The organism is Streptomyces sp. NPDC041784 (genome assembly GCF_055591025.1).
This window is the reverse complement of sequence record NZ_JBVJAB010000010.1, coordinates 280,791-336,821: the sequence shown is the minus strand read 5'-3', so window position 1 is coordinate 336,821 and position 56,031 is coordinate 280,791. Positions and strand designations below refer to the sequence as shown.

Below are 56,031 nucleotides of genomic sequence, written 5' to 3'. Positions count from 1 at the left end.
TGCGCCGCGGGGGGCGGCACGGCCGGTGCGGCTCAGTCGGCGGCGCTGTGCCGCAGTACCAGAGCCGCGTTCGACCCCATCAGGCCCCGGCTCAGGACCAGCGCGGTGCGCGCCTCGGCGGGACGGGCCCGGCCGGTCACGAGGTCGAGGTCGTGGCAGATGTCGAAGACATTGGGGGTGGGCGGGACGAGGCTCTGCTCCATCGCGAGCACCGCCGCCGCGACGTCCAGCACGGGCGCCGCGCCGTAGCCTCGTCCGATGCCGGTCTTGGGCGCTGTCACGGGCACCCGCCGGCCGTGGGCGCCGAGGGCGTCGGCGATCGCCAGCGCCTCGGCCCGGTCCGCCTCGGGCACGCCGAGGGCGTCCGCGAAGACCACGTCGATCTCCTCCGGGGCGCAGCCCGCCTCGTCCAGGGCGCCGCGGATGGCCTGGGCGAGTCCTTCCCTCGACCTCTCCCACCGGGAGGCGCCGGTGAAGGTCGCCGCGTGCCCGGCCAGGATCGCCCGGACCGCCGCGCCCCGCTCCCGTGCCGTGTCCTCGCCCTCGACGACGAACATGGCGCCGCCCTCGGCCGGCACGAACCCGCAGGCCGCGCTGGTGAAGGGACGGTAGGCGCGGGTCGGGTCCTCGACGGTGCTCAGCTCCTCGTACCCGAGCTGGCAGACCATCGAGTAGGGAGCCAGCGGCGCCTCGGTCGAGCCGGCCACGATCACATCGGTGCCCCGGCGCACCGCACGGGCCGCGTGGGCGAGGGCGTCCAGACCGCCGGCCTCGTCGGCCGCCACCACCCCGCAGGGGCCCTTGAGGCCGCGCCGGATGGAGATCTGGCCGGTGCTGGCGGCGTAGAACCAGGCGATGGACTGGTAGGGGCCGACGAACCGGCTGCCCTTGCCCCACAGCCGCTGCAGCTCCCGCTGGCCGAACTCGCCGCCGCCGGAGCCGGCCGCGGTGACCACGCCCACCGAGAACGGCGCGGCGTCGACCTCGGGCCGGCCGAAGCGGGCGTCCTCCATCGCGAAGTCGGCCGCGGCCATCGCGAAGTGGGTGAACCGGTCGGTCTGGACGAGGAAGCGCTCCTCGATCGCGTCGGCCGGGTCGAAGTCGCGGACCTCGCCCGCCACCCGCAGCGGGAGGTGCTCACAGCCCTCGCGGGTGACCCGGTCGAGGACGCTGACGCCCTCCTTGGTGGACTTCCAGAAGGTCTCGGTGCTCGCGCCGTTGGGCGCGACGACCCCGATGCCGGTGACGGCCGCACGCCGTGCACGTGGTGCGCTCATCGTGTTTTCTCCCTCGGCCGGTTCAGGACCACCGCGGACTGGAAGCCGCCGAACCCGCTGCCCACCGAGAGCACGCTGTTCAGCCTGCGCTCACGGGCGACCCGCGGCACGTAGTCCAGGTCGCACTCGGGGTCCGGGGTCTCGTAGTTCGCGGTGGGCGGTACGACCTGGTGGGCCAGGGCCAGCACACAGGCGACGAGTTCGATCGCGCCGATCGCGCCGAGGGAGTGGCCCACCATGGACTTGATGGAGCTCATGGGCGTGGCGTAGGCGTGCCGGCCCAGGGTCCGCTTGACCGCGGCGGTCTCGTGGCGGTCGTTCTGCTTGGTGCCCGACCCGTGCGCGTTGACGTAGTCGATCGCCGTCGGGTCCAGCCGGGCGTGGTCGAGGGCGTCCTCGATGGCCCGGGCCATCTCCAGGCCCTCGCTGGTCAGACCGGTCATGTGGTAGGCGTTGCCGAAGGTGGCGTAGCCGCCCAGCTCGCAGTACACGTGCGCGCCTCGGGCCCGGGCGTGCTCCAGCTCCTCCAGGACGAGCACCGCGCCGCCCTCGCCCATCACGAACCCGTCGCGGTCGGCGTCGAAGGGACGCGAGGCGTGGGCGGGGTCGTCGTTGTTCGGGGACGTGGCCTTGATGGCGTCGAAGCAGGCCATGGTGATCGGGGAGATCGGGGAGTCCGAGGCGCCGGCTATGCATATGTCGGCCCGGCCCTCCTCGACGGTGTGGAAGGCGTAGCCGACGGCGTCCAGTCCGGAGGTGCAGCCGGTGGAGACGGTCTGCACCGGCCCGCCCGCCCCGAACCGCTCGGCGACGGTCGAGGCGAGCGTGCTGGGCGCGAAGGCGCGGTGCAGCTGCGGCTCGGCCCGCTGGTCGTCGACGTCCCAGCGCTGCCCGCCGTGGCTGACCAGGACGTAGTCGTGCTCCAGACGGGTGGTGCCGCCCACCGCGGTGCCCAGGGAGACCCCGACCCGCCAGGGGTTCTCCCGGGCGAGGTCGAGACCGGCGTCCCGGACCGCCTCCTCACCGGCGACCAGGGCGAACTGGATGTACCGGTCGCAGCGCGCGGCCTGCTCGGCGTCCAGCCCGTGGGCCGCCGGGTCGAAGTCGCACTCGGCGGCGATCCGGGACCTGAGGCCGGCCGGGTCGAAGAAGGTGATGCCGCGCGTCGCCGTGCGTCCGGCGGCCAGGAGGTCCCAGAACGCCGGCACGCCTATGCCGCCGGGGGCGACGATGCCTATGCCGGTGACCGCCACCCGCCTGGTCATGACCGGGCCTGACGTCGGGAGACCCCCAGGCCCTCGCCCGCGCCGACCGGCTCGGCCGCGGCGACGGTCTCCTCGGTGTCGACATGGCCGAGCGGCGGGCTCGGGGCCAGCGGGCCGAGGTGGAAGACCATCCGGGCCTCGACCTTGCCGACGTTGCGGAAGCGGTGGCGCATGTTGACGGGGATCATGAGCCCCTGCTCGGGCTGGAGCGGGTGGGGTTCGCCGTCCAGGTCCACCTCCAGCTGCCCGCACACGACGTACACGAACTCCTCGGAGTACGGGTGGTAGTGCTCCGCGATGCGGTCGCCTGGCTGGATCAGGGCCACGCCCATGAAACCGCTGGTCGAGCCGACCGTGGCCGGGGTGAGCATGGCGCGCAGGTCGCCGCCGCGCCGGGTGTTGGGCTCGACCTCGCTGAGATCCACGATTCTGGGACGGGGTGTGATCACGACGTTCCTCCGATCAGGTGCTGCATCGACTGGGGGCGTGGCCGCCACGGCCCGGGTGAGGACGCATCAGGCGTCGGGCGAGCGGCGGTCGGTGACGAGGTCCATCCGGGCGGGTCCGGGCCGGCCCGCGGAGCCGCTCCGCCGCGGCGCGGACGCGCCGGCGGAGCCGTCGAGGAGTTCGGCGATCTCGGCCGCCCGCGCCGGGTCGGAGGCGCCGAGAGAGAGCGCGGGGTCGGCGGGGTCGACTCCGCCGCGCACCTCGATCAGCCGGACCACGACGTCGTCGCGCTGGAAGACCGTGCTGCGCAGGACCGGGCTGCGCGCGTCGTCCGCGGCCGCCACGTCCTGCTGGGCCAGCAGTTCCGCCAGCCGCATCCCCTGGCCGGGCCGGGCCGGGTAGTACAGCGCGTGCCGCTCCGCGGCCGGGTCCTCCTGCTCGGCCGTCACATGGTGGACGGCGGGCAGCGCCGCACGGGTGAAGAAGACCCGGGCGGACTCGGGGTCGTCGAGGTCCCGGTCCTGCTCCAGGTAGGGGTTGATGGCCTCCTCGACCGCGCGCACCTCGGGCTGGCGGGCGACGTGGCGCAGCGCGGCGAGCAGGTCGCCCCGGACCTCGATGGCCCGCACGACCCGGTTGCCGTGCATGAACAGGGAGGTGCGCACGAGCCGGGTGGCGTCGTCGACCTTCGGCTGGGGCGAGGCGTAGTCGGCGAGGATCTTCGCGACCTTCTTCTCGCTGCCCGGCTTGACGGTGAAGGTGAGCGCGTGACGGATCAGGCCGTCGCCCATCCGGGGGGCCGCCTGGAGCCGGCGCTTGCCCTTCCCCGCGTTCTCCGCCGGGCCGCCGGTCTCCCGGACGACGTGGAAGCGCAGCGACCGGGTGTCGCGCACGCAGCTGTGCAGCGGCTTCACCATCTGGACGTGCTCCTCGCTGTTGACCCAGGCGAGGAACGGCGGGGCGCTCTCCCACTCACTGGTGATGAGCCATTGGGAGGGGTTCTCGATGGACTGGCAGAGCTGGTCGCTGACGTGCCCGGGAACGGACGCGACCTGGTTGCACAGTTGCTCGTACGCCTCCAGGAACTGCTGCTGGGCGCCGTCGTAGACGTCCACCAGCAGGACGACCCGGAGCCGGGAGCCGTCGAAGACGGACTGGGAGACGCGTTGCGACGCCTGGCGCGCCGTCGTTCCTGAGAGACGTTCGGACGTGGTGGTCATCCTGCGCACAACTCCTTCGCGGGGGCGGAAGTGGACGTCGGCCGCGTGATGCGACGTCAGCGTTCCTCGATCGTGTGCCCGTCCTCGCGACCGCGCGACTCGTGTGCACTGCGCGGGTGACCCTCAGACCAGGTGGGCGAAGACGACGAGGTTCTCGGTGTAGTCCTTGGCGGCGCGGTCGTACGTGCCCGCACAGGTGATGAGCCGTACCTGGGCCTGCGGCGTGTCGCCGTACACCCGGCGGTCGGGGAAGTCTTTCTTGGCGAAGGTCTCGACGTCGTCGACGCGGAAGACCGCCTTGCGGCCGTCGGCCCGTCGGACGGAGAAGCGGTCGCCCTTCTCCAGCTCGCGGAGGTACACGAAGACGGCGGCGGACTTCTTGGTGTCGACGTGCCCGGCGATGATCGCGGTGCCGGCCTCTCCCGGGGAGGCGCCCGCGGCGTGCCAGCCGACGAGGTTGGTGTCGTCGGCGGGGGGCGGCTCGAGCTGGCCCGTGGGGCCGATGGCGAGGTCGGTGAAGGGGGCGTCGACCGAGATCTTCGGGATGAGCAGGCGCACCGGGCGGGAGCGCGGCAGCCGTTTCCCGGCCGGCTTCGCGGCGGGCTGTCCGGCGGGCGGTGCCGACGGGGCGGCGTTCGGGGGCCGCTCGGCGGTCCGGGAGGCGGACGCGGTGGCCTGGGGTGCGAGTGGGGGGCGGGAGCTGTCGGACACCGGGTCCTCGCCACCGCCGGTCAGGGTCACTGCCAGGACCAGGGCGGCCGCGGCGCACAGCATCAGCACGCCGGTGCGGGACGACCGCCGGTCGTCGGTGTCGGGCCGGTCGTCGGTGGGGGAGGGAGAAGGGGCTGCCATCGGAAGACCACCTCACTCGGGCACGGCAGCGGGGGCGGACGGGGGCGGGGAACGGGCCGGGCCGCCACACGGGGGCACGCGTGGCGGCCACGGCTTCGCTATCGCGGCTATCGCGCCGGGCATGGTCAGGCCACGCTTCCGGCGGTCTTCCTGCGGCGGGCGGCGTAGAGACCGGCCGCCGCGACGCCCAGGACGGCCACGCCGCCGACGGTCACCGACGGTGCGGCGAGACCGCCGCCGCCGGTGTGCACGCCGCCCTTGGGCTTCTCACCCCAGGAGTCAGACTTGCCGTACCCGGAGTCCTCCTTGTCCTCCTTGCTCCAGCTGGAGTCGTCCTTCTTCTCGTAGCCGGAGTCGTCCTTCTTGTAGGTCTCCGGGTCGTGCTTCGGGTCCTTGGAGCTGCCCCAGTCACCCTCGTTGACGGTCATCAGCGCGCCGCCGCCGGTGTGCACGCCACCCTTGGGCTTGCTGTAGTCGCCCTTGTCGTGCTCGTCCTTGCCGTAGTCGTCCTTGTCGTGCTCGTCCTTGCCGTAGTCGTCCTTGCCGTAGTCGTCCTTGTCGTGCTCGTCCTTGCTGTAGTCGTCCTTGCCGTAGTCGTCCTTGTCGTGCTCGTCCTTGCCGTAGTCGTCCTTGTCGTAGTTGAGGGCGGTCAGCGCGCCGCCGCCGGTGTGCACACCGCCCTTGGGCTTGCTGTAGTCGCCCTTGTCGTGCTCGTCCTTGCTGTAGTCGTCCTTGCTGTAGTCGTCCTTGCCGTGCTCGTCCTTGCTGTAGCCGGAGTCCTCCTTCTTGTCCGAGCCGGAGTCCTCCTTCTTGCTGTAGCCGGAGTCTTCCTTCTCCCAGTCGCCCCCGGCCGCGAAGGCGCCGGGCGCCCCCATGCCGATGACGGCCGCAGCCGCGGCGGTGGCCAGGATCACGCGAGCAGAACGCATCTGATGGTCCTTCCGTCACAGCCGGGCAACTGACGCTTTGTCAGCTGATCTGACCCGGCCCCGACGTGATCCACCGTCAGACAGATCTCCCGGTGTCGCCACTCGGGAGGATCACACGGGTGAACGGGCCGGGCGTCCGGCTGATCCCGGCCGGTCCCGCGGCCCCCGCGCGCTGCACGAACGCTGCCGCCCCCGGCCCGTCGGGGCCGGGGGCAGCAGCGTTCTGACGGTGGGTCGGATCAGCCCAGGCGGAGCACCTGCGTGAGGACCTGGCGCAGGGCCGCCACGGCGTCCTGCTCCGGGCCGGGCGCCCGCCAGGCGACGAATCCGTCGGGCCGGACCAGAACGGCGCCCCCGGGCGTGACACCGTGCCGCTGCGCCCAGTCCGTGCCGTCCTCCGGCACGAGGTCGGCCCCGGGCCCGGCGCCCACCCGGTAGGAGCGCAGCGGGACGAGCAGCTCGTCGGCGAGGCGGGCGGCGGCCTGGTGCCAGGCGCTCGGGCCGGCGGCGTCGCTCAGCAGGACGAGGGTGCGCTCGTAGAGGTCGAGGGTGGAGATCCGCTCGCCCTGGCGGCGTACCCACAAGTGGGGTGCCCTGCTGCCGGGTTCGCCGCTCAGCTCGAGCTGGTCCGGGACGACCGGGGACCCGGCGGCGGTGCCGACGACGGCGCCCCGTGGGTAGCGGTAGCCGAGCGCCACGTTGAGGATGCCGCTCTGCCGGCCGCCGCCCGCGCCGGGCGGCGGGGCGAACCCGGGGTGGCTGTGTTCGGCCGACCGGGCGGCGGCGCGGGCGCTGGTGGCCTCGGCCACCGGACGACGTTCGGCGTCGTAGGTGTCCAGCAGCTCCTCCCCCGCCCAGCCGTCGAGGACCGCGGCCAGCTTCCAGGCGAGGTTGTGCGCGTCCTGGATGCCGGTGTTGGAGCCGAAGGCCCCGGTGGGCGACATCTCGTGGGCCGAGTCGCCGGCCAGCAGGACCCGGCCGCAGCGGTAGCCGCGGGCGACGCGCTGGGCGGCGTGCCAGGGGGCGCGGCCGGTGATCTCCACGTCGAGGTCGGCGACGCCGACCGCGCGCCGGATGTGCTCGGCGCACCGCTCGTCGGTGAACTCCTCCAGCGTCTCGCCGTGTTCGGGGTGCCAGGGGGCGTGGAAGACCCACTGCTCGCGGTTGTCCACCGGCAGCAGGGCGCCGTCGGCGTCCGGGCTGGTCAGGTAGCAGACGATGAAGCGGCGGTCGCCCACGACGTCGGCCAGGCGGCGGGAGCGGAAGGTGACGCTCACGTTGTGGAAGAGGTCACCGGGGCCGCTCTGGCCGATGCCCAGCTGTTCCCGGACGGGGCTGCGGGGGCCGTCGGCGGCGACGAGGTAGTCGGCGCGGATGGTGGTGTGCTCGCCCGTCTCCCGGCTCTTGACCACCGCGGTGACGCCGGTGGAACCGGACTCGAACGACATCATCTCGGTGGAGTAGCGCAGGTCGCCGCCGAGCCTGCGGGCATGGTCGAGCAGCACCGGCTCCAGGTCGTTCTGGCTGCACAGGCACCAGGCGGTGGGACTGAACCGGGCCAGCCCGCCGCCGGGATCGATGTTGCGGAAGAGCCATTCGCCCGCCTCACCGACCAGGGTGGGCGTCTGGAGGATGCCGTGGTTCTCGGCGAGGGTGGCGGCGGCGGCGTGGATGTCCCGCTCGACGCCGGCCACCCGGAACAGTTCCATGGTGCGGACGTTGTTTCCGCGGCCGCGCGGGTGGATGGAGGTGCCGGAGTGGCGCTCCACCAGGGCGTGCCGCACGCCGAGCCGGCTCAGGAACAACGAGGTCGACAGACCGACCAAGGAGCCGCCGACGATGAGGACCGGGACCCTGAGGGTCTGGTCGCCGGCTTGATCGGCTCGTTCGTTCATCACTCACGCCTCCAGCATGTTTCGCCATTTCGGCCGGTTTCGGCCGAGATTCCTCATCCTTGCCCCGAGATGCTGACGGCGGCTCAGCCTTTCACCCGGCTGGGCATGCGGGAGCCCGCTCCGGCATGCAGGAGACTGTGCTGTACGGACAGGCACCGATCAGGAGGAAACGCGGCGTGATCATCTTCGGCACCAAGGGATACCTGTACCAGCTGGCGATACTGACGCTGGTGTGCGGCGGCTGCGGCAACCCGGCCGCGCACACGCTCCGCAAGCGCGTCACGAAGTTCACCCTGTTCTTCGTGCCGCTGTTCCCGTTCTCGACGAAGTACGCGACCCAGTGCACCTTCTGCGGCACGGAGCAGAAGGTGACGAAGGAGCAGGCGGAGCAGCTGCTGGCGCAGGGCGCGGGCGGCTCCGGCGCGCCGGCCTACGGGCAGCCGCAGCAGCAGCCGTACCAGCACTGACGTCCGGCTGCCGTCCGGCGCTCACCCGGTGAGTCCGGCCGCGGCACAGGCCTGCCGGAGCTGAGGGACGCAGATCCGGCGCAGGGTGTAGACACCGCCGTCGACGAGGACGGGCCCGATGTCGCCCACGGTGATCGAGGTCGGGGTGAGCAGGACAGCGGGGATGTCCCGGGTGGTGGGGCTGTCGATGGTGGTCGGGGCGCTGCCGGGGACCTCGTCGCGGCCCATCGCGACGGCCATGGCGACGGCCGAGGCGGCCTCGTCCCGGAACGACTTGTAGACGGTCATGTACTGCTCGCCCTTGACGATGCGCCGTACGGCCTCGATGTCGGCGTCCTGGCCGGTGACGGGCGGCGGCTCGCGGACCCCGGCGCTCTTGAAGGCGGAGATGACGCCGGCGGCGATCGCGTCGTTGGCCGCGTAGACGCCGTCGATCCGGTCGGGGCCCAGTGCCGCGATGGCGGCGGCCATGTTGGCGTGCGCCTCCTGGGTGTTCCAGCCGGGGGTGTCGTACGACCGGACGATCTTCACCCTGCCCCGCAGGACGGACAGCGCGCCCCCGCGGTACCAGGCCGCGTTGGGGCTGGTCGGGTCGCCGTTCATCATGACGACGGTCCCGCCCTCGGCCTTGTCCCCCATGGCCGTCAGCAGGGCCTGGCCCTGGAGTCTGCCGACCTCCGCGCCGTCGAAGCCGACGAATCCGGCGATCGGGCCCTCGGCAAGCCGGTCGTAGGCGACCACGGGGACGCCCGCCCGGTGGGCCTCGTGGATCGAGGAGCGCATCGCCCTGGTGTCGGCGGCGTCCAGGATCAGCACCCGGGCACCCTTGGTGATCATGGAGATCATCTGCTGGCGCTGCTGGACCGCGTCATTGGCGGCGTTGGCGTACACCAGGGTGCACGCGGGGCAGCGCTCCTTCAGCTGCTGCTCGATCAGCGGCTTGTCCGCGTGTTCCCAGCGGGGCAGGGAGCGGCTCGGCAGCAGCAGGCCGACGGTGAAGCCGTCCGCGGCCTTCCCGTCGTCGCCGCAGGACGCCAAGGAGACGGTCAGGACCGCCGCGGTGAGCGCCGCGACGAGATGCCGGACACGGGTCCTCATCACGGGCCCCCTCTCTCCGGACCTGGTTGCGGGGCCGGGGCGTCCGGGGCGCGGCCCGGGACGGCGATCTCGCTCCACACCTGCTTGCCACCGGCCACCGGCACCGTGCCGAAGGACTCCGACATCGCCTCGACCAGCATCAGGCCCCGGCCGCCGGTCGACTCCCAGTCCACGATCACGGGCTTGGCGGGGGCGCGCGGCGAGGCGTCGCTGACCCCGACCCGCACCCGGTCGCCGCGCAGCATCAGGTCGACCTGGACCGGCCCCTGGGTGTGCACCAGGGCGTTGGTGACGAGTTCGGAGACGACGAGGAGCACGGCGTCGGCCGCCACCTCGACCTTCCAGCGGCGCAGGGTGCGCGCGGTGAACCGGCGGGCGTGCATCACGGCGTCCGGCAGCCGCCACACCATCCAGCCCGCCCGGATCGGCTTGGTCCGCAAGCCGTCGTAGCGCATCAGCAGCAGCGCCACGTCGTCCTCGCGGCGGTCGCCGTCGCCGAGCAGTTCGTCGGCCATCCGGCCGAGGTCGGCGGGGTCGGCCGCGGCGAGCGCGGCGCCGGTGCGCCGCATCCCTTCGTCGAGCGGCAGTTCGGAGGACTCGACCAGACCGTCGGTGACCAGCGCGAGGACCGTGCCGGGGGCCAGGGCGACCGCGGTCATCGGGAAGTCCGCCTCGGCGAGGATGCCGAGCGGCGGGCCGCCCGCGACCTCCACCTCCTCGATGGCGCCGTCGGGGCCGCGCAGCAGCGGGGCGAGGTGGCCGGCGCGCACGAAGAGGGTGTTGCCCTCCTCCATGTCCAGTTCGGCGTAGCAGCAGGTCGCGAAGAGGTCGGTCTCCATGCTGACGAGCAGCCGGTTGGCGTGCGAGACGACGACGTCGGGCGGGTGGCCCTCCATGGCGTAGGCGCGGACGGCGGTGCGCATCTGGCCCATGATCGTCGCGGCGCCGGCGCTGTGCCCCTGCACGTCCCCGATGACGAGGGCAACCCGTTCGTCGGAGAGGGCGATGACGTCGTACCAGTCGCCGCCCACCTGGAGGCCCCGCCGGGCGGGCAGATAGCGGGCGACGGCCGTGCCGCCGGGCAGTTCGGGCAGCCGCCGGGGCAGCAGGCTGCGCTGGAGCATGGTGGCGAGTTCCTGCTCGGCGTCGTGCGCGTGGGCGCGCTGGAGCGCCTGGCCGACCAGGGCGGCGGTGGCGGTCAGCAGGGAGCGTTCCTCGGGGGCGAAGGCGTGCGGCTCGTCCCAGCCGACCAGGCAGATGCCGGCGACCCGGCCCTTGGCGGGCAGCGGCAGGACGGCCAGGCCGCCGGGGCCGACGCCCGCCAGTCCGGGTTCGAGTTCGGTGCCGGCCGGCCACAGGTCCATCCGGCCGTCGCGCAGGGCCTCCCGGAGGGTGGGCAGGAGGCGCACCGGTGCGTCGGGCCACTCGGTGCGCCACTCGGCCCGCCAGACGGCCGGCCAGGCGGCGGGCTGCGGCGGATCGAGGACGGCGACCATCATCCGGTCGTCCTGGAGGCCGGCCAGGGCCACCCGGTCGGCGCCGAGCGGCTCGCGCAGGGCGGCGACGACCACCCGGCCGACGTCCTCGACGGTGGTGGCGTCGTCGAGGGCGGCGGTCAGCCACTGGATGCGGGCGACGTCGTCGGCGCCCCGGCGCAGTACCGGCGTCGCCGTGACCACGCCGACGACCCGCTCCCCCAGGCCGTCGACGCCCGGTTCGGCCCGGCAGCTCAGGCTCAGCCAGCGCATCTCGCCGGTGGGGCCGCGCACCCGGAACTCCAGCTCCCGCCGGCCGGACGCGTCGGTGGACGGCTCCAGGACCGACATCAGGGCGTGCATGTCCTCCGGGAGGGCGTGGGCGAGCAGGGTGTCGGCCTTGCCGTCGAAGTCGGCCGGGCTGATGCCGACCAGGTCGAGCAGGGTGTCGTCGGCCTCGGTCACGCCGGTGTCCGGGGCCAGCACGAAGGAGCCGACGCGCAGACTGCGCAGGGCGGGGCCGAGCAGCGCGGCGGGGGCGGGTGGCGCGCCGGAGCGGAGCATGACGGCGACGGCGTCGGCGTACCGCTCCAGGAAGCGGCGCTGCTCGACCTGGAAGCCGTCGGCGGAGTCGCCGCTGACGACGAGGCAGCCCAGCCGTCGGCCCTCCGCGTCGAGGGGCAGCGCGCCGAGCGCGCCGTCGGCGTTCAGCCACAGCGTGTGGTCGGTCCGGAAGGCCTGGGCCGCGGGGGCGTCACCCGCCAGGGGCAGCCGCTCCGGGAGTGCGGGTCCGGCGGGGGGCCGTCCGGCGGTGTCCGCCAGCCGCAGCTCCTCGTTCCCGGCCCCGGGGACATAGACCGCTGCCCGTGTCACTCCGGCGAAGGTCAGGGCCCGATCGAGGCATGTCCGCAACGTACCTCCCGTCCCTGCCGCAGGTGCCGACAGGTTGAGATCGGGGCACCCACCCACCAGAATCGCATATGAGGATCAACCGGACACATCAGCGCCCATCAACCTTATTGTCGTCTACGGCAGGTAACACATGAAGGCCTGCATACGGGACACGGCCGTGGTCGTGACCGCGGTGTCCACGGCCGTCGCCCTGGCGGCCTGCGGGTCCGACGGCGGGAACGACTCCGCCGAAGGGAACGGGCCGCGGATCGGAGTGCTGCTGCCCGACGCCACCACGGCTCGCTGGGAGACCCAGGACAGTCCCCTGCTCGAGGAGAAGATCGCGCAGCTGTGCGACACCTGCGAGGTGGAGACGGTCAACGCCAAGGGCGAGGTGGCACGCCAGCAGGAGCAGATGGACTCGATGATCACCAAGGGGGTCGACGCCATCCTGCTGGTGGCCGTGGACGCCCGCTCGCTGCGCCCGACGGTCCGCAAGGCCGACGCCGCGGGCATCCCGGTCGTCGCCTACGACCGGCTCGCCGAGGGACCGATCTCCGGGTACGTCTCCTTCGACGGCCAGGAGGTCGGCAGGCTCCAGGGCCGGGCGCTGCTGCGGGCGATGGGCGACGAGGTGCCCGGCGCCCAGATCGTGATGATGAACGGCGACCCCATCGACCCGAACGCGGTGGCCTTCAAGGAGGGCGCGCTGTCCGTGCTCAGCGGGAAGGTGCGGATCGGCAAGGAGTACGACACCCTGCAGTGGCGGGCGGAGATCGCGAACATGAACATGTCCGCCGCGATCGCGGCTCTCGGCGCCGAGGCCATCGACGGGGTCTACGCGGCCAACGACGGTCTGGCCGCCGGCAGCATCTCCTCGCTGAAGGCGAACAAGGTCGAGCCGCTGCCCCCGGTCACCGGGCAGGACGCCGAACTGGCCGCCGTGCAGCGGATCGTCGCGGGCGACCAGTACATGACCGTGATGAAGCCCTTCGCGCCGGAGGCCGCGGCCGGCGCCGCGATGGTCGTGGCGGCGGCCCGTGGCGAGGGCCTGCGCGACATGGCCACGGACGAGGTACGGCCGCGCGGCGGGGGGCGCGTGCCGGCCGTGCTGCTCACCCCGGTCTCGGTGACCGTGGACAACATCGCGGACACCGTGGTGAAGGACGGTGTGCACACGGTCGCGCAGATCTGCACCCCCGAGCTCGAGGCCGACTGCGTCCGGGCCGGACTGATCTGACGGTTCCGGCCGGTCCGGACCCTGGAAGGAGAGTGGTTCCCGTGCCGGAGCCGCCGCTGCTGGCGCTGCGCGGCGTGTGCAAGCGCTACGGCGTCGTCGAGGTCCTCACGGACATCGAGCTGGAGATCCACTCCGGTCAGGTCGTCGCTCTTCTGGGGGACAACGGGGCCGGCAAGTCCACCCTGGTCAAGGTGATCTCCGGGGTCACCACCGCGGAGAAGGGCGTCATCGAGTGGGAGGGCCGGGCGGTCCAGATCCGGCGCCCGCACGACGCCCGAGACCTCGGTATCGCCACCGTCTACCAGGACCTCGCGCTGTGCGGGAACCTCGACGTCGTCGGCAACCTGTTCCTCGGGCGGGAGATCCGCCGGTACGGCTTCCTCGACGAGATGGAGATGGAGCGCCGCACCCGGCAGCTGCTGGAGCGCCTCACCCGGCGGATCCCGGACCTGCGCGGCCCGGTCGCCGCGCTCTCCAGCGGCCAGCGCCAGACGGTCGCCATCGCCCGCTCGCTCCTCGGCGAACCACGGATCCTCCTGCTGGACGAGCCGACCGCGGCGCTGGGCTTCGAGCAGACCACCGAGATCCTCGACATCGTCGACCGGCTGCGCGACCGCGGTCTGGGCGTCCTGCTGATCAGCCACAACATGGGCGACGTCAAGGCGCTCGCGGACCGCGCCGCGGTGCTGCGGCTCGGCCGCAACAACGGCTTCTTCGACGTGAACACCACGTCCCAGGAACAGATCATCTCCTCCGTCACCGGCGCCACGGAGAACGTGCCGCGCCGGCCGGCGACCCGGGAGTCGGGGTGGTGAAGGACATGCGCAGGACGGCGGAGACCACGACCGGCGAGGACACGCCGTCCGGCGCCGGGCCCCCACCACCGGGCGGCCGACAGGCCGTCGCCCGTGCGGTGCGCGGCGGCGTCGCCCTACTCCGGCGCAAGGTGAGAGCCGGCGAACTGGGCTCGCTCCCCGTCGTGGCGGTGCTCGCGGTGGTCTGGATCACCTTCCAGTCCCTCAACGAGAACTTCCTCTCGCCGCGCAACCTGTCCAATCTCAGCGTGGACATCGTCGGTACCGGGCTGATCGCCGTCGGGATCGTCTTCGTGCTGCTGCTCGGCGAGCTGGACCTGTCCGTCGGCTCGATCAGCGGCCTCGCCGCGGCCGTCTTCGCCGTGCTGAACGTGAACAACGGCGTACCGGAGTGGCTGGCGCTGATCGTCGCGGTGCTCGCCGGCACCCTGGCGGGCACGATGCAGGGCTACTCCATCGCCCGGACCAGGGTGCCCGCCTTCGTGGTCACCCTCGCCGGGCTGCTCACCTGGAACGGGATCATGCTGGCCATCCTCGGCAGCAGCGGCACCGTCAACCTCGACGAGAACGGGCTGGTCGCCAAGCTGACCAGCTACTACTTCACGAACGACGCCGTCGCCTACGGGCTGGCGGCCCTGGCCGCGGGCGCCGTCTTCGTCGTGACCGACCGGGACCGACGGCGGCGCACGGCCGTCGGCATGCCACACCGTTCGCTGGGGGTCGTCGCGCTGCGCGCCGGGGGCATCGCGGTGATCGCGTTCACCATCGCCTACCTGCTCAACCGCTTCCAGGGGCTGCCGCTCGCCCTGCTGATCTTCCTCGTGCTGGTGGCCGGCCTCGACATCGTGCTGCGTCGCACGCACTACGGGCGGCAGGTGTACGCCCTCGGCGGCAGCCTCGAGGCGGCCCGGCGCGCCAGTCTCAACGTGACGCTGGTGCAGACCGCGGTGCTCGCGGTCTCGGGCACCATGGCCGCGATCGGCGGCCTGTTCCTGGCCTCGCGCATCACCTCGGTGAGCCAGAGCTCGGGTACCGGGGTGCTGCTGATCAACGCCATCGCGGCGGCCGTGATCGGCGGGACGAGCCTGTTCGGTGGGCGCGGTACGACCTGGTCGGCGGTGCTCGGCATACTGGTCATCCAGTCGATCGCCTCGGGCATGGCGATCACGGACACGCCACCGGCCGCGCAGTTCGTGATCACGGGCGGTGTGCTGTTCGCCGCGGTGGTCATCGACGCGCTGTCGCGGCGCTCGCAGGAGGCGCACGGGCGGGCGTGACGGGAGAGGTCCGCCCGTCGGCGGCGCAAGGGCCGGGCCCCGCCCCCCGAGAGGCGGGACCCGGCCCTTCGTGCACCGGTGATCAGGTGATCAGGTGATCAGGTGATCAACAGGTACGGCCGACGTAGTAGGCGCCCTGGATCTTGCTCGCGGAGCCGAGCCAGGTGGTACCGGGCGCCACGCAGCGCTCGTAGTCGGGCGCGAGGGCGACCTCGACCTTGACGACCACGCGCGAGCCGTCGGAGGTGCAGTGGTTGTAGTAGGCGTCGGAACTGGTCTCGTAGAAGCCGCACGGGTCCGCGGCCACGGGGCTCGCGGCGGCGGTCAGGGCGCCCAGGGAGGTGAGCACGAGGGCGGCGGAACCGATGGCGCTGGTGACCGTACGACGGAAACGCACAGCGAAACTCCTTGACTGGTGAGAGTGACCGGTGAGGTCGGGGACCGGTGAGGTCGGTGACCGATGAGGTCGGTGACCGATGAGGTCGGTGACCCGTGAGGTCGGTGACCCGTGAGGTCGGACCTGCCCCAGGATCGCCGCGCCGTCCGCCGCCGATGATCATTCGGCGGCGGCGTTCACCCTGCGAATCGTTTCGCCGTTGCGCCAGTGGGGTGACCTCGCTCCTCAGCGGGTCATCGCCTCCGTGCGGCGCGCTTCACCTCCCGGCAGAACGGGCCGACCCCGGCGGGGGTGAGGATCGCGTCCGGGGCGTCGACGAACTGTGCCGCCGATCATCTCCAGCACTGCCGTCAGGCTGCCGGGCCGTCCGTGGGGAGTTTCAGGGGCAGGTCGGCGCACACCCGGAAGCCGCCCTCGGCGTGTGGTCCGGCCGTGACCGTGCCGCCGAGCGCGGCGGCCCGTTCGCGCATGCCGATCAGACCGTGGCCGGTGCCGGGGCCCGGGGCCGCGCCGGGGCGGCCGTCGTCCGTGACGGTGAGGCGCAGCCGGTCCGGGCCCCGGTCGAGCGTCACCCGGACCCGGCTCGCCCCGGCGTGCTTGTGGGTGTTGGTGAGCGCCTCCTGGACGATGCGGTAGGCCGCCAGTTCGACGGCAGGCGCCGGTGGCCCGTCCCCTCCGGTGCGCACCACGTCCACCGGCAGACCGCCGGCGCGGAAGGAGTCGACGAGGTCGTCCAGATCGGTCAGGCCGGGGAGGGGCGTCCGGGGGGCCGGGACGTCGTCCGGCTGCCGGAGCAGGCCGACCGTGGCCCGCAGTTCGTCGAGCGCGGAGCGGCTGGTCTCCCGGATGTGGCCGAGCGCCTCGTGCGCCCGGTCCGGGTCGGTGCGCAGCAGGTGGTGGGCGACGCCGGCCTGGGCGTTGACCAGGGTGATGTGCTGGGCGACGACGTCGTGCAGCTCTCGGGCGATGCGGACGCGTTCCTCGGTGACCCGGCGGCGGGCCTCCTCCTCCCGGGTGCGCTCCGCGCGTTCGGCGCGCGCCTCGGTCTCGGCGAGCCGGATCCGGCGGGCGCGGACGACATCGCCGAGGGCGGTGGCCGCGAGGGCCAGGTCGAACCGGAGCAGGGCGGTGCCGGAGGAGAGCGGCTCGGAGTGGACCATCAGGTGGCAGCCGGCCAGGGCGAGGGCCGCGGCCGCCCCGGTGATCCACGCGGTGCGCCGGGCGCCCCTCGTCGCGAGCGTGTACAGGGCGACCAGGCTCGCCGCCGGGACGAGGGTGTAGTCCGGTGCGAGGACCAGGTGGGCGAGGTCGATGCCCAGGGTGGCCAGGACGACCGTGAACGGCCACCGGCCGCGCACCACCAGCGGGGCGCACGACACGGCCATCCACACGACTCCCGCGGGGCGCGGCGCGTGCCAGCCCGATGCGCCGGCGGCGCTCGCCGCCAGTGCCAGCACCACCAGCAGCACCCCCGGGAACGCGTCCCGGGCCCGCTCATGGCGGTTCCACCACCGCCGCCACACATCCGTCACCCGCATCCCCACACGGTACGCAGGGCCCGGACGCCGGTTCGGTCGGTGCGTCGGCGGTGACCGATGGGAAGGCGCCCGTCGAACGCAGCCGCTCTTCGTGTATCTCCGGCACATGGCTCACCGCTCGCCCCCTCAACTCCCGTGGTTCATCTGGGGTTTGTGATACCAGTGGGTCACCTGTGACCGGTGGTAGTGTGCGCGCACTTCCCCCTTGCGCAGTGACCCCACGAGAGCCCACGAGAGCCCTGGAACCCCCCATGAACGACATGACGGCCGAGTCCTCGGCGACCCCCTTCACCCCCGGCGGCCGGCGCCGGCACCGCAAGCCCCAGCGGCACGGCACCGGTGCGCGACGCACGCTCGTGCTCGCCCTGGCCGTGCCCTTCGCCTCGGTCGCGCTGTCGGGCCCCTCGGCCTTCGCCGTCGACAAGGGCGTCGGCACGACGGCCAAGGACACCGCGCCGGGCGGCGCCCTCGACGCCGACGACCAGCGGATGGTCGCCAACCTCAAGACACGCGTCCTCGACCAGCGCCTCGGCGCCGATGTCAGCGGCGTGGTCCTCGACGCCGAGTCGGACGACACCCTCTGGGACCACAACGGGGCCACCGCGCTGATGCCGGCGTCCAACGTCAAGCTCGCCACGGCGACCGGCGCCCTCACCGTGCTCGGCCCGAACCACCGCTTCACCACGAAGGTCGTCTACGGCGGCGGCACCCTGACCCTCGTCGGCGGCGGCGACCGGACCCTGACCACCGCCGACCTCACCGAGCTGGCGAAGACCGCGGTCGCCGGGCTGAAGGCCGCGGGCCTGACCTCCGTGAAGGTGGCCGTCGACGACAGCCTGTTCCCCGCGCCGACGCTGGCCAACGGCTGGAACACCGGCTACTACCCCGACTCCGTCGCCCCGGTGCGCCCGCTCGTCGTCGACGGGCACGGCGTGAACGACACCTCCCTGGACGCCGGGCAGGCCTTCGCCGCGCAGCTCACCGCGGCCGGTGTCACCGTCGACGGCACCGTCACCCGGGCCACGGCGAGCCCGCACGACGTACCGGTCGCCCGGCACAGGTCGGCGCCGCTGTCGGACATCGTCCGCAAGATGCTCAAGACCAGCGACAACGACATCGCCGAGACCCTGCTGCGCATGACCGCCCTCGGCGCGGGCCGCCCGGCCACCTTCGAGGGCGGGACCGAGGTCGTCCGCCAGGTGCTGAGCGAGCGCTACGGCGTCTCCCTCGCCCACTTCGAGATGTACGACGGCAGCGGGCTGTCCCGGGCCGACCGGATCCCTGCGGCCACCCTCGCGGAGATCCTCGAACTGCTGACGGTGCCCCGCCACCAGCGCGTTCTGGGGTCGGTCCTCGACGGTCTGCCCGTCTCCGGCGAGGCCGGCAGCACCCTCGGCCCGGAGTGGGGCCGCTTCGACGACGCCAACTCCCGGTGCGCCGTCGGCAAGGTCCACGCCAAGACCGGCACCCTCACCGGGGCCATCGCCCTCAGCGGTCTGACCCAGGGCAAGGACGGCACGTGGAAGGTGTTCTCGTTCATCGAGAACGGCTCCACCGCCAACCCGAACGACATCAAGGACGCCATGGACGGCCTCGCCGCGACCGTCAACGGCTGCTGGGCGTAACCCCTCTTCCACCACCACGGCCCGTGCTCCCCTCCGTTCGCTCCGCCGGAAGCGCCGGAAACCCTGAGCACGGGCCGTGGTTGGGTTAGCCTCGTTCTCCCTTCGTATGCGAACTGACTTACGTCGAACATCACTTCGGGAGTTCCGTGTCTGACCGGCGGCCACCATCACCGAACTCCTCGACGGACTCCTCGACGGCGGCGGACTCCGCGAAGGCCCGGGCCACCGCGCTCCGGGAGACCGGCGCCGCACCGCTGAGGGTGGGCGACCCGGAGCGCGTCGGGACGTTCGTGCCGGTCGCGCTGCTCGGCAGCGGCGGGATGGGACGGGTCTATCTGGCCCGGGCCGCCGACGACGGACCCGGGCTGTTCGCGGTGAAGGTGATCCGGCCCGAGTACGCCGAGGACGTCCGCTTCCAGCGCCGCTTCGAACGCGAGGCCCTCGTGCACGGCCGGCTCGGACCGCCGCACGCGCCGCTGTTATGCGGCACCGGGTGGGACGGCCACCTGCTGTGGATGGCCACCGAGTACGTCCCCGGACTCGATCTGGCGGACGCCGTGCGCGGCGGCGGCGCGCTGCCACCGGCCACCGTGTGGCGGCTGGTGGCGGAGCTGGGCGAGGCGCTCGCCGCGCTGTCCGCCGCGGGAGTCGTGCACCGGGACCTGAAGCCGTCCAACGTACTGCTGTCGCTCCAGGGCACCTGCGTGATCGACTTCGGGATCTCCAAGGCCGCGGACGCCAGCTCCATCACTGGTACCGGCAACCGGGTCGGCACACCGGCCTACATGTCGCCGGAGTATCTGCGGACGGGGCACTGCGACACGGCGTCGGACGTGTTCTCGCTGGCCTGCGCCCTGCTCTACGCCGCCACCGGACGCGCCCCGTTCGGCGACGGCACGGGTGTCGACGTGATGCACCGGGTGGCCTTCGAGGACCCCGACCCGGAGGTGACCGGCCCGGTCTCGGCGGCGGACCCGGAACTGGGCGCCCTGCTCACCGCCTGCCTCGCCAAGGAACCGGACCGCCGGCCCACCCCGACCGAACTGACCGACACGGCACGGGAGTTCACCGGCGGGACACAGGAATGGCCGGAACCGCTGCACGGCAGGATACGGGCCCGGCAGCGGGCGTACGACACCCTGCACCTGCTGCCCGTCGCACGGGCGGCGCTGCTGCGGCCGTCGGACAACCGGGCGAAGTCGGGACCCCCCGCACGCCCACAGCCGGCCGCCGTTCCTGGGCTCGTTCCCGCTCCCGCTCCCGTGGAACGGGAACCCGCGACGTCCGCCCCCGCGGCCTCCTCCGCCTCCGCCGAGACGCCCCCGGCGTCGGCGTCGTCCCCCGTCGCGGGGACCCGCCCCTGGACGCGCCGCAAGCGGGTCCTCGCCGTCGCCGCGGGGACCGCCCTGTGCGCGGTCGCCGCCGGCGTCTTCGTGGCGGTGCAGGAGGACCGTCCGGCGCACAGAACCCCACCGGACGCGGTCGCGTCGGCCGGTGGCGTACCGGGCGGCCTGCCCGGCGAGCCGGCCGGGGCGGACGCTCCCTCCGTCTCGGACGCCGCGTCCGTCGCAGGCGCGCCCAGCGCCCGCGCCGATCTCCCCGAAGGCCAGGACGCGAACGGGGGCGAGGACGACGGCGCCCCGCCCGCCGGCACCACCGCGTCCGCGCCCGCCGTCCCGGCCGGTGGATCCTCGCCGTCCGCCACCCCCACCCCGACTCCGCCCGCCGGCACCCCGCCGGCCGACCCCGGGACCGCGCCCTGGAACACCGACTGCACGTACTACGCCGGCAACGGCCGCACCCGCCTCGGGGACAGCGGCAAGCGGGTGTCGCAGGTGCAGTGCATGCTCATCGCGCGCGGGTACGACGTGGGCGGTTCGGGTGTGGACGGCGTGTTCGGCCCCGGCACGGAGGCGGCGGTCGCCGGTTTCCAGAGCGCCAAGGGACTCGACGCCGACGGTGTGGTGAAGCACGCCACCTGGGTCGCGTTGCGCGCCGCGGACTGACGGGCCAGGTCATCATCGTCAGGAAGGAGTAATGGCGACCTGGCCCCGGCGGGGCGTGGGCGGTCGGCCCGGCCGGATCCTCAAGGTGGCGTGATGTGCTGGAGTGCGACGGCCGATCTGGTGGCGGGTGTGGGCGTCTCGGCCGTCGGAGTGGCCTGTGCGGCGCGGGTACGCCACCCGCGGGAGCTGCCGCTGGCCGCGCTGCCGCTGGTGCTCGGCGCCCACCAGATCATCGAGTCGGTGGTCTGGCGCTCGGGCGGGGGCACCGGGCCCGCCACCGTCGCCTGGGCGGTGATCGCACTGCCCCTGCTGGCGGTGTGGGTGCCGGCCGGGGTGTGGTGCGCCGCCCCGCCGCACGCCCGGCCCCGGCTGCTCCTGACGCTCGCGGTCGGTGCCGCGACGGCCGCGGTGCTGGCACACTCCCTGGCCACCGGGCCGGTGACGGCCGAGATCCGCGGCCGTACGGTCGGCTACGCCGTCGACGTCCCGTACCCGGCGCTGCTCGTCGCGGGCTATCTCCTGGCCACCGTGGGCTCGTTGCTGCTGTCCGGCGACCGCCGGCTGGTGACGCTGGGGGGCCTGGCCGCCGCGGGCGCGCTGGTCTGCTGGGCGGTGTGGCGGTCGGAGTTCGTCTCGACGTGGTGCGCGGTCGCGGCCGGGTGCTCGGTGGTGCTGCTCGGGTGGCTGCGGGCCCGGACGGCTACCCGAGCGTGATTCCCGTGCGGGCGGCGTGCAGTGCGGAGCGGACCAGTTCGAGGAGGCGGCCCGTCCAGTTGCGGCCCCGGCCGCCGTTGTCGCCCCAGAACTCGGAGTCCATGTCGTCGTAGACGAGCGTAGCGTCGTCCGTGGCCAGGAGGATCTCGGCCAGGGCCGGGTGCCGGGTGTACTTGGCGCGCAGCAGGCCGGTCAGCACCGCCGCGCGGGCCTGCTCCCAGCCCTCGCGGCGTGGGGCGGCGGCGGCCAGGGTGCGGGCGGCGTTGGCGTTGTCCTTCGCCGCGACCGCCGCGCGGGTCCCGGGGTCGGTGACGGAGAGGGCCCAGTAGGCGTGGGCGACGGAGGTTCGGAGCTGCTGCCGCTGGAGTGTGTTCAAGGGTGTTCTGGTGAGCGGGAGTGAGCGTCGGTGGTCTGCGTCGTACCGTGTGCCGCGGCACTGGTTTTCAGCGGGGAACTGACGTTCTTGCGTCGAACCGTCGGGCTGCCCACTGGGCCCGCTCCTCGAAGTAGGCGAGCGCGCTGTCGTACGCCTGCTGTGTGACCGGGTCGTCCGGCCGGCTCTCCAGGTGTCCGCCGGGTCCGGCCACCAGGACCTGGAGCGGCCGGTCCTTGCGGTCCATGTCACCGAGGGCGTAGTGGCGCCGGGTCTCGGGGATGGCGAGGTAGGCGTCACGGGCCGCCGCACGCTTGTCCTCGGTCCGGTCGGCGAGGAACGCGTCGACGGCGGCCAGGCAGCGGTCCGTGGGCGGGGGCGCGCGAATTGTTTCCCTCGCCCCCGCGCCAGTCCCCCGTGTCACAGATGTCTCCCGGGCCCTTGACGACCCACGCATGACTGCGTAGACCTGACAGCGCAGACATGACTACGCAGTCAGACGCGGTCGCCCGAGCCCGTCTGACATCATCGATGTGCGGCCGTGCGAACACTGGGAGACACCATGACGCGAGGGACGGGGCGGGTCGCAGGCACCGCCGCGCCGCGCAGTGTGGACGTCGCCCTGCTGGCCGGCGTCTCACAGAAGACCGTGTCGCGCGTCCTCAACGACGAGCCGTACGTCTCCGCCGAGGTCCGCCGGCGCGTCCTGGAGGCCGCCGAGGAACTCGGCTACCGCCGCAACAGCGCGGCCCGTGCCCTGGCCTCCGGCCGCAGCCGCTCCATCGGGGTGGTGACGCTGGGCACCGCGCTGTACGGACCCGCCTCGCTGCTCATGGGCGTCGAGCGGGTCGTGCGGGACACCGGCTACGCGCTGCGGGTGGTCAACACCGTGGAGGGCGACCCGGCGGGCATCGCGGGTGCCGTGGGCTCGCTCCTCGACCAGGGGGTGGACGGCATCGTCATCTCCGAGCCGATCGACGAGACCGGGTCTGGAGCCGGGGACGAGGGGGACGGCACCCTCCGGGTGGACGTGCCCGTCCTCGTCGTCGGCGCGCCCTCACCGGTCACCGCGCCCACCGTGCTGACCGCGGGGGACGGCGCCGATCTGATGGCCCGTACGGCGACCGAACACCTGCTGGCCCTCGGTCATGCGACGGTCCATCATCTCGCCGGTCCGCAGCGGTGGTACGCCGCCCGGGACCGACTGGAGGGCTGGCGCGCCACACTGACCGCGCACGGCAGGGACGTGCCGCCGGTCGTCGAGGGCGACTGGTCGGCCGCCTCCGGCCACCGGGCGGGCCGCGCACTGGCCGGGGACCCCGGCGTCACCGCGGTCTTCGCCGCCAACGACGACATGGCGATCGGGCTGATCCGCGCGCTGCTGGAGACCGGCCGGCGGGTCCCGGAGGACATCAGTGTCGTCGGCTTCGACGACATCCCGGTCGCCGCCTACATCACTCCTCCGCTGACCACGGTGCGGCAGCCGTTCCACGCCGTGGCCCAGGAGGGCCTGAAGCGTCTCGTGCATGCCATCGAGAACCCCGACGCGGACCCCCTGCCGTCGGGCGACCCACCCGTCGAGCTCGTCGTGCGGGCCTCGACCGCGCCTCCGCCGCACCGGACGACCCCGGCGCGCGGACGGCGGTCCGCCTCCGACCCCGACGCGGGCCCGCCCGGTCCACCGCCCACGACCGGAGGCCGGCCCCGCCACCACTGACCCGGCTCAGCACCGATCCAGACTCCACGCTGGAACTCGGCCCCTGGACGTCCGTGTGTTCGCCTCGACCGACCCCGACCCCGACCCCGCCCCCGACCCCATCTGACCGGCGCGTCCGACGGCGCGCCGCCCGCCGAAGTCCTACGACGGGTGACCCGCCGTCAACGGGCGTCGTACGCCTCGGGGTCGAAGTCGGCCAGTCGGCGGCGCATCCGGCCCGTCGACCAGGGCCAGCTGAAACTGTTGAGGCCGTTGGCGTCGAGGTAGTAGCTGGAGCAGCCGCCCGCGTTGTAGACGGTGGAGGGCAGCGCCTGGTGGACCTCGGCGCGGAAGGCGGCCTGGACCTCGGGGCGGACGTCCATGCTCGCCCAGCCCGCCTCGCGGGCGTGCCGTACCGCGCCCGCGAGGTAGCCGAGCTGCGCTTCGAGGACCGCGAAGGCGGAGGAGTGCCCGGTGCCGAGGTGCGGGCCGAGCAGGACGAACGCGTTGGGGAATCCGCTCACGGTGGTGCCCAGGTAGGCGTCCGGGCTGCCCTTCCAGTGGTCGTCGAGGCTGGCGCCGCCCGCGTCGAACACCCGCCGGGCGATGGGCATGTCGAGGATGTGGAAGCCGGTGCCGAGGATGATCGTGTCCACGTCCGCCGCGCTGCCGTCGGCGCCGAGGACCCGGCTGCCCTCGACGGCCCGGACCGCGGTGGCGTGGAGGGTGACGTTGGGGCGGGTCAGCGCCGGATAGTAGGTGTTGGACAGCAGCAGCCGTTTGCAGCCCAGGGTGTAGTCGGGGGTCAGGGCGCGGCGCAACCGGGGGTCCCTGACGGTGGCCCTGAGGTGGAGCGCGCCCACCTGCTGCACCGCCCGCAGCAGGGCAGGACGGCGGAAGCCCACGCCGAGGGCCTCCAGCGCCCCGTACTCCGCGCTCCGCAGGGCCCGTTGAGCGGCCGGGAGGCGGCGCATCAGCCATCGCTCGGCGCGCGGGACGGGGTGGTCGGGCTTGGGCAGCACCCACTGGGCGGTGCGCTGGAACAGGTGCAGCCGGGCGACGCGCGGCTGGACGGCCGGCACGAACTGCACGGCCGACGCCCCGCTGCCGACGACGGCGACCCGCGCGCCGGCCAGCTCGTGGTCGTGGCGCCAGCGCGAGGAGTGGAAGACCGTGCCGGGGAAGTCGGCGAGACCGGGGATGTCCGGTACCGACGGCTCGTGCCACGGTCCCGCCGCCGAGATCAGGAACCGGGCCCGGTAGCGGTCGCGGGTGGTCTCGACGTACCAGCGCGCGTCGTCGGGGTGCCACTGCGCGCGGAGGGCCTCGGTGCGCGGCCGGACGAGCGGGGTGACGCCGTGGGCGGCGGCCGTGGCGTGGAGGTAGGCGCGGATCTCGGGCTGTCCGGCGAAGGCCCGGGTCCACTCCGGGTTGGGCGCGAAGGAGTACGAGTAGAGGGCGGAGGGGACGTCGCAGGCGCAGCCCGGGTAGGTGTTGTCGCGCCAGGTGCCGCCGAGGTCGTCGGCCTTCTCGATGAGGACGAGGTCCGAGACGCCCTCCTGGCGCAGCCTGATGGCCGCGCCGATGCCGGACAGGCCGCTGCCGATGATCAGTGCCTCCACGTCGCGGGTCTCGCGGGCGACGGACGCCGTGGGGCGGTCGGGGTGCGGCATGTCAGGCTCCTGTCGTCCGGGCGGCGGGCCGTGCTCCGGGCGGCCGGCCGAGGTGGTGGCGTACGGCGGCGCGTGTGGTGCGCAGGGCGGTCTCCAGTACGGCGGGGCGGCGCCTGGCGTCCATGAGGTTGCCGCCCGTCACGGCCAGGTCGGCGGCGGTGGGCTCGATCCGGACGACCCGGGTGCCGGCCGCCCGCAGCGCGGCGCACTCGGCGTCCAGCGTGCGGGTCATGACCCGGCGCAGCAGCGCCTCCGCCCGGCCGAGCCCGGTCCGCGCCACCGGGGTGGCCGAACTCATCGGCGCGAGGACGTACACCTCGTCCAGTGCCCGCGGTACGAGGAGGTCGGCCGAGGCGGTGGAGAGGATGCCGCCGTCGGCGTACCGCCGGCCGTCGATGCGCACCGGCGGGAACCAGCCCGGGACCGCCCAGGTCGCGCGCAGGGCGTCCCGCAGCGCGGCGGGCGGGGTGTCGGGGTGCCCGAAGACCGTCCGCCGGCCGGTGTCGAAGTCCGTGGCCACCAGCCAGGTCGCCGGATGAGACACCCATCCTCCGCCGGGCGCGAGAAGGTCGGCGAGGGCGCTCAGCCGGCGGGCGTCGCCGCGGCCCTGGGGCAGCGCGCCGGACAGTCCGGCCAGGGCCGGGACCGAGCCCCGCAACGCGAGCCGGGCCAGGGCGGGCGAGCCCGGGAAGAGGGCCGGCCGGGGCGGGAGGCCCCGGGGCGGGGCCGTGAAGTGGCGGACGAGTCCGGGGCGGGCCGCCGGGTCGGCGAGCTGGGCGGCCAGCAGTTCGTCCACGCCGACGCCGGCGCCGAGCAGGGCGGCCAGTTCCGCTCCGGCCGAGGTGCCGACCAGGACCGCGGCGTCGCGCGGGTCCCAGCGCAGGGCCTGCCCGAGCGAGTGCAGGGCGGCGGTCGTCCAGGCGGCACCGAGGGTTCCGCCGCAGCCCAGCACCAGTCCTCGGGAAGGGGCCGGGACCATGCCTGTGGAGGTGAACGCGTTCTCGGCCGACGCGTCCTCGGTCGACGGGTTGTCGGTCGACGCGTCCTCGGTCAACGGGTGATCGGTCAACGGGGGGTCTCCGCCTCTTCGGGATACCGACGAGATCGGGATACTAGCGGTATCCGAATGCCGGGGACAGGGGGCGGATAGGATCCGGAGCCGAAGCCTCTCGGGAACGCCGCGCGGGGCGGAAAGGTGCACAGCCATGGCCCGCCTCAGCCGCGTCGAGAGTCAGGAACGGACCCGGGAGCGGCTCGTCGCCACCGCCCGGGAGCTGTTCCTGCGCAACGGCTACGGCGCCACGTCCCTCGGCGAGGTCGCCGAGACGGCCGGCTACTCCAAGGGCGCCGTGTACTCCAACTTCCGCGGCAAGGGCCATCTCTGCCTCGCCGTCCTCGACGCGGTGCGCGCCGAGCAGCTGACACTGCTCACGGACTCGGTCATGGGCGACGGCGGGCTGGACGACCGGCTCGCGGCCTTCGGCGCGTGGAGCGAGGCGCACATCGGCGAGGAGGCCTGGACCGCGCTCGAGGTCGAGTTCCTGACGCAGACGCGCCACGACGCCGAGCTGCGCCAGGAGATCACGGCGCGGGTCGCCGCGGTGCGCGAGGTGCTCGCCCAGCTGCTGCTCACCGTCGCCGAGGCCACGGGGACCTCCCTGGCCATGCCCGTCGACCGGGCGGCGGCGACCCTGCTCGGCCTCGGCATCGGACTCGGTGTCCAGCGCATCGCGGACCCCACCGTGCCGACGGCGGTGCTCACCGACACCCTGCGCCTCGTCCTGGGCACCCCCACCGGCTGACGGATATTCAGCTCCCAGGAATTACCAAGGTTTTCACAGCCTTTCAAAGGCTGTGGAATTCTGAGTCTTCCCTTGTACCGGACCGGGCCGTGTCAAGTTCCTTCTCATCGGGCGGCGGGATCGCCCAGGGCGACGGCCCTGATCTCCTCCCCCTCCGTACGGAATTCCCTTCCCAGACAGGAACGCGAATCCAGAAGAAGGAGTCGGCATGAGCTTCAGGGTCATTTCTCCGCTCACCCCCCGCCGTAACCCGGGCGGGGAGCTGAACGCCAACCCGAACCCCAACCAGGTTCCCCCGCCCGCACAGCAGGCGCGTCGCCGCCGGCCGCGCCCCGGTGACCCGCTGCGCCCCCAGCAGCCCGGCGCCTGACGCGGAGAAAGCCCAGGCGGCACGGAGGGCCGGCGGTACGCCGTCGGCCCTCCCGGCGTTACAGGAGACAGATGCGCGCGCCCACGGATCACCCCGCGAGCACATACCCTCGGAGCGTTCCGCCAGGTATGGAAATGTCCGCATACGGACTTCCGATCCACCGTGCCGAGGACGCCCCGCGGGAGAATTACGAGAGCTTCGACAATTACGAGAACTACGAGAACTTCGAGAAACACAGGAAATACGAGAACCGCGAGAACCGCGAGAGCGACGAGAACGACACGTACCTCGAAGAATACGAGCAGGACGACGGCCCCGGCGACCACGCGACCCCGCCGTCCCGGCCCGCGCCGCATTCCGCCGTTTCTGGCCCATGACCAAGGGCCTGCGGCGCCGGCTGGTGGCCGTCTGGCTGTGCACCGTCCTCGGCGCGCTCGCCGAGACCTCCGCCATCCTGCTGTTCGGCGACCTCACCGACAGCGCGCTGGGCAACGGCTCGCTGGACGCCTTCTGGACGCCCGCCGCGCAGTGGCTCGTCATCGGCGTGATCGGTGCGGCCATCGGCTACGCCGGCGGCTCCCTCTCGGTCTGGGTCTCCGAACGGTTCGTGATGCGGCTGCGCGAGTACGTCTTCGACCATGTGCAGAAGCTGCCGCCGCACTTCTTCCACCGCCACCGCCAGGGCGATCTGCTCTCCCGGCTGACCGGTGACGTCGAGGCCATCGAGCAGATGGCCGTCTCCGGCAGATGGCCGTCTCCGGACTGATCGGCACCGCGTCCGCGCTGTTCAGCGCCGTCTTCTACGCGGCGGCCGCGTTCTGGCTGCGCTGGGACCTGGCCGCGGCCACCTTCGCCCTCGCCCCGCTGTTCTGGCCGGCCGCCCGGAGGTTCTCGGTCGGCGTGAAGTCCGTCGCCCGGGACGGCCGGGTGGCCGACGGCGCGGTCACCTCCGTGGTGGAGGAGTCGCTCGGCAACCTCGTCCTCACCCAGGCCTACGGCCGCCAGGACGCCGAACGGCGTCGGCGTCCACGGACCCCGCACGTCCGGAGCCGATCGTTCCTCACCCCGCCGTTTAAGCCCCCCGGCACACATGTGCCATACTCGGCGCCGCTTATAGCAAGATCCGACCGGGGGAGTCCATATGCATGCCATTTCTTTGGGTGCCCCCTACCTGGACACAAACGCGGATCAGCTCTGCTTCTCGCTGGATCTGACGGAGCGGCCCGCGCTCGCCGAGCGTGCGGTCACCGTCGGCGGGACCGACGTACGGCTGCGGCTGCTCGGCGCCTCGCACCAGGTCTTCGTGGGACCGGTGCGGGAGACCGTCGCGTGTCTGCGCGAGACCGACCGGGGGCTGCCGTCCACGTACAGCCGGGAACTGCCGGGCTGGACCTACGACTTCAGTGCCGGAACCCGGCGGCTCCACCCCGAGGCGTTCAGCGCCGAGGTGGCGTGGATCCTCGGCCAGGTGGCCGCCAACGAGGACAGCCTGTGCGGCATCTTCCCCGGCTCGCCGGAGGCGGTGACGGCCGTGGTCGTCGAGGCGGCCGACGGACCGCCGGGCGGCGGACTGGTCTGGCGCACCTGGCACACCTATCCACAGCACGGCCAGATCGTTTCGACGCACACCCGGCTGGAGGCCCGATGAACAGCTCCCGACTGACCCGCTCAGCGGTGGCGGCCGTGCTGGCCGCGGTCCTGCTCACCGCCTGCTCCTCCGGCGGCGAGAACGGGGTCCCGCGCGGCTGGATCAGGGACACGTACACCGCGAACGGCGCGGACTGGCTCGACCCGGACAGCAACCCGATCGTGGTCGCCGACGCCATCCACGGCCACCGCGCGGCGCTCGACCGCGCCAGCGGCAACAGCATGGAGTTCCTGCGCTACGGCGACGACCTGGTCACCGTCTCGCCGTCCGGCAGCGGCAGCCGGATCGCCATAGAGGACTACCGCAACGGCTACCACCGCCACAGCCAGTACCTCAACAGCTGGCCCGACCCGGACAGCGCGAGCTTCCGCGGCGGCGGCCCCGGCGAGGGCAAGTGACCTCCGCCGAACCGGTCCCCGCACCGCGCGGCGCCGGCTCCCGCAGACGCAGACCCTGACCACGCCCTGAAGACCTGAAGAAAGGCAACGCAGTGACCGAGATCCTCGAGTCGACCGGCCAGGCCCTGCTCTACGGAGTCGTGGGCCTCGTGGTGATGGCCGCCGGCTTCATCGCCCTCGACCTGGTCACGCCCGGCAAGCTCTTCCACGTGGTCTGGACCGACCGCAACCGCGGCGCGGCCGTCCTGCTGGGCAGCCAGTCCGTCGCCGTGGGTCTGGTCATCATGGAGGCCATCCGGGCCAGCGAGTCCGAGCAGGGCCTGGGCTACGGCCTGGTCAGCACCCTGCTGTACGGCCTGGCCGGCGTGCTGGTGATGACGATCGTCGGCATCGTGATCGGTCTGCTCACCCCGGGCCAGATGGGCTCGGTCGTCCTCGACGACAGCGACGGCCGTCCGCACCCCGGCGCCTGGGTCCAGGCCGGCATGTACCTGGGCACCGCGGTCATGGTCGGCGCGGCGCTCTCGTAGCCACCGCCCCCATGGCAACCGTCACCCGGCAAGGCCGCGACAGCACCGCGGCACCCACCCGCCCCCCGGCCGTCCGGCACTCCCGGGGGGCGCGTTTCCTTCTGCTGCTCTCCGTGTTCCTCTGCGCGGCCTGCGGCCTCGTGTACGAACTGGCGCTCACCGCGCTGGGCAGCTACCTCATCGGCAACTCCGTGCTCCAGACCTCCGTGGTCATCTCCGTGATGGTCTTCGCGATGGGGCTCGGCTCCCTCGCCGCGAAACCGCTGCGCCGCCGGGCGGTGGGCGCGTTCGCCCTCGTGGAGGCGGCACTGGCCCTGGTCGGCGGCCTGTCGGTGCTGGTGCTGTACGCGGCGTTCGCCTGGCTCCAGCTCTACACCCCGGTGATGATCGTGGTCACCCTGGCGGTCGGGCTGCTGATCGGCGCCGAGATCCCGCTGCTCATGACGCTGCTCCAGCGGATCCGGCGGCAGGAGGCGGGCAGCGCGGTCGCCGACATGTTCGCCGTCGACTACATCGGGGCGCTCGTCGGCGGGCTCTGCTTCCCGCTGCTGCTCCTGCCGACCTTCGGACAGCTGAAGGGCGCGCTGGTGGTCGGCGTGGTCAACGCGGTGGCCGGGGTCGTCGTGGTGCTGGTCATCTTCCGCCGGCAGACCCGGCGTTCGGTCCAGATCGGTCTGCTCGCCACGGTCACGGCGGTGCTGGCGGTGCTCGGCACGGCGTACGCGCTGGCGGACGAGCTGGAGGTCACCGCCCGTCAGCAGTTGTACCGGGACCCGATCGTGCACGCCGAGAGCACGGCGTACCAGGAGATCGTCGTCACCCGCTCGACCTCCTTCACGGGCGAGCCGGACATGCGGCTCTTCCTCAACGGCGACCTCCAGTTCAGCTCCGTCGACGAGTACCGGTACCACGAGTCCCTGGTCCACCCCGCGCTGTCGGGCGACCGCGGCAACGTGCTGATCATGGGCGGCGGCGACGGGCTCGCGCTGCGCGAGGTGCTGCGCTACGACGACGTCCGGCACGTGACCCTGGTCGAGCTCGACCCGGCGATGACCCGGCTGGCGCGCGCGTTCGGGCCCCTGCGCGAGCTGAACGGCAAGGCGCTGGCGGACCCGCGGGTCGAGGTGGTGAACGCCGACGCGTTCAACTGGCTGCGCAGCGCCCGCGAGCGGTACGACGCGGTCGTCATCGACTTCCCCGACCCCGACACGGCGGCGCTGGCCAAGCTGTACTCGGTGGAGTTCTACCACCTGCTCGGCCAGGTGCTGACGCCGCAGAGCAGGGTGATGGTGCAGAGCGGGTCGCCGTTCTTCGCGCCGAAGACGTTCTGGTCGATCGCCACGACCGTCGAGGCGGCGGGCTACACGACCACCGAGTTCCAGATCGACGTGCCGAGCTTCGGCAACTGGGGCTTCGTCCTGGCCTCCCCCGGCACCGGCGCGCCCCCGCCGCTGCGGCTGGCGGCGGACGCGCCGTCGCTGCGCTACCTCGACGACGAGGTCCTTCGGGCGGCCACCGTGTTCCCCGTCGACCGGCGCCGCGTGGACGTACGGCCGAGCACGCTGATGGACCCGGCGGTGCTGGAGTACGTGCAGAACGAGTGGGAGAACTACTGAGGCCCGTCCGGCCCGTATGAGGCCGGTCCGGCCCGTATGAGGCCGGTCCGGCCCGCATGAGGTCCGTCCGGCCGGCACCGGTTTACAGGCGGCGAACCGTCGACTAACGTACAACCAAATGGTTTCACATGATGGTGACAGCGGGAGCCTGGACCGGCTCTTCCACGCCCTGGCGGACACCACGCGCCGGGACATACTCCGCCGCTGTGTCCACGGCGATCTGTCCGTGTCCCAGCTGGCCGCCGCCTACCCGATGAGCTTCGCCGCGGTGCAGAAGCACGTGACGGTGCTGGAGCGGGCCGGGCTGGTCAGCAAGGAGCGGCGCGGGCGGGAGCAGCTCGTCCTCATGGACCCCGAGGCCGTGGCGCGGGCCCGGCAGGCGCTCGACGAGCTGGACGCCCTGTGGCGCGGCCGGGTGGCGCGGATGTCCGGCCTGCTGGCGCAGGACCTGCCGGTCCCCCGAACCCACGAGCACCGACCGAAGGAAGGACAGGACCGATGAGTGTGACCAGCGTGGACAAGGACTTCGACAGCCTCACCCTCACCCTGATCGCCGACTTCACCGCACCCGTCGAGCGGGTCTGGGCCCTGTGGGCGGACCCCCGGCGGCTGGAGCGCTGGTGGGGGCCGCCGACCTACCCGGCGACCGTCGAGGACCACGATCTGACCCCGGGCGGCGAGGTCAGGTACTTCATGACGGGCCCGGAGGGCGACAAGCACCGCGGCTGGTGGCACGTCACCTCGGTCGCCCCGCCCACGTCCCTGGAGTTCACCGACGGCTTCGCCGACGCCGAGGGGACCCCGAACACCACCATGCCGACCACCACGGTGACCGTCCGGCTCACCCGTCACGAGGGCGGCACCCGGATGGAGATCCGGTCCGCCTTCGACACCCGGGAGCAGATGGACCAGCTGGTGACCATGGGCATGGAGGAGGGCCTGAAGCTGGCGGTCGGCCAGATGGACGCCCTGCTGGCCGGCTGAGCGCCCGGTCACGGGATCTCCTGCTCGGCCCAGATGATCTTTCCCTCGCCGGTGTAGCGGGCTCCCCAGCGGTGGGAGAGCTGGGCCACCAGAAAGAGGCCACGGCCCCCCTCGTCGGTGCTGCGGGCATGCCGCAGCCGGGGGGCCGTACTGCTGGCGTCGGCGACCTCGCAGGTCAGCCGGGCGTCCCGGATCAGCCGCAGCCGGATGGGGCCTTCGGCGTAGCGGATCGCGTTGGTGACCAGCTCGCTCACGATCAGCTCCGACGTCATGGCCAGCTCCCCCAGCCCCCAGTCCGCCAGCTGCCTGGTCGCCCGGGCCCGGGCCTCGGCGACGGCGGCCGGGTCCGCCGGCACCTCCCAGGAGACGACGTGGTCGGCGCCCAGGGCGCGGACGCGGGCCAGGAGCAGGGCGATGTCGTCCGGCTGGGGCACGGGCACCAACTGCTCCACCGCCGAGGTGCACAGCGCCGGCAGGTCGGTGTCCGAGCGGGCCAGCACCTCCCCGAGCCGGACCATGCCCCCCTCCATGTCCATGTCGGTGCCCTCGATCAGGCCGTCGGTGTAGAGCCCGAACAGGCTGTTCTCGGCCAGCTCGATCTCGGTGGACTCGAACGCCATGCCGCCCAGCCCGAGCGGGGGCCCGGCCGGCGGCTCCGGGAACGACACCTGGCCGTCCGGGGCGACGACGACGGGCGGCGGATGTCCCGCCCGGGCCATGGTGCAGCGCCGGGTGACCGGGTCGTAGACGGCGTACAGGCAGGTCGCGCCGAGGACGCCGGTGGTGCCCTGTCCGGCCGCCGTGCCGTCGGCCGTCTCCGCGCTCAGCCGGAGCACGAGGTCGTCGAGGTGGGCCAGCAGCTCGTCGGGGCGCAGCTCCATGTCGGCGAGCGTCTGCACGGCGGTGCGCAGCCGGCCCATGGTCGCCGCGGCGGCGATGCCGTGCCCCACCACGTCGCCGACGACCAGGCCCACCCGGGCCCCGGACAGCGGGATCACGTCGAACCAGTCGCCGCCCACCCCGTCCGTGGGGTCGGCGGGCCGGTAGGAGGAGGCGACCTCCAGCGCCGTGCCGCCACTCAGGGCGGACGGCAGCAGGCTGCGCTGAAGGGTGACCGCCGCGGTGTGTTCCCGGGTGTAGCGGCGGGCGTTGTCGACGCACAGCGCCGCCCGCGCCACCAGCTCTCGGGCCACGATGACGTCGTCGGGCTCGAAGGAGACGGGGTTGAGCGACCGCATGAAGGTGGTGAGGCCCAGGGCGGTGTTGCGGGCCCGCATCGGGACCGAGACAAGGGAGTGCAGACCGAACGCGCGGATGCTCGCGGCCCGCTCCGGCTCCTGGCTGGTCCACAGCTCGTCGGCCGGGTCGAGGACCGGGATGAGGATCGGGTCGCCGTCGATCAGCAGCTGCGCGTCGTGCGGCGGCGGGAGGAAGGCCACCCGGTCCCCGATCCGGGCCACGGCCTCCGGGCAGCCCTCGCGCACCGAACTCATCCCGGCGCGGCGCATCACCGGCCGGGCGGGCGCCGGTCCCGCGTCCGTCAGCCAGGCGCCGTGTCCCTCGGTGCTGAGGACTGGCTCGAGCAGGTCCACGACGACGAAGTCCGCGAAGCGGGGCACCGCGAAGTCGGCCAGCTCCTGCGCCGTGCGCATCACGTCCAGGGTGGTGCCGATGCCGGTCCCGGCCTCGTTGACCATCGCCAGGAGCTGGCGGGCGGTCCAGCGCTCGGTGACGTCCAGCACCATGTAGCAGACGCCGGTGACCGAGTCGTCCGCGCTCACCAGCGGGAAGAAGGACGTCGAGTAGGCGTGCCGGCGGTGCGGATCGGCCCAGCTCCAGCCCACGTACTCGTAGTCGATGACCGGGACCCCGGTCTCCAGGACCTTGCGCATCAGGCCCTCGATGGCCACCGTCTGGAGGCCGGGCAGCAGGTCGCTCAGCCGGCGGCCCAGCCGCTGTTCGCGGGGCACCCCGCCGAAGCGTTCCAGCGTGTCGTTGAGCCACACGTACCGCAGCTCCAGGTCCAGCACCGCCATGCCGACCGGGGAGCGGGTGAGGAACCCGTCGAGGACGGACTGGCCGACCGTCCACTGCCGGCGCTGCGGGCGCGCCGAGAGCAGGAAGCACTCGTCCTCGCCGATCCGGAAGGACGCGGAGACCCGCAGGTCGACCTCGACGGTCCGGCCGTCGCGGCGGCGTACCGGGATCCGGCCGTTCCACCCCATGCCGGTCCGGCAGCGCTCCGCGACACCGGCCACCCGGGCCGGGTCCGCGGGCATCGCCACCAGCGCCGCGGCCGAGCCGCCGACCACCTCCGACGCCGAGTAGCCCAGCAGTGCCTCGGCGCCCCGAGTCCAGCCGGTCACGACGCCGCCGGCCGAGACGATCACCGCCGCGTCGCTCGACGCGTCGAGGAGATCGCGCGGTCCCGCGGTCGCCGGGGCCTCGGAAGCCTCTCGCGCAGAATCCATTGCTGCCTGCCATCCTCTACCCGACCATGTTCCTGCTTGTCCGGCCGATGCGCACGGCGCCCGGTCCGCCGCCCGCCGCGCTGTCGCACCGGGCGGGCCGGGGGGAGCATGGAGGTACCGGCGGCCGGAGCCCAGGTGTGCGGTCGCGCCGACAGGCGTCGCCGCGACCCGCCGGACGGTGGAGGTGGATCTGGGATGACAACCGAACCCTTCGGGTCCGACGGTGGCCCACACCCCTCCGAGGCGCCGGCGCGCACCGGTCTGCTGGACGTGCTCAGCGTGTCCGCGATGGTCGTCGACATCCAGGGACGCATCGTCTTCTGGACCCCGCAGGCGGAGGAGCTGTTCGGCTACAGCGCGCAGGAGGCACTCGGCAAGTACGCGGCGCGGCTGTTCATCCATCCCGATCATCTCCAGTCCGTGGTACGGCTGTTCACGGAGGTGCTGGAGACCGGCCGCAGCTGGGCCGGGGCCTTCCCCATCCGGCACAAGGACGGCAGCAACCGGCTGATGGAGTTCCGCAACATGCGCCTCCAGGACGACCTCGGGGACGTCTACGCCCTGGGCATCGCGGCCGACCACGCCCTGCTCCAGCGCGTCGAGACCGACCTCGCGCTGTGCGAGCGGCTGATCAACCAGTCCCCGATCGGCCTCGCCCTGATGGACCCCGATCTGCGGTACGTGCTGGTCAACCCCGCGCTCGAACGGATCGACGGCATCCCCGCCGAGGACCACGTCGGCCGGCACCTCGGCGAGACCCTGCCGCTCCCGGACGTCGACACCATCGAGTCCGCGCTGCGCCAGGTGCTCACCACCGGCACACCACTGCTCGACCAGTACCACGTGGGCACCCCGCGCACCGATCCCGACCACGAGCACGCCTGGTCGCTGTCCTTCTACCGGCTGGAGGACCCCGGCGGACGGGTCCTGGGCGCGGCCGTGTCCGTCGTGGACGTCACCGAACGGCACCGGGCGGCCGCGGAGGCCGACCGGGCGCGGCGGCGGCTCGCCCTCATCGCGGACGCCTCCACCCGGGTGGGCACCACGCTGGAGGTGGAGCGCACGGCCCACGAACTGGCCGAGATCGCCGTCCCGCAGCTCGCCGACGTGGTAGCCGTGGACGTCCTCGACTCCGCGCTGGCCCTGCGCCGCTCCCGCAGACCGGACAACGGCCCGGAGCTGTTCCGTGCCCTCGCCCTCAAGGCGGCCCACCCCACGGTGGCGCTGCGGGCCGCCGACCCGCCCGGTGACATCGCGTCCTACGAGGGGGACCGCCTGGTCACCCTGTGCGTGCACACCGGCCGCCCGGTGCTGGTGCGGCACGTCGGCGACCGGGACATCCCGCGGATCGCCCGGGACGCCGAGGCCGCCGCGATGCTGGCGCGGGCCGGGGTCCACTCGTATCTCGCGGTGCCGCTGATCGCGCACGGCGAGGTGCTCGGCGCCCTCGACCTCAAGCGGACCCGCAACCCGCTGCCGTTCGACGACGACGACGTGGTCCTCGCCAGTGAGCTGGCCGGCCGTGCGGCCGTGGCCATCGACAACGCCCGCTGGTTCCAGAGCGTGCGCAACACCGCCCTCACCCTCCAGCGCAGTCTGCTGCCCGACCACGCGCCGCACCACACCGGCCTCGAGGTCGCCTCCCGCTACCAGCCGGCGCAGGCCACCAGCGAGGTCGGCGGCGACTGGTACGACGTCATCCCGCTGACCGACGACAAGACCGCGCTGGTCGTCGGGGACGTCATGGGCAACGGCATCGACGCCGCCGCCACCATGGGCCGGCTGCGCACCGCCACCTGCGCCTACGCGGACCTCGACCTCGACCCCGGCGACATACTCCAGCACCTGGACAAGATCACCTGCGATCTGGAGCACTACATCGTCACCTGCCTGTACGCCGTGTACGACCCCCGCACCGGGCGGTGCCGCATGGCCAACGCCGGGCACATGCCGCCCGCGCTGGCCCGCCCCGGACAGGCCCCGGTGCTGCTCGACCTGCCGCCCGGGGCCCCGCTCGGCGTCGGCGGCATCGCCTTCGAGACCACCACGACCGCCCTGAACCCCGGCGACCTGCTGGTCCTCTACACCGACGGCCTGGTCGAGACCCGGCAGCACCCCATCGACGACCGCCTGAACGTCCTCCTGGGCTTCCTGGACGAACCCGGGCGGCCCCTGGAGCAGATCTGCGACCTCCTGCTGTACGGCCTGCGCCACCCCGACGACCACGACGACGTCGCCCTTCTCGTCGCCCGCGCGGTCGAGACGCGTTACGGGACGCCCTAGCCGAACGCCAGTGCCGCTCAGGCGAACACCGGGGCCGCTCAGGCGAACGCCAGGGCCGCCGGGAAGCCGTCGGACTCGTTCAGTTCGGCCCAGACCGTCTTGCCGTACCGGGCGTGGCGGGTGCCCCAGCGGTCGGCGAGCTGTGCGACCAGGAACAGGCCACGGCCGCCCTCGTCGAAGGTCCGGGCGCGGCGCAGATGCGGGGTGGTGCTGCCGGAGTCGGAGACCTCGCACAGCAGGGAGCGGTCGTGGATGAGGCGCAGCCGGATGGGCGGCCGGCCGTGGCGGATGGCGTTGGTGACCAGTTCGCTGACGACGAGTTCGGTGGTGAAGTCCAGCTCCTCCAGTCCCCAGGCGCTCAGCTGCCGGGCGACGCCCGAGCGCGCCGCGGCGACGGAGGCGGGGTCCGCGTCCAGTTCCCAGCCGGCGACCTGGCGTTCGGTGAGGACGCGGGTCCGGGCCAGCAGCAGGGCCACGTCGTCCTGCGGGCGGGCCGGCAGGAGGGCGTCGAGGACCCGGTCGCAGGTGGCCTCCAGGGACGGCCCGGAGTGGGTGAGGACGTGGCGCAGCCGGGCGAGACCGGCGTCGAGGTCGTGGTCGCGGGCCTCGATCAGGCCGTCGGTGTAGAGGGCGAGGAGGCTGCCCTCGGGCAGGTCGAACTCGGCCGCCTCGAAGGGCAGTCCGCCGAGGCCGAGGGGTGGGCCGGGCGGCAGGTCGAGGATCTCCGCGGTGCCGTCCGGGCGCAGCGCGGCGGGCAGCACATGGCCGGCGCGGGCCATGGCGCAGCGCCGGGAGACGGGGTCGTAGACGACGTACAGGCAGGTGGCGCCGATGTCTCCGTCGCCGGCGTCACCGGGCTCGTCGGAGGGCTCCTCGGAGGGCTCGTCGGAGGCCTCCGCGGACAGCCGCAGGACCACGTCGTCGAGGTGCGTGAGGAGTTCGTCGGGCGGCAGGTCGATGTCGGCGAGGGTGCGCACGGCGGTGCGCAGCCGGCCCATGGTGGCGGCGGCGTGGACGCCGTGGCCGACCACGTCGCCGACGACCAGGGCGACCCGGGCGCCGGAGAGCGGGATGACGTCGTACCAGTCGCCGCCCACGCCGGCCTCGGCGCCGGCGGGCAGATAGCGCCAGGCGACGTCCACGGCGGACTGCCGCGGGGTGCGGCGCGGGAGCAGGCTGCGCTGGAGGGCGAGCGCGGCGGCGCGGGCGTGGGTGTAGCGGCGGGCGTTGTCCACGGCCACCGCCGCCCTCGCGGCGATCTCCTGGGCGAGCAGCAGGTCCTCGTCGTCGAAGAGGTCGGGGTCGCGGTACCGGAAGAACTGGGCCACGCCCAGGGTGGTGCCGCGGGCGCGCAGGGGGACGACCAGGGTGGAATGGACGTGGTCGCGGGCGGCCGGGGGACCCTCCGGCGCCGGCGCCTCCCGCGGGTGGTGGCGGGAGGGCTGTCCGGTGGCCAGGGCGCGGGCCGGGGGTGATCCGGCCGGGAAGGTGTGCGGACCGTCCGATGGGATCGCCGCGTCCGGGACGTCGTCGGCCACCGCCTCCGCCTCCGCCACCGACCGCCGGGCGACCCGGCACACCACCGGCGGGTCCTCCTCGGCGGTCTCGTGGCCGCGCAGGACGGAATCGAGCAGGTCGACGGTGACGGAGTCGGCGAAGTGCTCGACGACGACGTCCGCCAGTTCCTGGGTGGTGCGGGCGATGTCCAGCGTGGTGCCGACGCACATGCTGGCCTCGTTCACCAGCGACAGCCGCCACCGCAGCCGGCGGTCGCGCTCCTCCTGGAAGGCCGCCACGACCTGCTCGGAGGAGCGGTCCACGTACCGCGTCCCGGTCTTGATCATCCGGCGCGCGGCCGCGGCGGCCAGCGCGGTGTCGTCGGTGAGCGCGGGCACCTCGGCGAGCATCCGGTCGACGACGATGCTCTGGGCGAGCCGGTGGGCGCGCAGCAGGGCACTGACGGAGATGCCGTGCCGGGCGAGCCGGCGCGCGCGTTCGGCGTCGGCGCTCGGGGGCACGATCCGGCTCGGTTCGATGCCCTGCGCGAGATCGGTCAGCACGCCGGTGATGTGTTCGGCGATGTTCTCCGACGTCATCCGGCCGATGTCCGGGGCGTCCCACAGCTCGGGGACCTCCCCTCGCAGGCACCGCTCCACCTCCGCGATCAGCCCGTCCATGCCCGAGCCGAGCCGGTGCGCGGCGCGGGCCACCAGTGCGTCGGTGGTGGCGTCCACAAGGATGACGTTACGCCGTACGGGCGTATCCGCACCGCCGGGAGCGCGCGGGGCCCGCGGTGCCCTCAGGCGGCCTCCCGGAGCGAGGTGCCGTCCCGCGCCGCGTCGTCGGGGCGGAAGGTGACCGAGCGGCCGGAGAAGCGGGCGTCGAGGCCGCTCGCCGTGGTGGTGACCGAGCGCAGGTGCAGCCCCTCGGGGATGTTCCGCAGCTCGATCGGCCGCTCGAAGACCTTGTCCGGCAGCGCGCCGCCGACGCCCGGCAGCGCTCCGCCCGTCACCGTGAAGTCCTTGAAGGCGACGCGGTTGCCGGAGACCGCCGCGACGGTCGTGGTCACGGTGACCTCCTTGCCCAGGGGCAGCAGGACGGCCGCGCGCACCTGGCCCGGACGGCCGCCCTGGGAGATCTCCAGGCCGAGGACCCCGGAGACGTCGGCGTACGACAGGGAGGCGGTCGCCTCCGCGCTGCGCGCCCGTGCCTCGCCGTCGTCGTCCGACTTCGTCAACCCCTCCAGCCGCAGGGAGAGTTGACTCACCGGCAGCGGGCGGTCGGTGCCGGACGCGGGGATGTCGTGGGCCGTGATGTCGACCTCGCGCAGGGTGCCGGAAGCCGCCTGGGTCAGCACGGGGAAGCCCCGGACGTGGACCTCGGGCGGCAGCGGGGTGTCCATGCCCCGCTGGAACGCGCGGGCCGTGTTCGACTCGATGCGCGCCGCCACGGCACGGTCGACCGCGACGGGGACGAGGACCAGCGCGAGCGCCGCGCCGGCGAGGACGGCGCGGCGCTGTCGCCTTCGCCGGCGGGGCGGGGACGGGGCGTGGGGCTCGTCGGGGTCGTCGGGGTCGTAGGGCTCGTGCGGGACATCGCCGTACGGGCCGTAGGGGTTGTGCGGGTCGTAGGGGTCGTACGGGTGGTCGTCGCTGTGGCTCTGCGGGGACCGGTACGGGGCCATGGGCCCTCCTTGGCGGGGTCGGCGGGGTCGGTGGGGCGCGGGGTCAGTGGGGCGGAGGGAGCGGCGGGGTGTCGTACAGGCGGTGGACGGTGGCGGCCGCGCGGTCGCCGTCCACCCCGGCGGCGATCAGGGCGGCCGTCGCGGCTCCGGTGCCGTCGTCGGCCCAGAGCCCGGTGTTGACGGCGGCGAGGAGTGCCAGCAGGGCGCCTTCGAGGACGCGGCAGAGGGTGCCGGGCGGCATGGAGGTGTGGAAGACACCCTGCCGCTGCCCTCGGCCGAGGATCCCGGTGACCGTGTCCCGGGCCGGGGCGAGGAGCGCCCCGACCCGGTCGAGGTCGGGGCCCTGGTGGGCGAGGCCGATGAGCGCGCGGTAGCTGTCGCCGACCGGCCAGAGGGTGAGCACGACATGGGCCAGGTCCCGCACGGGGTCGGGGTCGGGGTCGGCGTCGGGGTCGGCGTCGGGGTCGGGGTCGGCGTCGGCGTCGGGGTCGGGCGGGGCGCTGACGGCGATCGCGCGCCGGACCGCCGCCGCGGCGTCCTGCGTGAGTCCCGCGACGAGCGCGGCGCGGCCGGCGAAGTGGCCGTAGACCGTGCGCCGGGCCACTCCGGCGGCCTCGGCGATCTCCGCGAGGCTGCTGTCGGGGTCGCGGCCCAGTTCCCGCCGGGCCGCTTCCAGGATGCGGGTGCGGGTGCGGGCCGCGGCGGGAGTGGTGGGGGTGGAAGGGGCCGGGGCGGAAGGGGCGGCGGCTGGTCGGGGGGCACGTCGGCACCTCGGTGCGGAAGTCCTGTGGGAAGGGGCGCAGTATTTGCACATCCGTGAGCAGAAAACTAGCGTGCCCTCCTTGCCCACCGGTGTGCAACATGACGTGATCTTCGCCTCAGCGCGTCAACCCCGGCGCGGCCCCCGCGCGTACAGCGGACGACGTGTCCACCGAGCGCCCGAGGCGGATGAACCGTGCCCCACCCGACCGCAGTCGTCCCCGACCCCGTCCGTACGGCCGGCGATCCCCCAGGCGATCCCGCCGGTGGTCCCCCGGCTCGTCCCCCCGTCGCCGCCCCGCGTCCCGGCCGCCTCCCCCGCGCTCCCTTCGTGCCGCCCTGGCCGTGTACGGCGCCCTCGCCGCGCTCCAGCTCACGGTGCTCGCCCTGATGAACCGGGCGGTGGACGGGCCCGGCGTCCTGGACCGGCTGACCGCCTGGGACACGGGTCAGAGGCCGGAGTGCGGGGGAGGCTTCACCAGGCCGCTCCGGTAGGCGATGACGACGAGCTGGGCGCGGTCGCGGGCGTGCAGCTTGGTCATGGCCCGCTGGATGTGGCTGCGGACGGTCAGCGGGCTCAGGACGAGCTGCTCCGCGATCTCGGCGTTGGACCTGCCGTGCGCGGCCAGGGCCGTGATCTCGCGCTCGCGTTCGGTCAGGGCCTTGAGGACGTCGGGGAGGGTGAGGGAGTCGTCGGTGTCGGGGGCGGCCAGGAAGCGGGTGATGAGCGCCCGGGTGGCGCCCGGAGAAAGCAGGGCCTCGCCGGCCGCGACGGTGCGGATGCCGGCCAGCAGGACCTCGGGGCTGACGCCCTTGCCGAGAAAGCCGCCGGCGCCGGCGCGCAGGGCCTTGGCCACGTTCCGGTCGTTCTCGAACGTGGTGAGGACGAGGATGCGGGTCGCCGACAGCTCGGGCCGGGCGCAGATCGCGGCGGTGGCGGCCACCCCGTCGAGACGGGGCATGCGGATGTCCATGATGACCACGTCGGGCTTGTGCGCCACGGCGAGGTCGACGGCCTCCTGACCGTCGGCGGCCTCCGCGACGACGGTCATGTCCTCGACCGACTCGATGAGGATGCGGAAGGTCGCCCGGAGCAGGGCCTGGTCGTCGGCGAGCAGGACGCGGATCGTCATGGGGCGGGGCTTTCGTCGGGGCGGTCGAGCGGAAGGGCGCAGGCCACTTCGAAGCCGCCCTGCGGGCGGTGGCCGGCGTCGAAGGTGCCGCCCGCGGCCTGGGCGCGCTCGCGCATGCCGAGCAGGCCGAAGCCGTGTCCGGAGCGCGGCGCGGCCGGGGGACGGCCGGGGGCGGTGTCGTTGGTGGTGCCGTCGGTGGTGTCGTTGGTGACGGTCAGGGTGAGGTGGTGCGGGGTGTAGGCGAGCCGGGCCCGCGCGGTGCGGGCGGTGGCGTGCTTGGTGACGTTGGTGAGTGCCTCCTGGAGGATCCGGTAGGCCGTCAGGTCGAGGCCGGGGGTGAGGCGTCGGCGCGTTCCCTCGACGGTGACGGTGACCTCCAGTCCGGCCGTGGCGCAGGCGTCGACCAGGTCGGGCAGGTGCCGCAGTCCGGGCGCGGGCGTCAGGTCGTCCGCGCCGTCGCTGTCCTGGCGGAGCAGGCCCACGGTGGCCTTCAGCTCGTTCAGGGCGGCGGCGGCGGTCTCGGCGAGCCGGTCGACGATCTCGAAGGCCTGGTCCGGGTGGGTCCGGGAGAGATGCGCGGCGGTGCCGGCCTGGGCGCTGGCCAGGGCGAGGTGATGGGCGACGACGTCGTGCAACTCCCGTGCGATGCGCATGCGTTCCTGGATCACCCGGTGCCGTGCCTCCTCCTCCCGCTCGCGGGCGGCGTGCTCGGCGCGGGCCGCCGCGTAGGCGCGCCGGACCCGGACGTAGCCGCCGACGGCCGCCGACAGCAGCACCCAGGCCGGCGGGTTGACGAAGATCAGCACCGGCGACACGCGGAAGGAAGGCAGGCACAGGCCCGTGACGACGATGACGGCGGCGGCCGTCGGCGCGCTGCCCCGGGTGGCGGGGCGGGAGGTGCCCACGCTCACCGTGTACTGCGCGACCAGCAGCGGGCCCATCAGCAGGGGGGTCAGGAGGTAGCCGAGGGTGGCCTGGCCGACCACGCACAGCAGGGTGACGGCGAGGACCGGCAGGGGGCGGTCGCGACGCCACCGCAGGGCCGCGCAGGCCACGGCGGACAGGGCGACGCCGGGCCACAGGGCGGGCTGTTCGGACATCACGGCCCGGGTGACGAATGTGCCGGAGACGGTGAAGGCGAGGAGCAGGGCGAGCCACGCGGCCTCGACGGCCTTCGGCCGGGCCGCCGCCCGACGCTGCCAGTGTGTGCTCATCACGCTCCGAAGGGGTTCCAGGGCAGGGTACTGAGGTGGGGTATCGGGGGTGGGGTATTGGGCGTGGGTTCCGAGGTGGGGTTACTGGGGGTGGGTTCCGACGTGGGGTGCGGGGGCGTACGCGGGCCGCGGCGCCGCGGTGCGGGGCGCCGCCGTGCGGGGCGCCGCCGTGCGGGGCGCCGCCGTGCGGGGCGCCGCCGTGCGGACCGCGGGTGCGGGACGGGTCAGGTGCGGGACGGGTCAGGTGCGGGACGGGTCAGGTGCGGGCGGGTTCGCGGGGTGCGGGCTCGCTGCCCTCCGGTCCGGCGCCGGACGCGCGCCGCGCGGTGAGCCCGGCTCCCTCGACGTCGACGTGCGGCAGCAGCCGGTCGAGCGCGCGGGGCGTCCACCACGCCTTGTCGCCGAGCAGCGCGAGCACCGCGGGCACCAGCGCCATCCGGACGACGAACGCGTCGAACAGCACGGCGACGGCGAGCCCGAAGCCGATCGTCTTGATCATCGACTCGCCGGAGCCGACGAACCCGGAGAACACCGCGATCATGATGACCGCCGCGGCGGCGACCACCCGCGCGCTGTGCCGGAAGCCGGTGACCACCGCCTGGGGCGCGCGGTCGCCGTGGACGTACGCCTCCCGCATCCGGGCGACGAGGAACACCTCGTAGTCCATCGCCAGGCCGAAGACGATGCCCACCAGGAAGATCGGCATCAGGCTCATGATCGGACCGGACTGCTCCACGCCGAGCAGTCCCGCGCCCCAGCCCCACTGGAAGACCGCCACGACGGCGCCGAGGGCGGCCAGCACCGACAGCAGGAACCCGAGGGCGGCCTTCACGGGCACCAGCACGGAACGGAACACCACCAGCAACAGGACCAGCGCCAGGCCGACGATGACGGCCAGGTAGGGCACGAGCGCGTCCTGGAGTGCCTGCGCGACGTCGATGTTCATCGCGGTGCTGCCGGTGACCTCGTACGTCGCCCCGGTCTCCCGCTCCAGGCCCGCGCGTTCGGCACGGATGGCGCGGACGACGGACTCGGTGTCCTCGTCGTTCGGACCGGTGGCCGGGACCGCGGAGAAGAGCGCCGTGTCACCGGCCGGGTCGAACCGGGCGGCGGAGACGGACACGACCCCGTCGGTGCCCTCGATCGCCCGGACGATCCGGTTCACGGCGGCCCTGGGGTCGGCCACCCCCTTGACGTCCGCGACGACGGTCAGCGGACCGTTGAAGCCCGCGCCGAAGCCGTCCGCGAGCGCGTCGTAGGCGCGCCGTTCCGTCGACGAGACCGGCTTGGACTCGGCCCCCGGCATGCCCAGTTCCAGCTGGGTGGCGGGCAGGGCGAGGGTGCCCAGGCCCGCGACGCACACCAGCAGCACGGCCACCGGGCGGCGCAGCACGAACCGCGCCCAGCGGGAACCGCCGTTGTCCGGGCCGGCGGCGGCACGGTCGGCGGCGAGGCCGCGCTTGCGCGCGGCGCGGGAGAGCACCGCCTCGGGCCACATGCCGAGCAGCGCGGGGACCAAGGTGAGGGCGACCAGGACGGCGAGGACCACGGCGCCGGCGGCGCACAGACCCATCTTGGTCAGCATCGGGACTCCGATCACCGACAGACCGGCCAGGGCGATGACGACCGTCAGACCGGCGAAGACGACCGCGGAGCCGGCCGTGCCGACGGCCAGGCCGGCCGCCTCGTGCGGGGCGTGTCCGTTCGCGCGCTCCTCCCGGTAGCGGGAGACGACGAACAGGGCGTAGTCGATGCCGACCGCCAGGCCGAGCATCGAGGCGAGCGTCCCGGTGGTCGCCGTCAGCCCGAAGACGCCGCCCAGAGCCATGATGGCGGCCATGCCCACGCCGACGCCGATGAGCGCGGTGAGCAGCGGCAGGCCGGCGGCGGCCAGGGAGCCGAAGGTGATCAGCAGGACGACCGCGGCGAGCGCGATACCGATGACCTCGGACGAAGCGCCCGCCGCGGGCTGCTCGGCGAGCGCGCTGCCGCCGGCCTCCACGGTGAGGCCGGAGTCACGGGCCTCGTCGACGGCTCGCTCCAGCGCGGCCTTGTCGGCGTCGGTGAGGTCGTCGGAGGCCACCTCGAAGTCGACGGTGGCGTAGGCGGTGGAGCCGTCCTTGCTCACCGCGCCCGCCTCGAAGGGGTTCACGGCGGCGGCGACCGCCGGCTCGTCGGCGGCCGCCGTGACGAACGTGTCGACGGCGGCCCGGTGGGCGGCGGCGGTGACCTTCTCGCCGTCGGGCGCGATGAAGACGATCCGTGCGGTGGCGGCGTCGGCGTCCGAGCCGGGGAAGCGCTCCCCGATCAGGTCGAACGCCTTCTGCGCCTCGATGCCGGGCATGAAGGAGGTGGCGTCGTCGGAGGCGGCGGGGGCCGTGGCCGCGCCGGCCCCGACGGCCCCGAGGAGCACCGCCCACAACAGGGTCACCAGCCAGCGCCGCCGGAAGGCGGTCCGGCCCAGCCGATAGAGCAAGATAGCCACGAGAAACGGGTCTCCAGGGTCTGGTCTTGGATGGGCGACCAGCCTGTCGCGCGCGGGTGTGCCGGGGCATCGTGCCCGTGCTGGCACTGCCGCCTGGTGAGGCTGCACGAGACGGCCCGCTCCCGTCCTCCTGAAGGAGGAGGGCCGCGTACGGCGTGGGGATGACGGCGTGGGTGGCTGCGCGGGTGCTCCCGCGAGTCCTGCGGTGGGTTGTGCGGTGGGTCCCGGCCCGTGCCCGTCAGCGCGCGCGGCGGAGCGCGGCGTGTGGGAGGTGCGGGAGGTGTGGGAGCCGGGTCAGCGGGAGAAGGCCGCGTCGAACGAGGCCGAGGGCGGGTCGAAGTCGTACGCCCTGAGGCGGGCGAGAGCCTCGGGGGCGCCCTGGAGCCGGTCCATGCCGGCGTCCTCCCACTCGACCGAGACGGGCCCCCGGTAGTCGATGGAGCGCAGCATGCGGAAGACGTCCTCCCAGGGCACGTCCCCGTGGCCGGCCGAGACGAAGTCCCAGCCGCGGCGCGGGTCGCCCCAGGGCAGATGGGAGCCGAGGCGGCCGTTGCGCCCGTCGAAGCGGGTGCGGGCCTCCTTGCAGTCCACGTGGTAGATCCGGTCGCGGAAGTCCCAGAGGAAACCGACCGGGTCGAGGTCCTGCCACACGAAATGGGAGGGGTCGAAGTTGAGGCCGAAGGCGGCGCGGTGGCCGACGGCCTCGAGGGCGCGCCGGGTGGTCCAGTAGTCGTAGGCGATCTCACCGGGGTGGACCTCGTGCGCGAACCGCACGCCCTCCGCGTCGAAGACGTCGAGGATCGGGTTCCAGCGCTCGGCGAAGTCCTCGTAGCCGCGCTCGATCATGGCCTCGGGGGCGGGCGGGAACATCGCGACGAGGTGCCAGATCGCGGAGCCGGTGAAGCCGACGACGGTGTCGACGCCGAACGCGGCCGCGGCGCGGGCGGTGTCCCGCATCCGTTCGGCGGCGCGTCGCCGTACGCCCTCGGGGTCGCCGTCGGCCCACACCTCGGCCGGGAGGATCGCCAGGTGGCGTTCGTCGATGATGGCGTCGCAGACGGCCTGGCCGACGAGGTGGTTGGAGACCGCCCAGCACTTCAGGCCGTACTTGTCGAGGAGCTGGTGGCGGGAGGCGAGGTAGCCGGGGTCGGCGAGGGCCTTGTCGACCTCGAAGTGGTCGCCCCAGCAGGCGAGTTCGAGGCCGTCGTAACCGAAGTCGCGGGCCAGGCGGCAGACCTCCTCCAGGGGCAGGTCGGCCCACTGGCCGGTGAAGAGGGTGAACGGGCGCGGCATGGGCGGGCCTCCTCAGTCGGGGACGGTCGTGTGGACGGGCGTGTAGACGGAGTTCTTCCCGGCGCTCTCCTCCACGGCCGCGAGGACGCGCTGTACCTGGAGTCCGTCGGCGAAGGAGGGGTCGGGGCGGCGGCCCTCGGCGATGGCGTGGACGAGGTCGCGGGCCTGGTGGACGAAGGTGTGCTCGTAGCCGAGGCCGTGGCCCGGCGGCCACCAGGCGTCCAGGTAGGGGTGGTCGGGTTCGGTGACGAGGATGCGGCGGAACCCCGCCTCGGTGCCCGGGGCGGTGGCGTCGTGGAACCAGAGCTCGTTGAGCCGCTCCAGGTCGAAGGCCAACGAGCCGCGCTCGCCGTTGAGTTCGATGCGCAGGGCGTTCTTGCGGCCGGTGGCGTACCGGGTGGCCTCGAAGGAGGCGAGGGCGCCGGAGGCGAAGCGGCCGGTGAACAGGGCGGCGTCGTCGACGGTGACGGTGCCGGTGCCGCGCCCCTCGGCGGCGGGCAGCGGGCGGTGCCGTACGAAGGTCTCGGTGAGGGCGGAGACGCCGGCCAGCCGCTCCCCCGCCAGGTGCTGGGCGAGGTCGACGATATGCGCGCCGAGGTCGCCGAGCGAGCCGGAGCCGGCCATCTCCCGGCGCAGCCGCCAGGTCAGCGGGAACTCCGGGTCCACCAGCCAGTCCTGAAGGTACGTCACCCGGACATGGCGCAGGGTGCCGAGTCGGCCGTCGGCGACCATCCGCCGGGCGAGCGCGGTGGCGGGCACCCGGCGGTAGTTGAATCCGACCATCGCCGACCGGCCGCGGGCCTGGGCCGTCTCGGCCGCGCGGGTCATCGCCTCGGCTTCCTCGACGGTGTTCGCGAGGGGCTTCTCGCACAGGACGTGCTTGCCGGCGGCCAGTGCGGCGAGCGCGATCTCGGCGTGGCTGTCGCCGGGCGTGCAGATGTCGACGAGGTCGACGTCGTCACGGGCGATCAGCGCACGCCAGTCGGTCTCGACGGCCGCCCAGCCGTGCCGGTCGGCTGCCGCGCGCACGGCCGTGGAGTCGCGTCCGCAGAGCACCGCGAGGACCGGCTGCCGGGGCAGGTCGAAGACCCGGCCCGCGGTGCGCCAGCCCTGCGAGTGGGCGGCGCCCATGAACGCGTATCCGACCATGCCGACGCGCAGCGGGAGTTGCCCCGGGTTCGGTTCCATGCGCTCGTCCTCCTCTTCGTCCGGTTCCTCGTGGCACGGTGGGGGGTGCGGGCGGGGCGCCTCACCGGAAGCCGGTGGGCATGTACTGGTCGACGTTGTCCTTGTCGACGACGGCCGAGTAGAGGGTGATCGAGGCGGGGATCTCGTACTCGGCGAGGCCGCCGACGCCCTTGCCCTGGCCGAGGGCACGGGCGAGGTCGATGGCGGAGGCGGCCATGGTCGGCGGGTAGAGGACGGTCGCCTTGAGGACGCCGTCGTCCTGTTTGATGGCCTGGAAGGCGGAGAGCGCGCCGGCCCCGCCGACCATCAGGAAGCCGTCCCGGCCGGCCTGCTCGATGGCGCGCAGCGCGCCCACGCCCTGGTCGTCGTCGTGGTTCCACAGGGCGTCGAACTCGGGCTGCGCCTGGAGGATCTGGGCCATCTTGGCCTGGCCGGTCTCGACGGTGAACTCGGCCGCCTGACGGGCCACCTTGCGGATGTTGGGGTAGTTCTTCAGTGCGTCGTCGAAGCCCTGGGTGCGCTGTTTGGTCAGCTCCAGGTTGTCCAGGCCGGCCAGTTCGACGACCTTGGCGCCCTGCTTGTCCTTGAGTTTCTCGCCGATGTAGTGGCCGGCGCTGAGGCCCATGCCGTAGTTGTCGCCGCCGATCCAGCAGCGGTACGCCTGCGCCGAGTTGAAGATCCGGTCGAGGTTGACGACCGGGATGCCGGCCCGCATCGCCTTCAGGCCGACCTGGGTGAGGGCCTTGCCGTCGGCGGGGAGGACGACCAGGACGTCGACCTTCTTGTTGATGAGGGTCTCGATCTGGCCGATCTGCTGGGCGGTGTCGTTGGAGCCCTCGGTGATCTCCAGGGAGACGTCGGAGTATTTCTTCGCGCGGCTCTCGGCGTTGTCGTTGATGGCGTTGAGCCAGCCGTGGTCGGCCTGGGGTCCGGCGAAGCCGATGGTGACATGCTTGCCGGGCTTGTCGTCGGCGGCCGGCCGGGTGTCGGCGGCCGGGCTCTGGTCCTTGGTCTCGTTGCTGGTGCAGGCCGTCAGGAAGGCGCCGGCGGAGACCGCGGCGGTCCCGAGGAGAAGTCCTCTGCGGCTGGTGCGGACGTCGGTGGCACGGCTCGTGTGCTCTGGCATGGCGGTGAACCCTTTCCTCAGGTCGTGTTCGCGGTACGGCGCTGGACCAGGACGGCGGCGACGATGATCGCGCCCTTGGCGATCTGCTGGACGTCGCTCTGGAGGTTGTTCAGGGCGAAGATGTCGGTGATCGTGGTGAAGATCAGGACGCCGAGCACGGAGCCGGTGATGGTGCCGCGGCCCCCGCTGAGCAGGGTTCCGCCGATGATCGCGGCGGCGATCGCGTCGAGTTCGTAGAGGTTGCCGTTGGTGTTCTGGCCGGAGCCGGACAGGACGACCAGCAGGAAGGCCGCAATACCGCAGCACAGACCGGACAGCAGGTAGAGGTGGAGCCGCTGGCGGCGCACGTCGATGCCGGCGAGCCGGGCGGCCTCGGCGTTGCCGCCGACGGCGACCGTGCGGCGGCCGAAGGTGGTGCGGTTGAGCACGAGCCAGCCCACGACCGTCACCAGCGCGAACACCAGGACCAGAGGCGGGACGCCCAGCACGTAGGAGTCGCGTTCGCCGAGGCGGAGGACCGAGTCGACGGTGACGACCTGGGTGCGGCCGTCGGTGATCTGGAGGGCGAGCCCGCGGGCCGAGGCGAGCATGGCGAGGGTCGCGATGAAGGGGACCATCCCGCCGTAGGCGACCAGCAGTCCGTTGACCAGTCCGCAGCCGAGTCCGACGACCACCGCCGTGAAGAGGATCCCGGCGAAGCCGTACTCCTGGGTGGCGACGGTGGTCGCCCACACGGAGGCGAGGGCGACGATCGCGCCGACGGAGAGGTCGATGCCGCCGGAGGTGATGACGAAGGTCATGCCGACGGTGACGACACCGATCACCGACGCCTGGGTGAGGACGAGCTGGAGGTTGCGGGTGTCGAGGAACGCGTCGGGCTGGGTCACCCCGCCGATGACGACGAGGACGGCGAGCACGCCGAGCAGCGACAGGGTGCGGACGTCGGCGCGCGCCGACAGGAGGCGCCAGGACGGGAGGCGGCCGGCCGACGGGATCTTGTCGGTGGCGTCCCGGGGCGGGGAGGCGTGCTGCGTCATGACGCCGGGCTTCCTTCCATGACGAGGTCGAGGACACGGTGTTCGTCGAGCTGCCGGGCGGGCGCGGTGTGCACGACCCGGCCCTCACGGAGCACCAGGACGCGGTCGGCGAGGCCGAGGACCTCCGGCACCTCGCTGGAGACGAGGAGCACGGCCAGGCCCTCGTCGGCCAACCGGCGTACGACGGCGTACAGCTCGGCGCGGGCGCCGACGTCGACGCCGCGGGTGGGTTCGTCCAGGAGCAGCACCCGGCAGCCGCGCAGCAGCCAGCGGGCGAGGACGGCCTTCTGCTGGTTGCCGCCGGAGAGCGTGCGCACCGGGACGTCCGGATCGTCGGGGCGCAGCGACAGCTCGCGCGTGGCGGCGCGGGCGGCGCGGCGCTCGGCACTCCGGTCGATCCAGCCGGCCCGCGCGAAGCGGGGGAGGGTGGAGACGGAGACGTTCCGGGTGACGGACTCCAGCATCAGCAGCGCCTGCGCCTTGCGCTCCTCGGGGGCGAGCCCGAGTCCGGCGCGGACGGCCGCCCGCACACTGCCGGGCTTCAACGGCCTTCCGTCGACGAGGACGTGACCCGCCGTCGGCCTGCGCGCGCCGTAGATCGTCTCCAGGATCTCGGAGCGCCCGGAGCCGACCAGTCCGGCGAGGCCGACGATCTCGCCGGGCCGCAGGTCGAGGTCGAGCGGCGCGAACTCGCCGTCCCGGGCCAGGCCGCGGACCTGGAGCACGGGAGGCCCGGCGGGCGCTTCCACCGGCCGCTCGGGGAAGACGTGCTCGACGCTGCGGCCGGTCATCAGGGCGACGACGTCCCGCGTCGGAGTCGTCCGGGCGGGCAGTCCCCCCGCGACCGCCCGCCCGTCCTTGAGCACGGTCACCCGGTCGCCGATGCGCCGGATCTCCTCCAGGCGGTGGGAGATGTGGACGACGGCGACGCCGTCGGCGGTGAGGTCGCCGACGATCCGGAAGAGGTTGTCGACCTCGTCGGGGTCGAGCGCGGCGGACGGCTCGTCCATCACGATGAGCCGTACGTCGTGGGAGAGGGCCCGGGCCATGGAGACGATCTGCCGCTGGGCCGCCGGCAACTCCCCCACCAGGCCCGCCGGATCGATCTCCGGGTGGCCGAGTCGCCCGAGCAACGCGGCCGTCGACGCCTTGGCCGCCTTGCCGCGGACGACGAACCCGGCGGTCGTCGGCTCATGGCCGAGGTGGACGTTCTCCGCCACCGACAGGTGCTCCACCAGGTCGAGTTCCTGGTAGATGGTGGCGATGCCGAGGCGCATGGCGGCGATCGGCGAGCGCAGGGTGACGGGCTCGCCGCGCCAGCGGATGGTGCCGCCGTCCGGCTGGTGGGCGCCGGCCAGGACCTTGATGAGGGTGGACTTGCCGGCGCCGTTCTGGCCGAGCAGACAGTGCACCTCGCCGGCCTGGACGTCGAGGTCGACGCCGTCCAGGGCGCGGACGCCGGGGAACGACTTGGTGATCGCGGACATGCTGAGCAGGGGTGGTTCGGGTGCCATGTGGGTTCCCCTCGGCGGACGTGCGGGCCGGTGTCAGGGCAGGGCTGAGCGAATCCTGGGGCGGTGGTCTTCTGCGGCGGGGCACGGCAGGGCAGGGCGCCGTGCCGGGTGAGGTGAGCGTCGGGCCGGGCGAGCGTCCGGCCGGGTGAGCGTCGAGTGGAATCGGGCGGCGGTGATCGCCTACGCGGGTGAGAAGAGGTGGTCGCTGATCAGGCGGGCCCCGCCGATGACACCGGCGGTGGGTCCCAGTTCACCCAGGACGATGGGCAGGTTGCGGGTCGCCAGTGGCAGGGACTGGCGGTAGACCTGGGTGCGGATCGCGGCGAGCAGGGTGTGGCCGAGGCCGGTCACCCCGCCGCCGATCACCACCAGGCCGGGGTTGAAGAAGGACACGAGTCCGGCGATGACCTGGCCGACCTGGGTGCCGCCCGCGCGGATCAGGTCGAGTGAGGTGGCGTCGCCCGCGGCGGCCGCGGCCGCGACGTCGACGGCGGTGAGGGTGCCGTTCGCCTCCAGCCGGGCCGCGAGTTCGGCGGAGAGGCCCTGCTGGGCCGCCTCCACCGCGTCCCGGGCCAGGGCGGCGCCGCTGAAGTGGGCCTCCAGACAGCCCCGGTTGCCGCAGGCGCAGGGGCGGCCGTCGGGCACGGCTTGGATGTGGCCGATGTCGCCCGCGCTGCCGGTGGTGCCGCGGTGGACCTGACCGCCGACGACGATGCCGCAGCCGATGCCCGTGCCGATCTTGACGCAGAGGTAGTCGGCGACGGGCCGGGCGACTCCGGCGTGCTGCTCCCCCATCGCCATGAGGTTCACGTCGTTGTCGACCATGACCGGGCAGCCGAGTTCCTGGCTGAGCGCCTCCCGCACGGGGAAGCCGTCCCAGCCCGGCATGATCGGCGGGGCGACCGGCACGCCCTCGGGGAACCGGACGGGTCCGGGGACGCCGATGCCGGCGCCGTCGAAGCCCTCGGCGTGCCCGGCGGCCCTCAACTTCCCGGCCATCTCCAGGACTTGCTCGAAGACGGCGACGGGCCCCTCGCGGACGTCCAGCGGCTGGTTCAGATGGCCGAGGATCTCCAGCTCGGCGTTGGTGACGGCGACGTCGACCGAGGTCGCGCCGATGTCGACGCCGAGGAAGCGCAGGCCGGGGTTGAGCCTGACGTTGTGCGAGCGGCGGCCGCCGCGCGAGGCGGCGAGTCCGTCGGCCACCACCAGGCCCGTCTCCAGCAGCCGGTCCACCTCCACGGCCAGCTTGGACCGGGACAGCTCGACCCGGTCGCCCAGCTGGGCACGGGAGTGGGGGCCGCCGTCGCGCAACAGCTTCAGCAGGCGGGACTGGTGCGCGTTCGCCGGTCGTGCCGTCATACGTCTCACGAACCCCTCCCCGCCACAATTCGGCCACCAGTGACTGGCTTTCGAAGGGAACGTAGCAGCGGCTGCCGACTCTGGGAAGAAGTCGTGCACCGATTCGACGCTGCTTTCTCCACTCACAGGACAAAGATCTCCCCGTGGGCCTCCCGAGGCGCGCCGGTCGCCTCCGCCGCGCGGGCCGCCGTACGCGGCACAGTGGAGACATGGACGCAGACAGGACGGACCTTCTGGCCGGGGCGCGCGTGGCGACCAGGCTGCCCACCCAGGACCTGGACCGGGCCCGGCGCTTCTACGCCGAGCGGCTCGGCCTGGAGCCCGTCGACGAGCGGCCCGGCGGGCTGCTGTACCGGTGCGCGGGCACGGAGTTCGTGCTGTACCGGTCGACGGGCGCCTCCCCCGGCACCTTCACCCAGATGGCCTTCGAGGTCGACGACATCGACACCGCCGTCGCCGAGATGAGGCGGCGCGGCGTGGTGTTCGAGGACGTCGACGTGCCCGGACTGCGGACGCGCGACGGGATCGCCGAGGTCGAGGGGAACTACCCGAGCAAGGGCGCCCGCGGTGAGCGCGGGGCCTGGTTCCGCGACAGCGAGGGGAACCTGCTGGGCATCGGCCAGCCGGTCCGCTGACCGGCCCAGCTGTGGGGGCCGTCGGTGACGCGGACGTGATCACTTGCCGCCGACGTGATCACTTGCCGCCGAAGTTGCGGACCGGGAAGCCTCCTCCGTCCGGCTGTGCGGCCTTGTCCTTGGCCTCGGAGTAGACCTCGGCGAGCACGGCGGGCATCCCCGCGTAGTTCATCGCCCGCCGCACCCGGTCGCGGAGCGCCTCCCAGTCGACGTCACGGTCCTTGACCCCCGACAGTCCGCAGAGCCGCTTCAGCTCGGTCCGGGCGTCCTTGGCCCGGCGGGTCGTGGTGTTCCGGTCCTTCGGGAACGCGGCGCCGATCAGTTCGGCCAGGCGCTCGATCTGCGCGTCCTGCGCCGAGGCCTTGGGCATCTTGCCCTTGTCGAGCGGGAGGACGAGCCCGTCGCTCTGCCGCCGGTCGGCCGGCCGGTACTCGGGGAAGTCCTCGAAGTCCGGCATGCTCAGCCGGCCCAGCAGGGCGCTCATCGGCAGGACCGTGCCGTGCCGGGTGTCCTGCCCGACCTGTGCGACCAGGCCGTCGGGGGCATAGGTGACGAGGGAGTTGGCCACCGCCGTCCCGACGACCTCGCTCATCCACGCCCCGCGGATCTCGTACTGGTCCGAGTCCTTCGCCTTGTCCGTGCTCTGGCTGAGGTTGTCCGGGTCATGGGCGGACTTGATCTGCTTCTCGCTGACCGCGTTCCCGGTCACCCGCCGGTAGGTCTCCAGGGGGACGAGGAAGGACCTCACCAGGGTCGTGGTCTGCGCCGTCGGCGCGGCGAACCCGCTCGGGTCGCTGCGGTTCTTCTGGTCCTGGTAGGTGCGCACGTAGTGCATCGACCGCCAGGGGCGGCCCATGTTCAGCCAGGCGGCGTCCTGCTGGTTGCGGAAGTCGATGGAGCCGTCCCCGCGCTGGTGCACGTCCTTGTGGCCGCCGCCGTTCATGACCGGCGCGAAGACGGTCTGGTAGACGCGGACGTGGGGCTCCCCGTCGTGCTCCTCGACGTCGATGTCGCCACGGTTGGTCAGGGATACCTTGCCGCCCGCCGACGCCACATAGCTCGGCTCCTGATGGATCATCCGCTGCACGGGGCGGGTCCCGGCCGGGCCGTCCTCGGCGTCGGTGACGTCCTGCCGGGCCGGCCCGCCCGCCGCGCCGTCGAGCGCCGGCGCCGGCCCGCTCATCACCCGGAGCGCGTTCTCCTCGGCGGCCCGTTCGTAGTGGTCCGCCGGGTGGCTGACCCGCAGCCCCGCCCCGTTGTCCGTGCCGGCGACCGGGCCGGAGCGCTGCTGGATGACATGGGTGAGTTCATGGGCGAGCGTGTGCTTGTCCGCGCCGCCGTCCCCGATGACGACATGGTGCCCGGAGGTGTAGGCGCGGGCCCCGAGGTCGGCGGCGGAACGCCGGGCGACGGCGCCGGTGTGCAGGCGTACGGCCGAGAAGTCGGCGCCGAGGCGGGCCTCCATCTCCGACCGCAGCGGAGCGGCGAGCGGCTGTCCCGCGGAGGACAGGACCTCGTCGACGGCGGAGCGCTGCACCGCGGTGGTGTTCTCCGCGTGGCCGCATCCGGGACCGTGCTCGTGCCGGTCCTGCTCCGTACGGCGCACCCGCTGGACGGAGCGCGTGGCGGCCGCGTTCCCGGCGGCGCGCTGGAGGGCGAGAAGTCCGTCCGGGGACAGCGGAAGCACCGGTTCCGGGGGGGGGGGGGGGGGGGGGGGGGGGGGGGGGGGGGGGGGCCGGGGGGGGGGGGGGGGGGGCCCCCCCCCCCCCCCCCCACGGCCGTACGGGAGGCGGGAGGCGGGAGGCGGGAGGCGGGAGGCGGGAGGGGGA

48 protein-coding genes and 1 pseudogene are annotated in these 56,031 nt (G+C 73.4%); 20 read left to right on the top strand and 29 right to left on the bottom strand.

Translation table 11 applies throughout. From position 1 onward, the window contains the following. Window positions 1-32: 32 nt before the first annotated feature. The 7 genes from ACZ6D7_RS23865 to ACZ6D7_RS23835 form a co-directional block, all read right to left on the bottom strand. The gene (locus tag ACZ6D7_RS23865) at window positions 33-1,277 is read right to left on the bottom strand and encodes a ketosynthase chain-length factor (protein ID WP_469494064.1); all 1,245 of its coding nucleotides are present in this window, start codon (window positions 1,275-1,277) and stop codon (window positions 33-35) included. Next, the gene (locus ACZ6D7_RS23860; protein WP_469494061.1) at window positions 1,274-2,542 is read right to left on the bottom strand and encodes a beta-ketoacyl-[acyl-carrier-protein] synthase family protein; all 1,269 of its coding nucleotides are present in this window, start codon (window positions 2,540-2,542) and stop codon (window positions 1,274-1,276) included. Before ACZ6D7_RS23860 ends, ACZ6D7_RS23865 begins: the two co-directional genes overlap by 4 nt. Then, window positions 2,539-2,991 (bottom strand): cupin domain-containing protein, encoded by a 453-nt coding sequence (locus tag ACZ6D7_RS23855; protein ID WP_469494059.1) that lies wholly within the window; start codon window positions 2,989-2,991, stop codon window positions 2,539-2,541. The genes ACZ6D7_RS23860 and ACZ6D7_RS23855 overlap by 4 nt, the downstream gene beginning before the upstream one ends. A gap of 66 nt (window positions 2,992-3,057) precedes the next feature. Then, on the bottom strand, window positions 3,058-4,209 hold the full coding sequence (locus ACZ6D7_RS23850) for a SchA/CurD-like domain-containing protein (RefSeq protein WP_469494056.1): 1,152 nt from the start codon (window positions 4,207-4,209) through the stop codon (window positions 3,058-3,060). Window positions 4,210-4,332: 123 nt separating this feature from the next. After that, window positions 4,333-5,061, bottom strand: coding sequence for a class F sortase (locus ACZ6D7_RS23845; RefSeq protein WP_469494053.1), 729 nt, complete (start codon window positions 5,059-5,061; stop codon window positions 4,333-4,335). 125 nt (window positions 5,062-5,186) lie between these two features. After that, entirely contained in the window at window positions 5,187-5,990 is an 804-nt protein-coding gene (locus tag ACZ6D7_RS23840) for a hypothetical protein (RefSeq protein WP_469494051.1), read from the bottom strand. A 239-nt stretch (window positions 5,991-6,229) separates the two neighbouring features. Beyond that, window positions 6,230-7,885 carry an FAD-dependent oxidoreductase gene (locus ACZ6D7_RS23835; protein ID WP_469494048.1) on the bottom strand — a complete coding sequence of 552 codons (1,656 nt, stop codon included), beginning with the start codon at window positions 7,883-7,885 and terminating at the stop codon, window positions 6,230-6,232. A gap of 176 nt (window positions 7,886-8,061) precedes the next feature. Here ACZ6D7_RS23835 and ACZ6D7_RS23830 point away from each other — a divergent pair, with 176 nt between their 5' ends. Further along, window positions 8,062-8,352, top strand: a complete 291-nt coding sequence (locus tag ACZ6D7_RS23830; protein ID WP_469494138.1) for a zinc-ribbon domain-containing protein — start codon at window positions 8,062-8,064, stop codon at window positions 8,350-8,352. Between the two features lie 21 nt (window positions 8,353-8,373). On the opposite strand, the gene ACZ6D7_RS23825 is transcribed toward ACZ6D7_RS23830, so the two are convergent. Next, window positions 8,374-9,450 carry a substrate-binding domain-containing protein gene (locus tag ACZ6D7_RS23825; RefSeq protein ID WP_469494045.1) on the bottom strand — a complete coding sequence of 359 codons (1,077 nt, stop codon included), beginning with the start codon at window positions 9,448-9,450 and terminating at the stop codon, window positions 8,374-8,376. Beyond that, entirely contained in the window at window positions 9,450-11,798 is a 2,349-nt protein-coding gene (locus tag ACZ6D7_RS23820; RefSeq protein ID WP_469494042.1) for a SpoIIE family protein phosphatase, read from the bottom strand. Before ACZ6D7_RS23820 ends, ACZ6D7_RS23825 begins: the two co-directional genes overlap by 1 nt. 169 nt (window positions 11,799-11,967) lie before the next feature. Here ACZ6D7_RS23820 and ACZ6D7_RS23815 point away from each other — a divergent pair, with 169 nt between their 5' ends. From ACZ6D7_RS23815 to ACZ6D7_RS23805, 3 genes are read left to right on the top strand one after another with little or no spacing between them, the layout of a single operon-like run. Further along, window positions 11,968-13,056, top strand: a complete 1,089-nt coding sequence (locus ACZ6D7_RS23815; protein WP_469494040.1) for a sugar ABC transporter substrate-binding protein — start codon at window positions 11,968-11,970, stop codon at window positions 13,054-13,056. Window positions 13,057-13,097: 41 nt separating this feature from the next. Beyond that, complete coding sequence (locus ACZ6D7_RS23810) at window positions 13,098-13,871, top strand: ATP-binding cassette domain-containing protein (protein ID WP_469494039.1); 774 nt, start codon at window positions 13,098-13,100, stop codon at window positions 13,869-13,871. Window positions 13,872-13,876: 5 nt separating this feature from the next. Continuing rightward, window positions 13,877-15,148 (top strand): sugar ABC transporter permease, encoded by a 1,272-nt coding sequence (locus tag ACZ6D7_RS23805; RefSeq protein ID WP_469494035.1) that lies wholly within the window; start codon window positions 13,877-13,879, stop codon window positions 15,146-15,148. A gap of 106 nt (window positions 15,149-15,254) precedes the next feature. Here the strand turns inward: ACZ6D7_RS23805 and ACZ6D7_RS23800 are convergent, their stop codons facing one another. Both ACZ6D7_RS23800 and ACZ6D7_RS23795 read right to left on the bottom strand, forming a co-directional pair. Further along, on the bottom strand, window positions 15,255-15,545 hold the full coding sequence (locus ACZ6D7_RS23800; protein WP_469494033.1) for a DUF6355 family natural product biosynthesis protein: 291 nt from the start codon (window positions 15,543-15,545) through the stop codon (window positions 15,255-15,257). Between the two features lie 350 nt (window positions 15,546-15,895). Further along, window positions 15,896-17,083 (bottom strand): sensor histidine kinase, encoded by a 1,188-nt coding sequence (locus tag ACZ6D7_RS23795; protein ID WP_469494031.1) that lies wholly within the window; start codon window positions 17,081-17,083, stop codon window positions 15,896-15,898. Between the two features lie 260 nt (window positions 17,084-17,343). Between ACZ6D7_RS23795 and dacB the strand changes: the two genes are divergently transcribed. From dacB to ACZ6D7_RS23780, 3 genes are all read left to right on the top strand, one after another. Then, window positions 17,344-18,708, top strand: coding sequence for a D-alanyl-D-alanine carboxypeptidase/D-alanyl-D-alanine endopeptidase (dacB, locus tag ACZ6D7_RS23790; RefSeq protein ID WP_469494136.1), 1,365 nt, complete (start codon window positions 17,344-17,346; stop codon window positions 18,706-18,708). A 146-nt stretch (window positions 18,709-18,854) separates the two neighbouring features. Beyond that, window positions 18,855-20,714, top strand: coding sequence for a protein kinase domain-containing protein (locus ACZ6D7_RS23785; protein WP_469494028.1), 1,860 nt, complete (start codon window positions 18,855-18,857; stop codon window positions 20,712-20,714). A 93-nt stretch (window positions 20,715-20,807) separates the two neighbouring features. After that, window positions 20,808-21,428, top strand: coding sequence for a DUF6629 family protein (locus tag ACZ6D7_RS23780; RefSeq protein ID WP_469494026.1), 621 nt, complete (start codon window positions 20,808-20,810; stop codon window positions 21,426-21,428). On the opposite strand, the gene ACZ6D7_RS23775 is transcribed toward ACZ6D7_RS23780, so the two are convergent. Together ACZ6D7_RS23775 and ACZ6D7_RS23770 are read right to left on the bottom strand one after the other, a co-directional pair. Further along, window positions 21,415-21,804 (bottom strand): NADAR family protein, encoded by a 390-nt coding sequence (locus ACZ6D7_RS23775; protein ID WP_469494024.1) that lies wholly within the window; start codon window positions 21,802-21,804, stop codon window positions 21,415-21,417. The genes ACZ6D7_RS23780 and ACZ6D7_RS23775 overlap by 14 nt on opposite strands. 67 nt (window positions 21,805-21,871) lie before the next feature. Beyond that, window positions 21,872-22,225, bottom strand: a complete 354-nt coding sequence (locus ACZ6D7_RS23770; protein ID WP_469494021.1) for a DUF7639 domain-containing protein — start codon at window positions 22,223-22,225, stop codon at window positions 21,872-21,874. Between the two features lie 138 nt (window positions 22,226-22,363). Here ACZ6D7_RS23770 and ACZ6D7_RS23765 point away from each other — a divergent pair, with 138 nt between their 5' ends. After that, the gene (locus tag ACZ6D7_RS23765) at window positions 22,364-23,518 is read left to right on the top strand and encodes a LacI family DNA-binding transcriptional regulator (RefSeq protein WP_469494019.1); all 1,155 of its coding nucleotides are present in this window, start codon (window positions 22,364-22,366) and stop codon (window positions 23,516-23,518) included. 161 nt (window positions 23,519-23,679) lie between these two features. Here ACZ6D7_RS23765 and ACZ6D7_RS23760 read toward each other — a convergent pair whose 3' ends face one another. Continuing rightward, window positions 23,680-25,170, bottom strand: a complete 1,491-nt coding sequence (locus ACZ6D7_RS23760; RefSeq protein ID WP_469494016.1) for a flavin-containing monooxygenase — start codon at window positions 25,168-25,170, stop codon at window positions 23,680-23,682. A gap of 1 nt (window position 25,171) precedes the next feature. Then, window positions 25,172-26,239 (bottom strand): patatin-like phospholipase family protein, encoded by a 1,068-nt coding sequence (locus ACZ6D7_RS23755; protein WP_469494014.1) that lies wholly within the window; start codon window positions 26,237-26,239, stop codon window positions 25,172-25,174. Window positions 26,240-26,375: 136 nt separating this feature from the next. Here ACZ6D7_RS23755 and ACZ6D7_RS23750 point away from each other — a divergent pair, with 136 nt between their 5' ends. The 10 genes and pseudogenes from ACZ6D7_RS23750 (at window position 26,376) to ACZ6D7_RS23705 (ending at window position 32,518) form a co-directional block, all read left to right on the top strand. After that, the gene (locus ACZ6D7_RS23750; RefSeq protein WP_469494011.1) at window positions 26,376-26,972 is read left to right on the top strand and encodes a TetR/AcrR family transcriptional regulator; all 597 of its coding nucleotides are present in this window, start codon (window positions 26,376-26,378) and stop codon (window positions 26,970-26,972) included. A gap of 208 nt (window positions 26,973-27,180) precedes the next feature. Next, window positions 27,181-27,342: a hypothetical protein gene (locus ACZ6D7_RS23745; RefSeq protein WP_469494008.1), complete on the top strand. Its 162-nt coding sequence runs from the start codon at window positions 27,181-27,183 to the stop codon at window positions 27,340-27,342. Between the two features lie 134 nt (window positions 27,343-27,476). Then, window positions 27,477-27,719 carry a hypothetical protein gene (locus ACZ6D7_RS23740; protein WP_469494006.1) on the top strand — a complete coding sequence of 81 codons (243 nt, stop codon included), beginning with the start codon at window positions 27,477-27,479 and terminating at the stop codon, window positions 27,717-27,719. Continuing rightward, a pseudogene (locus tag ACZ6D7_RS23735) lies at window positions 27,716-28,365 on the top strand (ABC transporter transmembrane domain-containing protein); the annotation flags it as partial. The gene ACZ6D7_RS23740 and the pseudogene ACZ6D7_RS23735, both read left to right, overlap by 4 nt. Window positions 28,366-28,483: 118 nt before the next feature. After that, complete coding sequence (locus ACZ6D7_RS23730; RefSeq protein WP_469494003.1) at window positions 28,484-28,990, top strand: DUF2617 family protein; 507 nt, start codon at window positions 28,484-28,486, stop codon at window positions 28,988-28,990. Continuing rightward, on the top strand, window positions 28,987-29,388 hold the full coding sequence (locus ACZ6D7_RS23725; protein ID WP_469494133.1) for a DUF4247 domain-containing protein: 402 nt from the start codon (window positions 28,987-28,989) through the stop codon (window positions 29,386-29,388). Before ACZ6D7_RS23730 ends, ACZ6D7_RS23725 begins: the two co-directional genes overlap by 4 nt. Before the next feature lie 92 nt (window positions 29,389-29,480). Beyond that, entirely contained in the window at window positions 29,481-29,918 is a 438-nt protein-coding gene (locus ACZ6D7_RS23720; protein WP_469494000.1) for a DUF350 domain-containing protein, read from the top strand. An 11-nt stretch (window positions 29,919-29,929) separates the two neighbouring features. Next, the gene (locus tag ACZ6D7_RS23715; RefSeq protein WP_469493997.1) at window positions 29,930-31,534 is read left to right on the top strand and encodes a polyamine aminopropyltransferase; all 1,605 of its coding nucleotides are present in this window, start codon (window positions 29,930-29,932) and stop codon (window positions 31,532-31,534) included. Window positions 31,535-31,652: 118 nt separating this feature from the next. Beyond that, on the top strand, window positions 31,653-32,036 hold the full coding sequence (locus ACZ6D7_RS23710; RefSeq protein ID WP_469493995.1) for an ArsR/SmtB family transcription factor: 384 nt from the start codon (window positions 31,653-31,655) through the stop codon (window positions 32,034-32,036). Continuing rightward, a complete protein-coding gene (locus ACZ6D7_RS23705) occupies window positions 32,033-32,518 on the top strand; it encodes an SRPBCC family protein (protein ID WP_469493991.1) in 486 nt (161 codons plus the stop codon). Before ACZ6D7_RS23710 ends, ACZ6D7_RS23705 begins: the two co-directional genes overlap by 4 nt. A gap of 8 nt (window positions 32,519-32,526) precedes the next feature. Here the strand turns inward: ACZ6D7_RS23705 and ACZ6D7_RS23700 are convergent, their stop codons facing one another. Then, window positions 32,527-34,989, bottom strand: a complete 2,463-nt coding sequence (locus ACZ6D7_RS23700; RefSeq protein ID WP_469493981.1) for a SpoIIE family protein phosphatase — start codon at window positions 34,987-34,989, stop codon at window positions 32,527-32,529. Between the two features lie 195 nt (window positions 34,990-35,184). Between ACZ6D7_RS23700 and ACZ6D7_RS23695 the strand changes: the two genes are divergently transcribed. Next, a complete protein-coding gene (locus ACZ6D7_RS23695; protein ID WP_469493973.1) occupies window positions 35,185-37,272 on the top strand; it encodes a SpoIIE family protein phosphatase in 2,088 nt (695 codons plus the stop codon). Between the two features lie 38 nt (window positions 37,273-37,310). Here ACZ6D7_RS23695 and ACZ6D7_RS23690 read toward each other — a convergent pair whose 3' ends face one another. The 12 genes from ACZ6D7_RS23690 to ACZ6D7_RS23635 form a co-directional block, all read right to left on the bottom strand. Beyond that, window positions 37,311-39,449: an ATP-binding SpoIIE family protein phosphatase gene (locus ACZ6D7_RS23690; protein ID WP_469494129.1), complete on the bottom strand. Its 2,139-nt coding sequence runs from the start codon at window positions 39,447-39,449 to the stop codon at window positions 37,311-37,313. A gap of 122 nt (window positions 39,450-39,571) precedes the next feature. After that, complete coding sequence (locus ACZ6D7_RS23685; protein WP_469493970.1) at window positions 39,572-40,456, bottom strand: LmeA family phospholipid-binding protein; 885 nt, start codon at window positions 40,454-40,456, stop codon at window positions 39,572-39,574. Between the two features lie 43 nt (window positions 40,457-40,499). Continuing rightward, a complete protein-coding gene (locus tag ACZ6D7_RS23680) occupies window positions 40,500-41,270 on the bottom strand; it encodes a TetR/AcrR family transcriptional regulator (protein ID WP_469493967.1) in 771 nt (256 codons plus the stop codon). Window positions 41,271-41,664: 394 nt separating this feature from the next. Further along, window positions 41,665-42,348, bottom strand: coding sequence for a response regulator transcription factor (locus ACZ6D7_RS23675; RefSeq protein WP_469493964.1), 684 nt, complete (start codon window positions 42,346-42,348; stop codon window positions 41,665-41,667). Then, window positions 42,345-43,562: a sensor histidine kinase gene (locus tag ACZ6D7_RS23670; protein WP_469493961.1), complete on the bottom strand. Its 1,218-nt coding sequence runs from the start codon at window positions 43,560-43,562 to the stop codon at window positions 42,345-42,347. Before ACZ6D7_RS23670 ends, ACZ6D7_RS23675 begins: the two co-directional genes overlap by 4 nt. A gap of 256 nt (window positions 43,563-43,818) precedes the next feature. Continuing rightward, a complete protein-coding gene (locus ACZ6D7_RS23665) occupies window positions 43,819-46,047 on the bottom strand; it encodes an MMPL family transporter (RefSeq protein WP_469493957.1) in 2,229 nt (742 codons plus the stop codon). A gap of 294 nt (window positions 46,048-46,341) precedes the next feature. After that, window positions 46,342-47,340, bottom strand: a complete 999-nt coding sequence (locus tag ACZ6D7_RS23660) for a sugar phosphate isomerase/epimerase family protein (RefSeq protein WP_469493954.1) — start codon at window positions 47,338-47,340, stop codon at window positions 46,342-46,344. A gap of 12 nt (window positions 47,341-47,352) precedes the next feature. Next, window positions 47,353-48,528: a Gfo/Idh/MocA family protein gene (locus ACZ6D7_RS23655; RefSeq protein WP_469493951.1), complete on the bottom strand. Its 1,176-nt coding sequence runs from the start codon at window positions 48,526-48,528 to the stop codon at window positions 47,353-47,355. 61 nt (window positions 48,529-48,589) lie between these two features. Further along, a complete protein-coding gene (locus ACZ6D7_RS23650) occupies window positions 48,590-49,654 on the bottom strand; it encodes a substrate-binding domain-containing protein (protein WP_469493948.1) in 1,065 nt (354 codons plus the stop codon). A gap of 17 nt (window positions 49,655-49,671) precedes the next feature. Then, window positions 49,672-50,691, bottom strand: a complete 1,020-nt coding sequence (locus ACZ6D7_RS23645; RefSeq protein ID WP_469493945.1) for an ABC transporter permease — start codon at window positions 50,689-50,691, stop codon at window positions 49,672-49,674. Beyond that, window positions 50,688-52,205, bottom strand: coding sequence for a sugar ABC transporter ATP-binding protein (locus ACZ6D7_RS23640; RefSeq protein WP_469493943.1), 1,518 nt, complete (start codon window positions 52,203-52,205; stop codon window positions 50,688-50,690). The genes ACZ6D7_RS23645 and ACZ6D7_RS23640 overlap by 4 nt, the downstream gene beginning before the upstream one ends. A 180-nt stretch (window positions 52,206-52,385) precedes the next feature. Beyond that, on the bottom strand, window positions 52,386-53,567 hold the full coding sequence (locus ACZ6D7_RS23635) for an ROK family transcriptional regulator (RefSeq protein WP_469493940.1): 1,182 nt from the start codon (window positions 53,565-53,567) through the stop codon (window positions 52,386-52,388). Between the two features lie 209 nt (window positions 53,568-53,776). Between ACZ6D7_RS23635 and ACZ6D7_RS23630 the strand changes: the two genes are divergently transcribed. Further along, window positions 53,777-54,202 carry a VOC family protein gene (locus tag ACZ6D7_RS23630; protein ID WP_469493938.1) on the top strand — a complete coding sequence of 142 codons (426 nt, stop codon included), beginning with the start codon at window positions 53,777-53,779 and terminating at the stop codon, window positions 54,200-54,202. Window positions 54,203-54,260: 58 nt separating this feature from the next. On the opposite strand, the gene ACZ6D7_RS23625 is transcribed toward ACZ6D7_RS23630, so the two are convergent. Further along, window positions 54,261-55,889 carry an eCIS core domain-containing protein gene (locus ACZ6D7_RS23625; RefSeq protein ID WP_469493936.1) on the bottom strand — a complete coding sequence of 543 codons (1,629 nt, stop codon included), beginning with the start codon at window positions 55,887-55,889 and terminating at the stop codon, window positions 54,261-54,263. Between the last annotated feature and the right edge of the window lie 142 nt (window positions 55,890-56,031).

Bases quoted from the DNA above. Each gene is read 5' to 3' on its own strand.
- ACZ6D7_RS23865 (WP_469494064.1), bottom strand. From the start codon at position 1,277: ATGAGCGCACCACGTGCACGGCGTGCGGCCGTCACCGGCATCGGGGTC.
- ACZ6D7_RS23860 (WP_469494061.1), bottom strand. From the start codon at position 2,542: ATGACCAGGCGGGTGGCGGTCACCGGCATAGGCATCGTCGCCCCCGGC.
- ACZ6D7_RS23850 (WP_469494056.1), bottom strand. From the start codon at position 4,209: ATGACCACCACGTCCGAACGTCTCTCAGGAACGACGGCGCGCCAGGCG.
- ACZ6D7_RS23845 (WP_469494053.1), bottom strand. From the start codon at position 5,061: ATGGCAGCCCCTTCTCCCTCCCCCACCGACGACCGGCCCGACACCGAC.
- ACZ6D7_RS23840 (WP_469494051.1), bottom strand. From the start codon at position 5,990: ATGCGTTCTGCTCGCGTGATCCTGGCCACCGCCGCGGCTGCGGCCGTC.
- ACZ6D7_RS23835 (WP_469494048.1), bottom strand. From the start codon at position 7,885: ATGAACGAACGAGCCGATCAAGCCGGCGACCAGACCCTCAGGGTCCCG.
- ACZ6D7_RS23825 (WP_469494045.1), bottom strand. From the start codon at position 9,450: ATGAGGACCCGTGTCCGGCATCTCGTCGCGGCGCTCACCGCGGCGGTC.
- ACZ6D7_RS23815 (WP_469494040.1), top strand. From the start codon at position 11,968: ATGAAGGCCTGCATACGGGACACGGCCGTGGTCGTGACCGCGGTGTCC.
- ACZ6D7_RS23805 (WP_469494035.1), top strand. From the start codon at position 13,877: ATGCGCAGGACGGCGGAGACCACGACCGGCGAGGACACGCCGTCCGGC.
- ACZ6D7_RS23795 (WP_469494031.1), bottom strand. From the start codon at position 17,083: ATGCGGGTGACGGATGTGTGGCGGCGGTGGTGGAACCGCCATGAGCGG.
- dacB (WP_469494136.1), top strand. From the start codon at position 17,344: ATGACGGCCGAGTCCTCGGCGACCCCCTTCACCCCCGGCGGCCGGCGC.
- ACZ6D7_RS23780 (WP_469494026.1), top strand. From the start codon at position 20,808: ATGTGCTGGAGTGCGACGGCCGATCTGGTGGCGGGTGTGGGCGTCTCG.
- ACZ6D7_RS23765 (WP_469494019.1), top strand. From the start codon at position 22,364: ATGACGCGAGGGACGGGGCGGGTCGCAGGCACCGCCGCGCCGCGCAGT.
- ACZ6D7_RS23760 (WP_469494016.1), bottom strand. From the start codon at position 25,170: ATGCCGCACCCCGACCGCCCCACGGCGTCCGTCGCCCGCGAGACCCGC.
- ACZ6D7_RS23750 (WP_469494011.1), top strand. From the start codon at position 26,376: ATGGCCCGCCTCAGCCGCGTCGAGAGTCAGGAACGGACCCGGGAGCGG.
- ACZ6D7_RS23745 (WP_469494008.1), top strand. From the start codon at position 27,181: ATGAGCTTCAGGGTCATTTCTCCGCTCACCCCCCGCCGTAACCCGGGC.
- ACZ6D7_RS23740 (WP_469494006.1), top strand. From the start codon at position 27,477: ATGTCCGCATACGGACTTCCGATCCACCGTGCCGAGGACGCCCCGCGG.
- ACZ6D7_RS23730 (WP_469494003.1), top strand. From the start codon at position 28,484: ATGCATGCCATTTCTTTGGGTGCCCCCTACCTGGACACAAACGCGGAT.
- ACZ6D7_RS23725 (WP_469494133.1), top strand. From the start codon at position 28,987: ATGAACAGCTCCCGACTGACCCGCTCAGCGGTGGCGGCCGTGCTGGCC.
- ACZ6D7_RS23715 (WP_469493997.1), top strand. From the start codon at position 29,930: ATGGCAACCGTCACCCGGCAAGGCCGCGACAGCACCGCGGCACCCACC.
- ACZ6D7_RS23710 (WP_469493995.1), top strand. From the start codon at position 31,653: ATGGTTTCACATGATGGTGACAGCGGGAGCCTGGACCGGCTCTTCCAC.
- ACZ6D7_RS23705 (WP_469493991.1), top strand. From the start codon at position 32,033: ATGAGTGTGACCAGCGTGGACAAGGACTTCGACAGCCTCACCCTCACC.
- ACZ6D7_RS23700 (WP_469493981.1), bottom strand. From the start codon at position 34,989: ATGGATTCTGCGCGAGAGGCTTCCGAGGCCCCGGCGACCGCGGGACCG.
- ACZ6D7_RS23695 (WP_469493973.1), top strand. From the start codon at position 35,185: ATGACAACCGAACCCTTCGGGTCCGACGGTGGCCCACACCCCTCCGAG.
- ACZ6D7_RS23690 (WP_469494129.1), bottom strand. From the start codon at position 39,449: ATGGACGGGCTGATCGCGGAGGTGGAGCGGTGCCTGCGAGGGGAGGTC.
- ACZ6D7_RS23685 (WP_469493970.1), bottom strand. From the start codon at position 40,456: ATGGCCCCGTACCGGTCCCCGCAGAGCCACAGCGACGACCACCCGTAC.
- ACZ6D7_RS23680 (WP_469493967.1), bottom strand. From the start codon at position 41,270: ATGTGCAAATACTGCGCCCCTTCCCACAGGACTTCCGCACCGAGGTGC.
- ACZ6D7_RS23675 (WP_469493964.1), bottom strand. From the start codon at position 42,348: ATGACGATCCGCGTCCTGCTCGCCGACGACCAGGCCCTGCTCCGGGCG.
- ACZ6D7_RS23670 (WP_469493961.1), bottom strand. From the start codon at position 43,562: ATGAGCACACACTGGCAGCGTCGGGCGGCGGCCCGGCCGAAGGCCGTC.
- ACZ6D7_RS23660 (WP_469493954.1), bottom strand. From the start codon at position 47,340: ATGCCGCGCCCGTTCACCCTCTTCACCGGCCAGTGGGCCGACCTGCCC.
- ACZ6D7_RS23655 (WP_469493951.1), bottom strand. From the start codon at position 48,528: ATGGAACCGAACCCGGGGCAACTCCCGCTGCGCGTCGGCATGGTCGGA.
- ACZ6D7_RS23650 (WP_469493948.1), bottom strand. From the start codon at position 49,654: ATGCCAGAGCACACGAGCCGTGCCACCGACGTCCGCACCAGCCGCAGA.
- ACZ6D7_RS23645 (WP_469493945.1), bottom strand. From the start codon at position 50,691: ATGACGCAGCACGCCTCCCCGCCCCGGGACGCCACCGACAAGATCCCG.
- ACZ6D7_RS23640 (WP_469493943.1), bottom strand. From the start codon at position 52,205: ATGGCACCCGAACCACCCCTGCTCAGCATGTCCGCGATCACCAAGTCG.
- ACZ6D7_RS23635 (WP_469493940.1), bottom strand. From the start codon at position 53,567: ATGACGGCACGACCGGCGAACGCGCACCAGTCCCGCCTGCTGAAGCTG.
- ACZ6D7_RS23630 (WP_469493938.1), top strand. From the start codon at position 53,777: ATGGACGCAGACAGGACGGACCTTCTGGCCGGGGCGCGCGTGGCGACC.